A 57671-nucleotide genomic window follows, 5' to 3' on the forward strand; every position below is an offset into this window, starting at 1 on the left:
CTTTTTTTAGTTATACATTTTGGTTTTTCGTTTGTAAAACTAACCTGAGAAGACCTTTTTTATTCCTTTTCAGACACACTTTTTTAAACAGTATCCATATAACTGTCTTGAAAAACTTATGTAAATACAAGAAGCCGGAATTTAAATCCCAGCTTCTGTGTTTTATTCTAATTTTTTCTTACTTCTGAAATTGCCTATTTAGCACATTGGCCGAATGGAACTCGCATGACAAGGTGTTTTATACATTTTTTGTGACTACCCTATGTTGTCATGCTCGTTTCAATACCCGAAATTTTCGTTCAATACCCGAAAATTTCGTCCAAAAAACAAACTGTCGCTCATAAAATCCATTGACCAGGTATTATTTATCTTTTGTGGCCGGCTTAACGATTCTTTTCCGCGAGCCGGCAATCTTTGTTTTCGCTTTCGTCTTAGATTTAAATTCATTAAGAGATAGACTCTTAATACTCGTTTGCGATTCCACTTCAGCCCTTCATTTCGAATACGGCCATAATATTCATCAAATCCTCTGGTGGGATATTTTTCACTCAGTTCATTGAGCTTATCAATTACTTCCCCATCATCCCGCTGACTTTCAAAATACCACATCGAGCGATGCAAATCCGTTATTCGGCATGCCCTGCCAATGCTGATGTTATAAGTTGTCTGTAAGTATTCAGCTCTTGCTTTCTTCCGACAGGGCTTTAAAACTTTATTCCCAATAAATCTTATCCAGACTCGCCTCAGCATACATTTATTTTAGCTTTCGATTTTCTTCTTCCAACTCTTTTAATCGTTTAAGCTGAGAGACTTCTATCCCTGAATATTTCTTGCGCCAATTATAAAAGGTTGCTCGGGATATTTAATAAGCCGAAAATAAATGGCTTAGTGTGGTGTTAGGTGGGGATTTAAAATTATTTGTATTGTTTTTTGAATTATTTGCATTAAATGTAAGTTAATGATAAAAAAAGTAGAAATTTTGAAATACATCCAATTATTGCAAAAATAACTTTGGGAAAAATAATATTAAATTTCAAAGCTATGAAAAAATCTTAAGGAATCTGCTTTAGTACCAACAATTAAGTTTGAAAGGTATTTGATAAATCAAAAATCATCTGTTTTTAGGATGCTAATAAAATAATCTTTTACACGAAATTGGATTAACTTACTTAAATTATTTTTAGGTATGGATGCATTTAAATTTATCACAGAAAGCTTAATAAAAAAATTACTTTCTCAAGGAAAATGTTTCTTGTTATTATTGACATTGTTTTTCTTTTTTGCAAGCGTAGAATTTTCTCAAGCAGCTTATCCTCAGGCTTTAAAACAAGTTAGTGGAACGATCATTGACGAACGAGGGGAACCAATTCCTGGAGTTAATATTGTTTTAAAAGGTTCTTCTTTAGGTACGGTTACTGATATTAATGGTCACTATGTTTTGGATATTTCTGGAATTGAGAATCCGGTTCTAGTAATTTCTTTTATTGGTTATGAAACAACGGAAATATCTGTTGGAAATAAGGATGTAATCGATGTTGTTTTAAAGCCAACCGATATTTCATTAGATGAAGTAGTGGTTGTTGGTTATGGTACTATGAGGAAAAAAGATCTTACGGGCTCCATTGTTCAAATTCGGCCAGAAAATGTTGCCGACGAAAACCCCAAGACAGTGCAGGACATACTCCGTGGTACGCCAGGTTTGTATGTTGGATTTGACGCTTCGGCAAAAGGTGGTGGATCTATGCAAATTCGAGGTCAAAGGTCTGTGTATACAGCTGGAGGACACAATGATCCTTTAATTATTTTAGATGGAATGATTTTTTATGGTGAATTATCCGAGATAAACCCAGATGATATTGCCCAGATAGACGTTCTTAAAGATGCTTCTGCTGCTGCAGTTTATGGTGCTAAGTCGGCCAACGGTGTTATAATTGTTACAACAAAAAAAGGGAAAATTGGTAAACCAACGATTAATTTTACTTCAAGTATTGGCTTTGCCACTATGGGAATAAATCGTGAGGTATATGGTCCTGATGAATATTTGCAATTTTATGAAGACTGGTTTACCGCCCCTACTTATGGATTAAATTCAGAAACAGGAAAATATGAGGCTTATCAAACTACTTATGAGGACAAGCCAGGATATTATGCCCGTCCAAGTTCGGAGAATTTGGCTAAATATGGCATTTCTCTGGAACAATGGAGAAGTTACACTAACAATGAGGCTAATGCATCAGATAATGAGATCTGGGCAAGACGGGTAGGGATCAAAGATAAAACTTTAGAGAATTATCTTGTAGGGAAAACTTTTGACTGGTATGACCATAGTTTTCGTACAGGAATAAATCAGGATTATAACGTCAGTTTATCGGGAGCAACCGATGGAATGAATTATTATATGTCAATTGGATACCTTTTAAATGAGGGTGTTGTAGTAGGTAATGACTATAATGCAATTCGTTCCAACTTAAAGTTAGAGGGAAAAGTTACAGAGTGGCTTACTATTGGAGCAAATGTTAACTTTCAAAATCGAAGCGATGGAGATCTAGCTGTTAATTGGCAAGGACAAATACTTGAAAATAGCCCATATGCTTTGTACAAAGATGAAAATGGAGAGCTGATAGCACATCCTATGCGTGAGGGAGGTTACGCACAGGGTGTTAATAGTGATTTTGACCGACAATACAAAGATTTGGAGAAAGGATATACGGTTCTTAATTCTATTTTCACAGGAAAAGTAAAGCTGCCTTTTAATATCACATATTCTTTTAACGCTTCACCACGTTTTCAATGGTTTTATGACCGATATTTTGAATCATCTGAACATCCCGACTGGGCTGGTACTAATGGATTGGTGAATCGAGAACAGGCAAAACGTTTTGATTGGTCCCTTAACAATACAATAAACTGGGATTATACTTTTGACAAAAAACATCATGTTAATCTTACTTTGGTGCAAGAGGCTGAGGAACGACAATATTGGCAGGACCGAATTGAAGCTCGGGACATAAAACCCAGCGATGCTTTGGGATTCCATGAAACTTATTATGGGAATAAAGATAAAAGTAGTTTTAATTCCCATGATTCGCGTGAAACCGCCGACGGAATGCTAGCCCGTTTATTTTATTCTTTCGACGATCGTTATATGATTACTACCTCGGTACGAAGGGATGGTTATTCTGCATTTGGAACATCTAATCCACGGGCAACATTTTATTCAACTGCATTTGGGTGGACCTTTACTAAAGAAAAATTTTTTAATTGGTCCCCGATGAGTTTTGGAAAGTTCCGTATTTCTTGGGGCGAAAATGGTAATCGTTCGCTTGCAGATCCATATTTAGCTCTAGCAAATCTAGGTGCTGGAATGGGAAAAACACAAGGCTATGTGGATGCAAATGGCAACTATGTTCAATATCGTTATATGTCGGTTGACCGATTAGCAAATCCTAACCTTCGATGGGAAAAAACAGCTTCTTGGAATGTAGGTTTAGATTTCGGATTTTTGGAAAATCGTGTAACGGGGACTGTTGATTATTATGTTATGTCAACAAAAGATATGATAATGAACCAATCATTACCCGGTTTTTCCGGCTTTGGAAGTATAACCACAAATTTAGGTGAAGTAGAAAATAAAGGCTTTGAACTTTCAATTAACTCATTAAATATAAAAAATGATGTACTAGAATGGCAAACTACTTTGGGTTTTTCTGTAAATAAAAACAAGATTAAGCACCTTTACTATGTTTACGAAGATGTACTTGATGAAGAAGGAAATGTTATAGGAAAAAAAGAAGTTGATGATGTAAATAACGGTTGGTTTATAGGTGAACCCATAAGTGCTATCTGGTACTATCGAGTTACAGGGATTTGGCAGACAGATGAGGTAGAAGAGGCTGCCAAATATGGTCAACGACCAGGTGATCCCAAAGTGGCAAACAATTATACTATTGATGACAAAATAAATGATGATGGTTCAACGACGCCTGTTTATAACGATAAAGATAGAGAAATACTAGGGCAAACTGCTCCACCTATACATTGGTCTTTGCGCAATGATTTTACATTCTATAAAAATCTTGATTTTTCTTTCAATATATATTCCTATTGGGGACATAAAAGTCTTAACGGTGAGTACCTTAATAGACTTAACAATCAATCTCAAATTGACAATAATTTTAACGCTTACCTTAGGAAATATTGGACGCCTGACAATCCTACTAATGAATATGGTCGTTTGAATGCTCAAGGCCCAGCAGGGTTGGATTCACCATTAAAACTGTATGATCGCTCATTTATCCGTCTTGAAAATATTTCCTTAGGTTATACCTTATCAGAAAACTTTGTTTCAAAATATGGAATTAAGAAATTGAAAATTTATGGTTCAATTCGTAACGTAGCTGTTTGGGCAAAAGATTGGGAATACTGGGATCCTGAGACATCAGGTGTAGCTCCTAGAATATTTACTATTGGATTAAATCTAACTTTATAAAAGTATTACAGTTATGATAGGTAAGATTAAATTAATGACTGAAAAAGTGCTGGTTATTATAATTATTCAGTTTACTTTAGGGTGTAGCGAAGATTTTTTGAAACCAGATCCACTATCCTTCTATGAGCCAGCAAAAACATTCACTACCAGGGCGGGTCTTGAATCTGCATTGGCCATGGCGGACCGTCATCTTCGTACCTATTGGAGTTTCTATTCATCACAGGATCGTTCACTACCGATAAGTACTGAATATATATTTTCTGAATTGGCGGTTTATTCAATGACAGATAATGGTAATATATTTACTGATATAGCTAATACATTGACACCTACGAATGGAATAGGCAATGGTGACAATAACAGAATGGCTTATTTTTGGGATGAAACTTACAATGGAATCAAATATGCTAATACGATTATAAACTTTATAGATCAAGTTGAAGGTTTGGACGATGATACAAGAAAAGAATTTTTAGGAAGAGCTTATTTTCATCGTGCTTTCCGTTATTTTGCTTTGGTTTTTCAATTTAAAGATGTGCCCTTGGTAACGAAAATTCTTGAAGTACCTAAATTGAATTACCGAAGTACAACACGAGAAGCCATTTTGGAAATGATAACCAAGGATTTGGAAAAAGCAGTTGAATGGGTTCCAGAACAATCAGAAATGGACCTAACCGGAATGATAAGTAAAGGCGCCTGTCGGCAATTACTTATTAAATGTTATCTTGCGACAGGAAGATGGGAAGATGCCATAGAACAAGCAGATATTTTGATTAATAATTCCGGTTACTCACTGATGATGGAGCCTTTTGGAAATTTCATTTCTCCTCAGGAAAATACTTGGCCAATTACACGTAATGTCATTTGGGATTTACATCGTCCAGAGAATAAATGTATTCCTGCAAACAAGGAAGTAATACTTGGGATGCCAAACCGTGCCGGCACTGATGCTGAAATTAAAATGAGAATGATGCGCAACTATTTACCATTACTTGACAATAGATGGGAATTAAAATCACCAGCAGGTATAAATGCTATTAGATACTATGCACCGGCAGATAATAACTTTGATCCAAAGTTGGATTATGTTACTGCTTATGGACGTGGAATTGCTCATATGCGACCTACATCATATTACACGCAATCTTTATGGTATATTGATGGTGTTGAAGATACTGGTGATTTGCGTCACAACAGTAAAGTTGGTAATTGGATGCGGATGGATTCACTTAAATACAATAACAGAGCCGATAGTGAATGGTATGGAAAAAATCTTCGTCTTTATGATGATGATGGAAATATTTTATGTGCTGATACCATTCGGTGTTGGTTTGATTGGCCTCATTATAAAATATATGTTCCGGATCCAGAAGAGCTTGTCCCTACAAACGCCAACCATCGTGGAGGTGCAGGCGATTGGTATTGTTATCGATTAGCTGAAACATATTTGTTGCGGGCAGAGGCAAAATTTTATTTGGGGGATATTGCAGGAGCAACAGCCGATGTAAATATAATTAGAGAACGTTCTCATTGTGATAGATTATATTCAACTGTGACTATTGGCGACATTATGGATGAACGTGCCCGTGAGTTGTATTTAGAGGAATGGCGTCATATGGAGTTGAGCCGTGTTTCATATTGTCTTGCTTTGAGTGGGAAGGCTGATGAATTTGGCAAAACATATTCAATAGACAATTTGTCGAATGATAGTTATTGGTGGCAACGCGTAAGTAATTATAATGATTTTTATAATAAGGGAGCTGTGGTTTGGCAACAAGGTAACCGACCTTATACTATAGCACCTCATAATATTTATTGGCCAATTCCTAATTGGGCAATAAATTCTAATAGGGATGGTATACTTCGCCAAAATCCTGGATATGATGGTTATGATGATAGTGTTCCTGTGTGGGATAATTGGGAAGATGCCGTTGCTGATGAGGAAAAAATAGAATAAAATAAGTTATTTCTATTGTGGAAAGGGAGGAACTTAAAATGTTTCTCCCTTTCATATTATTTAAACCTAGAGACATTTACTATTAGAAAAAAAGAAGACAATAGGTCAATACTTGTGCTGGTCTAAACCCCTATAAATCGGATAATCGTTAAAGACAGTTCAGAGGAGTCATCCCAAAGCTTGTTCCTTTCCATTACGATAAAGGCTCCTGCGCACAAAAAGTCGCATTGCAACTTTTTAAAGATTATCAGGGAGTCATACAATCTGATGGCAATGCCGTTTATGATATTTACGAAAATAAAAAAGGTGTTTTGCCCATTGGGTGCCGGGCCCATGCGCGCCGCAAGTTTGAAGAGGCTTTAAGAGAGGATGAAGCCAGGGCATCTTCTGCCCTGGAGCAAATAGGGCTGCTGTATGATGTCGGGAGACAGGCTGATCATGCGAATCTTTCCTGTTAACAGCATGCTGACTTAAGCACACATCTGGCTTACCCAATTATGGTAGCTTTTGAGAAGTGGCTTGTAAAGGAATATCCGAAAGTGCTTTCCAAAGGGCGTATCAGGAAAGCAATTAAGTACACGTATAGCATCTTCAATAAGTTATCGCGCTACCATCTGGATGGCCGCTACAAGATTGACAATAACCAAGCTGCGAATGCGATCCGTCCCATCGCTCCTGGAAGAAAGAATTATTTTTTATGCGCTACGACTGGCACTATTTTAACCTAGAGCTCTGGCACAAGACCTCCGAAATAGGTGGCACATTTTGAACCGGGATAGCCACATGTCCCTAAAATTATCCTTCTAATTTCTTTTAATGACCCCTATTATCAAAATTGCATATTGCATTTGAAAAATTTGGTAGCTTGATTTTATTATTATATGGTGAAAAGTTTAATGTTTAGCTTAGTTGTTTTTAATTGTTTGAAAAGCAATTGATTAATGTTTGGAGTTGTTGTGGAGTTTTAAAATAATTTGCATTGATTTTTGAATAATTCATATTGAATGTGAATTACTGATAACTTAAGTTGGGTTTCTGAAAATTTATTCTTTGTGTTCTTTTTTATATTTGGTCTTGTTTTGATATTGGTTAATCAAGATTAACTTTAATTATATTTTGGTGATTCAATTTATAATTTCAACTTTTAATTTGAAATTTAATATGAAGAGAACACTTGTTAAATCATGGAATCTATATCCAGATAGACTATCAATATGTTTATAGCTTCATATCTCACTTTGCTCGCTGACGACCTGATGCTTTGCCAATATAAACTTAGTTTGGGCCTCACTTATTATATTTATTTTCTAGCTCTAAAAGGACATAAATAAAAGATGAAACACTCATTTCTATTTGCAAACGAGTTGACCATTTTTGTTTTTTACAGTTTTTATGCAGGTGATGATTATGCTCAAAACTGCAAAATAAAGAACTCTAGAGCGGAACTTTTTGAGAATACTCATGTCGAAGTTAATGCTTTTAAGAGCATAAAAACTCGGAATACTTTAAGCAGAAGGCCAATGTTGTACTATTCAAATGGTAAGTACTCTACTTTTTTCTTAAGTAATTTGGGTAAAGGAAAAATCCTTGGTAATTTTTAATTTTCAGGGCGGTAAATTGCTGCCAGTCAGGTGAGTAGTGAGTTGATGTTTAGTTGATTTTAAGGAAGCAAGTTGTGAAAAAATAGTTATTAATAGGATCAATAAAGGAGAAGCGATCGTTTTAATCATTTGAATGAATTCATTTTTTCCATATATAACTTTATCGTTCCGGAAAATTACAATTAATATGATACAACAAAAAGCACCAATTGTTCTAATTATTATCTCTTCATGGATGGCAGTTTTTCTTCTTCAATCATGTGGGAGGAAACAGACCAATGAAAAACCTTCATTTTACAACGCCTTTCATCCGGGCAAGAAATGGTTTGATACAGACAGTGTTCATATAAATGCTCACGGTGGGGGAATTTTATGGTACAATGGTATTTATTACTGGTTTGGAGAACATAAAACAGCCGGGAAGGGGGGAAATACTGCTCTTGTGGGAATCAGGTGTTATTCTTCTAAAGATCTCTATAACTGGAAAAACGAAGGTATTGCGCTGGCTGTGGATGATGATCCTGAATCGGATATCGCAAAAGGTTGTGTGATGGAGCGTCCAAAGGTTATTTATAATAAGAAAACAGCAAAATTTGTGATGTGGTTCCATTTGGAATTAAAAGGCCAGGGTTATTCCTCAGCTAGAACAGGAGTTGCTGTTAGTGATAATATTACGGGGCCTTATCGTTATTTACGTTCATACAGGCCTAATGCTGGAATTTTGCCGATGAATGTCCCGGAGGAACTACTCAAGATGCGTTTTAGGGAAGACTTGAAATGGTGGACACCTGAATGGAGGGAGGCTGTGCATAAAGGATTGTTTGTTCAGCGGGACTTTGAACAGGGACAGATGTCAAGAGATATGACTTTATTTGTGGATGATGATGGTACTGCTTATCATATTCATGCTTCCGAAGAGAATTTGACGTTGCATATTTCGAAACTTTCGGAAGATTATACAAGTTTTTCCAATAAATGGGTCAGAGTTTTACCTGGAGGTCATAATGAAGCCCCTGCCATGTTTAAATACAATAACAAATATTTTTTGTTAACATCTGGATGTACGGGATGGGAACCAAATGCTGCACGTTCTTTTGTTGCCAAATCCATTTGGGGACCGTGGGAGCCACTGGGAAATCCATGCGTAGGGAAGGATGCCGAAATTACTTTTTATTCCCAAAGTACTTATGTTCTTCAATTGCAAGATAAAGATAATGCTTTCATTTTCATGGCAGATAGATGGGTGCCACAGAATCCCATCGATGGGCGTTATGTTTGGCTCCCTCTTCGGTTCGAAGGTGAAAGGCCTGTCATAAAATGGCAGAATGATTGGGATTTATCTTTGTTTGATTAAAGATTATTTTGTTTTGTAATTTAGAATGTTATAATTAAAATTAACTATGAAGCGATCCTTGGTTTTTCTATTAATGATTTGGTTTCCAGTTATTGGCAAGGCCAATCAAAATTTGTTTCCACTCATTACAAATATTCCCCACCGTGAAACATTTTCTCTTAATGGTGATTGGGATTATATAGTCGATAGGTATGAAACCGGTTATTATGATTACAGATTGAGGCCAAGTAAATGGGGGTTTTTTAGGGATCAAAAACCCCGAAATCAGTCAGATTTGGTTGAGTATAGCTTTGAAGATTCAAAAAAAATGTTTATTCCTAGGGATTGGAACTCCTCTGATCCTGAATTGAATTTTTATGAGGGAACGGTTTGGTTCCGTAAATCTTTTGATTTCTATCCTGTTAATAATGAGCGTTATTTTCTCTACTTCGGGGCTGTCAATTATGAAGCTTTAGTCTATCTTAATGGCCAATTCATTGGTTCACATAAAGGAGGATTTACCCCTTTTAATTTTGAAGTTACGGGTAAATTAAAGGAAGGACAAAACTATATTGTGGTTAAGGTTGACAATACCCGGCATAAGGATGAAGTTCCAACGGTTAATACGGATTGGTGGAATTATGGTGGTATCACTCGTGATGTCCTTATTGTTAAGGAGCCTGAGACCTTTATTCGTGATTTTTCCATTGCTTTAACCGAGGGAAAATATAACGAGATATCCGGTTGGATTCAATTGGATGGAATCAACTTGCAAACACCCATCACTATCGATATTCCGGAGCTGAATAAAAAAATTTCTGTTACCCCAGACGAAACTGGGAGGGCGACATTTTTTTTGAAAGCCAAGCCAGTACTTTGGTCACCACAAAATCCAAAATTATATGATGTTTACTTTTCGACAGTTGGCAAAACCATGAAAGAAAAAATAGCTTTTCGACATATAGAAGCTATTGGTAATCAAGTTTTTTTGAATGGGAAACCGATCTTTTTGCGAGGGGTTTGTATTCATGAAGAGGCACCATACAGAGCCGGAAGGTTCAGTAACCCTGCCGAAGCCCACACCCTTCTTTCCTGGGCTAAAGAAATGAATGCCAATTTTGTCAGGCTGGCTCATTATCCTCACAATGAATATATGGTGCGGGAAGCGGAAAAAATGGGATTACTTATATGGAGTGAAATCCCGGTTTACTGGACCATCAATTTCACTAGTAAGGAAACTCTTCAAAATGCAAAAAATCAGTTGGAAGAAATGATAACCCGTGACAAAAACCGTGGTGCTATCATCATTTGGTCGCTTGCCAACGAAACTCCGGTTAGTGAAGAGCGAAATCAATTTCTTTCCCAGTTAGTGATGCATGCCCGAAATATTGACAATACACGATTGATCAGTATGGCTATGGAAAAAGATTACCATGATCCTTTTACCCCTTCTATTAAGGATCCACTCATGAATATAGTTGACGTAATCAGTTTTAATTCTTACATCGGTTGGTATGATGGATTGCCCGAGAAATGTGCTAAAATGAATTGGTTACTTCCTGATGACAAACCGGTTATTATTAGTGAATTTGGTGGTGGTGCTAAGCAAGGATTTCATGGTGACAAAAATCAAAGATGGACAGAAGAGTTTCAAGAAGAATTGTACATTCAAAGTGTTGCCATGTTTGACAAAATGAATGTGGCAGGAACTTGCCCTTGGATCCTTATGGATTTTAAATCGCCTCGACGATTATTACCTAAAATTCAGGATGGATGGAATAGGAAAGGATTAATTTCAAATGACGGAATTAAGAAAAAAGCCTTCTTCATAATGAAAAATTGGTATGAGGATAAGCCGTAGGGAAATGAAGTATGGATATTGGTTAATTTGGTTGATGGTAGTATGACTATTGAAGAGGGTATTGGAATTTAATTTTATTAGGGATTAATTTTTTGTGTTACGATAGGATCCTGACTGCTTTGCCCACCATATCCATCTTCAGTTTTTGGGTTGATTATGTGAAGTGATTTTTATTTATATCGTTCTGTATTTCTTGTTATAATACTAATTTGTTGGTAAATCAATATATTTAGCTAAAGATTAATTTATGAGAAATTTGGCTTTTCTTATACTGGGGGTTAATATGTTTTTGTTTACCTCATGCAATGGAGAAAAAAATAAAGGTTTACCGGAGCCTCAAAAAGTTAAAGATTTAATTATTAAAGTCAATGACCATTGGCAGCAAACTCATCCGGAGCATGGTCGTGCCTTCTGGGATAATGCTGCTTATCATACCGGAAATATTGAAGCATATAAAGTAACGAGATTGAAGCGGTATTTGGATTATTCCCGTGAATGGGCCGAGCGTAACCAATGGATGGGTGCGAAATCAACCAATCCTTCTCAATGGAGATACAGCTATGGCGAAACTGATGAATATGTGTTATTTGGAGACTGGCAGATTTGTTTTCAAACTTATATTGATTTATTTCAATTGGTTGATGACCCTAATGAAAAAATGATTGCAAGAGCCAGGGAAGTAATGGAATACCAAATCCAAACCGATACAATTGATTATTGGTGGTGGTCCGATGGATTGTACATGGTGATGCCTGTGATGACTAAATTATATAAATTGACTGGAAATGAAAAATATTTAGATAAACTATACGAATATTATTCTTATGCCAAAAGTATCATGTATGACGAAGAAACAGGTCTTTTTTATCGTGATGCCAAATATGTTTTTCCAAAACACAAGACTTTAAATAATAGGAAGGATTTTTGGTCACGTGGAAATGGTTGGGTTTTTGCCGGATTTGCCAAAGTGTTGGATGACCTGCCTAAAGATAGTCCGTATTTTAATTCTTTTGTAAAAGATTTTAGGCGGATGGCTCAATCACTAAAATCCATTCAGCATTCAAATGGTTATTGGACCAGGAGTTTACTCGATTCAGAACATGCCCCTGGGCCAGAGACCAGTGGAACAGCCTTTTTCTGTTATGGATTCCTTTGGGGAATCAATAATGAGATTCTGGAAAAAGATGAGTTCATACCTACTGCCATTAAAGCATGGGAATATTTAACAGAAACTGCACTTCAAAATGACGGAAGCATTGGGTATGTGCAACCTATAGGTGAGAGAGCAATTCCAGGACAGGTGGTTGACAAAAATTCTACTTCCAATTTCGGAACGGGTGCTTTTCTATTGGCTGCCTCCGAATTGTATAGATTGGTTTCAAGGAGATAGGGTAGTGTTTTTATTTTATGCTATTTTTGAGATCAAAAATAAATTTGTTGACAAATAATTCCAATAAATATTTATTATATGAAAAATACAGTTTCTATCTTCCGGGTTTCGCGTTTTGGTTTTCTGGCGATTGCTTTTTTAATTTTAATTGTGTCGGCCTGTCAAAAGAATCTTAAATATGAGGCTTATCTTTTTGCCTACTTTGTAGGAAATGGACCAGGGCAGGAGGCTGTCCATTTTGCTTTAAGTAAAGATGGGTTTAATTTTCGAGCTCTCAATGACAATAGGCCTGTTATTTCAGGTGACACTATTAGTTCGAGAGGTGGTGTTAGGGATCCTCATATCCTAAGGGGAAATGACGGAAACTTTTACATGGTTCTCACTGATTTGTACGTTCCCAAAGATGGTTGGTCCAATGTAGCTTTTGTTATGCTCAAATCAAAAGATCTGATTAACTGGACTCATTCCATTGTAAATATTCCCGAATTATTTCCCGAAAAGTTTGGTGATGTTACTCGGGTTTGGGCTCCACAAACTATTTATGATGATCAAAAAGGGAAATACATGATTTATTTCTCCATGCTTCAGCCCGGAGGCGCCGATATCATTTATTATGCTTATGCAAATGAAGATTTTACAGGGCTTGAGACCGAACCTAAACAATTGTTTTTTCATCCCGAAGGGAAATCCTGTATTGATGGTGATATTGTAAAAAAGGACGGGAAATACCATCTCTTTTTTAAAACCGAAGGTCATGGTAACGGTATTAAAAAAGCTGTTTCCGATAAACTTACCGAAGGTTATAAAATGCTGGATAGATATCTTCAACAGACAAGCGATGCTGTTGAGGGAGCTGGCACCTTTAAACTCATTGGACAGGATAAATACATTTTAATGTATGATGTCTATATGAAAGGACGTTATCAGTTTACTGAATCTACTGACTTGGAGACTTTCAAGGTGGTAGATAGCCAGGTTACCATGAATTTCCATCCGCGACATGGTTGTGTCATTCCTATTACTGGAAAGGAATATAAGCGTTTGGTGGCCCGCTGGGGAACAATGGCATCTTTGGGAGTTGAAAAAACTGAATCAGATGATGTTAAATCCTTAAATGTAGTTTTTGATCACGGAAAGGGTAAAATATATCTGCCCCTAAAAAATGGTGCTGATTTGAAAAATATTGATCCTCAATTTTTTTCTTTTTTTACTTCCGAAATTTCACCTAAGGGACCGCAGGATTTTTCCAACGGGCAGGTTATTTATACTGTGAAAATTGACGGAATTGGCGAGAAACAATATGAAGTTTATGCCTCTGTTGACAACAATCCGGTATTGGAAGGATATTATGCTGATCCAGAAATTATCTATTCTCGTAAAGAAAATAAATTTTTCTTATATCCGACTAGTGATGGGCACGACAGTTGGTCTGGAACTTATTTTGAAGTTTTCTCTTCTGACAATCTTGTAGATTGGGTTAATGAAGGGGTGATTCTGGATTTACCCAAAGATGTTCCTTGGGGACCCAGAAATGCCTGGGCGCCTACTTGCATTGAAAAAAAGAGTGGAAACGAATATAAGTATTATTTTTATTTTACTGCTGCACAGAAAATTGGTGTGGCCATTGGTGATACTCCTACAGGGCCTTTTGTCGATAGCGGGAAACCACTTATCGACTGGAAACCTAAAGGAATTAAACATGGTCAGGAAATTGATCCCGATGTATTTCACGATCCTGTATCTGGTGATTACTATCTGTATTGGGGAAATGGATATATGGCGGTAGCTAAATTGAATGATGATATGATTTCTATTGACCGATCCACTTTGAAGGTGATTACACCTGATAATACCTACCGCGAAGGAACCGAAGTCTTTTACCGTAATGGTAAATACTATTTTCTTTGGTCGGAAGACGATACCAGAAGTCCCAATTACAGAGTGCGATATGCTACTTCCGATTCTCCAACCGGACCTCTCTATATTCCCAATAATAATTTGATACTTGCAAAGGATCCTTCAAATGGGATATTTGGTACGGGGCATAATTCCGTGATTCAAATCCCGGGGAAAGATGAATGGTATATTGTTTATCACAGGTTTAACCGACCCCGAGGAATTAAAATGGGACGTAGAGCCGGATTTCATCGTGAAGTTTGCATTGACAAATTGGAATTTGATGACAATGGTACCATCTTACCTGTTAAACCTACATTGGAAGGTATTAGCCCTTTGTAATTTTAATTTAATATTTAGTGTCGGTAATTAGTTATACCAATCATAAGTTTTATTTATGAAGAGCACTTTTTGTATAATTCTATTAATTATCTAATTCATAGGTCGGATGGAACTCGCATGGCTTAGCTAATTTTACATTCTTTTATTGTGTTAAAACTTATTGTCAGGTTTGTTTTATCCATTAAATAAGTTTGGATGAAGGATGAATGACTATTGGTTAACATTACTTTTCTCTTGTAATTTGTTTTAGTCATGCTCTTAATTGTAAAACTTGAATAATGAAGATTTTGAGCTTTTTATTGATATCGGTTATATTTTTATCCGGATGTTTGGAACGTAATAAATCAGTAACTGTTAAATCAAAGGTTCCGGATGGATATCGATTGATTTGGAGCGATGAATTTAATAAGGACGGTATTCCTAATGAAACCTTTTGGTCCTATGAAATGGGTTTTGTTCGAAATAAAGAACTGCAGTGGTATCAACCACAAAATGCTTTTATAAAAGACGGATTGCTCGTCATTGAAGGAAGACGGGAGCTCATCCCAAACCCCAATTTTGTCGCCGACAGTCATGATTGGAGGAAGAACCGAGAGTTTGCCGAATATTCGTCCGCCTCTATTAAAACTCAAAATAAATTTGCTTTTCAGTATGGAATTTTGGAGGTAAAAGCACGTATTGATACCAGTTGCGGTTCATGGCCAGCCATCTGGACTTTAGGGGTGGAACGACGTTGGCCTTCTAATGGTGAAATAGACATTATGGAGTTTTATCTAAAAGATAATAAGCAATGTATTCTTGCTAATGCCGCCTGGGGACGGGAGCCACACACCTGGGACGCCATTTGGGATAGTAGTGTTTTACCTTTTACGTACTTTCTGGAGAAAGATCCGCATTGGCCTGAAAAATTTCATATATGGAAAATGGAGTGGACACACAATTTTATTAAAATCTATTTGGATGATGAGTTGTTGAACGAAATCGACATCAATTCTACAACTTATCCTAGTGGTTTTAACCCATTTCGGCAACCTCACTATATCCTTCTTAATCTTGCTATTGGAAGTAACGGCGGGGATCCTTCAGAAAGTGTTTTCCCTTTGCGTTATGAAATTGATTATGTTAGGGTATTTCAAAGGGAATGAGTAAAAGTATTTTTGTAATTTCAAAAGGCGCCACAGGCGCCTTTTGCTTTATATTCCTTAAGTTAATTTTAAGATTATATTAATCTAAATTTTCTCTTTATGCATTGATCATCATCGGCATAAGCAGCATAAGTTCATCTTCATTTTCATTTTTTTCAAAGGGTAAAAAGATGGCGGCTCTTGCCGGGTCTGAAAGCTCAATAACAATATCAGACGAAGAAAGATTTTCAAGAATATCGGTCAGAAAAGAACTTTTAAAGCCAATTTCCATTTCGGAACCTTCATACTGACAACTTAGTTTTTCAAAGGCTGAAATGGAAAAGTCTATATCCTGCGCCGAAACCACTATTTCTTCATTTGAAAGGTGCAATTTTACCAGGTTGCTGGCTTGACTGGCAAACAAAGAAACCCTGCTTAATGTGTTAAAAAGATCAACACGGTCGACAATAACCTTATTGGGATTGTCTTGAGGAATAACGGCATTGTAGCTGGGATAATTTCCTTCAACCAACCGACAAACGAGTCGGTAATTTTCCATTTCGAAGAAGGCATTTTTATCATCGAAGGATACAGCCACTTCACCTTCTTCTTTTGGAAGAACATTTTTTAATAATCCGGCTGGTTTTTGGGGTAAAATAAAAGAAGATTCGTACTCGGTTTTAACATCCAATCGTTGGTAGCGTACCAACTTATGAGAATCGGATGCCACAAAAGTTAAGTTATCGGGAGTAAACTCGAATAAAATGCCGTTCATCACAGGTCTGAGTTCATCATCGGCGGTGGCAAATAAAGTTTTAATAATCCCTGTTAACAATGTTTCGGCCGGTAATTGAATGCGGCTCGATTTATCTTCATTGAGTGCAGGTAGGGTAGGATAGTCTTCCCCGTTTTGACCAGGCATGCTGAACTTACCTTTTTCAGTAATAATGTTTACCGCCAGGGTTTCAAGGTCAATGTCAAAGTTGAGGGGTTGTTCCGGAAACTTTTTCAGAGTTTCTAATAAGATCTTAGAAGGAATGGCAATAGTACCTTCACCTTCGGTGTTTTCCAACCCCATGGTGGTAATCATTGTTACTTCAGTATCAGAGGCAGTTATGGTCAGCGTTTGCCCATCAAGGCTGAATAAGAAATTATCCAGAATAGGCATTGGACTTTTGGTTGCAATTGCCCTGCTTATGGCCTGCAAATGTGATAGAAGTCCTGAACTGGAGACAACAAATTTCATTGTTTCTATCTTTTTTAGTGTTAATCAAAAAAATAAGTCGAAATAAAAGCCGAATATACAAAAAAATGAGACCATTAAAAATGCCTGTTTGCAGAAAAATTACAATCTGGTCAATGGTTCACAATTTTTTTCCGAAAAGCCACTTTCGGGTTATCGGGACAACAATTCCTGCTAAAAATACCCATAGGAGTGGAATGCCTAAATTAAGCCACTTCCAAAACATAGATTCATTAGCCACTTTTTCGCGGTTCAACAATCTAAGCTGATAATTTCGGGTTCTGAGGGTCATCCATCCCTCGTCGTCGGTTAAAAAATTGATTGCATTGAGGATAAGTTGTTTGTTTCCAAAAGTTTGGTTGGTAGCTTCGTCGTAACCTAATGGAATAATGCGCGGATTTTGAGATTCCCGTCTCCTCACTTCATTTTTAATTATATCTCCGTCAGCAATTACAACCATTTTGGTAGGTTCGCTAAGGTTGCGACGTTTATTTGCCGGGAAATTTGTGCCGGGCGGTGCTGTGCGATGCATAAAGACCGATGGGAATCGGCCTTCGGCAGCATAAGCGACAGGGATAAAAGATTGAGGAAAACTTTCTTTCCTCGGCTCTTCCTGAACATGGGCCAGTGATATGTATACCGGGCTAGACATTGTTCTAGAGTATCTGCTGGTACGCAAAAGTAAGGTTACATTGGTTTGTAAGTCTTCTCCAACGGTGTCGATGCTGCTTACAAATTCGGTTTTAATTGGAGCTACATTCCGTGTAACGGGATGTTGATTGTTGGTGTTAAGCAATGGATTGAATATCCAGGGCATTGGGACAAATTGTGAGGGTTGTCCTGGCGGAGAAACATTGACAGGAATTAAGCTGGATTGTACATCTTGAATAAGATTGGCATTAATACGGAAACCATATCGGAATAATTGGTCAGCCAGGTTAAGGTCAAAAGGAAGGCCTACTGTTTGAGAGGTACGGCGCAAGCTGTCCAAGTTTGCATTGATGGCATCAATAAGCCACAATACTCGACCTCCATGCATAATATATTGGTCGATGGCAAATTTTTCCGTTTCAGTAAATCTTTGTGTCGGGCGTGCGATTATTAGGGCTTCGTATGGTTCGAGCATTTCCGGGTTTCCGCCGGGATTACCTCTATCTACCTGATAATATTTTGATAGCTCATCAGTAATGTCGATAACATCAAGCTCATCTAACTCGCCATGACCTTCTAAAAAGGCAATTTTTCGTTTTTCCTTCATGGTCAGTCGGCGCATCGCATCCGTAAGTTTATATTCCAAGGCTTCTGCCGATGCGTTCAGGTTTTCGGCTCCGGAAAAGCCGGGAATGTTTTCCAGTAGGTTAACTGCAATTTCCAAACTATCTCTCTGAAAAATCAGATAGGGATAAACCAAGGTTCGTTTTCGGGTTCCATCTTCTTTGGCTTCGTAAACCGGAACCGGACTTAGATTATGATTGTTAAGTTGTTCTTTTGCTTTTTGTGCTTCCTTGCTTTTTTTGTCAGGATTAATGAATTGGTAATCGATATTTTTCCTGGAATAAACTCTAAATTCATCCAGTTTTTCTTTAACTGCTCGTGATAATCGTTCAAAGCCGGGATTTAAATCTCCTTCAAGGAAAACATTGGCAAATATTGGTTCTTCTTGTTCTGCCAGGAATTTTTTAGTTATGTCGGCTAAAGTATATCGTTTTTCCTGGGTAAGGTCCCATCTGAAAATGATATTGGATATAAACAAGTTGATGGTTAAGGATACTAAGAGGATGATGAAAAAGTGTATTTTCCCATTGGGGAAGTTGAGGCGTGTCATGCCCAGGAAAACCGCTATTATGCTTAAAAAGAAAATTATATCTCGCAGGTCAACGACTCCTCTGCTTATGGATTGATAATGAGCATCAATTCCCAAATTGATTAAAAACGTTTCTAAAGGTTCAAGACCAGGGATTGAGGCTAATGCATCAAAGCCACTATAAAAAAGAAACGATACCAAAGCTGATAAGACAAAGGCTACTATTTGATTATCGGTAAGTGAGGATGTGAAAACGCCTATGGCCACATAAGCTCCGGCTAAAAATAAAAGTCCCAGATAACTGCCCCAAATGGCTCCACTATCAACGTTGCCAACCGGTTGGGCAAGTTGGTATACAGAGTAAAAATAAATTAAAGTAGGTATCAAGCTGAGAATAACGAGGGTGAATCCTGCTAAAAATTTAGCAATAATGATAACCCAGGTTGATACCGGTCGAGTTAACAATAATTCCAGCGTGCCTGACTTCTTTTCATCAGCAAATAAACGCATTGTGATGGCCGGAACAAGAAATAAGTAAAGCCACGGTGCCATATAAAACAACCCGTCCAAACTGGCATATCCTCCAAAAAGTATATTGAAATTTCCCGGAATAACCCATAAAAACAGTCCTGATAAAATCAGGAACACGGCCATTACTAATGCTCCGGTCAGTGAACTAAAAAAGGCTATCAACTCTTTTTTCCACAATGCTATCATAAAATTTTACCAATTTGAAGGTTTTTACATTTAAGTTTAATCTTATTTATTGGTTGAATGGGACTAGTATATTAGTGTTTAGTTCAAAGTTCATGGTATTTAGTATACAGAGTGTAGTATTACAAACCTAATATAGCCCTTACCCAATAGCCTTATGTGCTATCTGTTGGAACAGAAAATACTTAATCTTCTAAAAGCAAACATGCAATTTTCTATATTTTTTAACCCCAAATACGTGATTAAATTTATTCCGATACAATACTTTCCCACATTAGTGTGGCGGTTTTATGACTACAACCCGGTTCTCCCATAATTTGTCGTAATCGGTCATATTCGGCAAGCATTTTTTGCCGATATGAAGTGTCATAAATAATTTTTTCCAACTCATTTTTTAATGCTTCGCGCGTCATGTCAATTTGAAACAGCTCGGTTACCACTTGTTTTCCGGCGATTAAATTAACTAAAGAAATATATGGGACTTTAATAATAATTTTTTTAGCAATAAAATTTGTGATGGCTCCACCCCACATTTTATAACAAACCACTTGAGGGCAATTTAGTAAAGCAGCTTCGAGAGTAGCGGTGCCCGATGTTACCAATGCTGCGGCCGAATGCTCCAGTAATGAGTAGGTCTCATTAAATAAAACTTTAACTTCTCCGGACGAAAAAAATTGTTTATAGTAATCGAGTTGGAAAGCGGGTGCGCCTGCAATAATAAATTGATGTTCAGGGAAATAATTTTTTATGGCTAGCATATCCGGCAGTAATCGTTCGATTTCTTGTTTTCGACTGCCGGGGAGTAGGGCAATAATTGGTTGTTCGGGCAGTTGATGCCTATTTAAGAATTCTTCCCGGGTTTCGTTTTTGTTGGCTCTGTCATGAATTGCATCGAGTATAGGGTTGCCCGAATAAACTACCGGAACATTGTGTTTGGCAAAAAAGTCAGTCTCGAACGGAAGTATGGTAAACATCTTGTCGACCCATTTTTTTATCCGTTTAACGCGTCGGGTGTTCCATGCCCATATTTTGGGCGATATATAGTAAAAAACCCGAAAGCCGTGGTGATGGGCAAATTTGGCAATGCGCAGGTTAAAACCCGGATAGTCTACTAAAATTACTACATCAGGCCTGTATCGTAAAATATCTTCCCTACAATCATTTAAATTTCGGAAGATGGATTTAAGATTGATTAGGACTTCCCATACCCCCATGTACGCCGTATCACGATAATGTCGTACTAGTGTTCCACCTTGCGACGCCATTAAATCTCCGCCCCAATATCTGAAATCAGCTTCCTGATCTAGCTTTTTTAACTCTTTCATTAAATTGGAGGCATGCAGATCGCCTGAAGCTTCACCGGCTATAATGTAATATTTCATCCGTATAAAATTTACTTACTTCATTGATATATTGGTTCTTAAAAGTAGTCATTAGTGGTTAGTCGTTAGTCACTAGTTATTTAACACTACCCACTTGTTGACTAATGACTAATCACTTCTTCTCCTTTCTGCCTGTGCACTTCTGCCTAAGTTTTTATACATGTTCTTTTGTGACAATAATCGCCATGCTCGTTTTATCCGTATAAAATTTACTTATTTCATTGATATATTGGTTCTTAAAAGTAGTCATTGGTGGTTAGTCGTTAGTCACTGGTCCATTAACACTAATGACTGTTGACAAATGACTATTGACTTCTTCTGTCTTCTGCCTGTGCACTTCTGCCTTAGTTTTTATACATGTTCTTTTGTGGCGAAAGCCGCCATGCTCGTTTTATCCGTATAAAATTTACTTATTTCATTGATATATTGGTTCTTAAAAGTAGTCATTGGTGGTTAGTCGTTAGTCACTGGTCCATTAACACTAATGACTGTTGACAAATGACTATTGACTTCTTCTGTCTTCTGCCTGTGCACTTCTGCCTTAGTTTTTATACATGTTCTTATTGTGACAAATCTTCTTGGTCATACTTGTTTCATTAGAATAATGTTTATTTAATTTTCGTGCCAAATTTTAAATTGCACTATTACTCCTATTCATTGAAACTATCTTTTAAGTCTGCTTACGTGATAGGTTTAGGGGATTTTAAGTACGAATGTAATTATTTTGGGAAAAATTTTTAACGGAAATGCCAGTTTTACATTAAGATTCTGACAATCATAGTTATAATTGCCCAAATTACAGTGGCTAATACAATTCCACGTGCAGCTAAAAGCCGTTCGGTACGTATGGCAATTAAAAATACAAGTAAATTTGGAAGTACACTTATACTAATAAGTTTTCCAAGACTATGTAGCTGGAACAAACTTTTTAAAAAATCACCAAAGCCAAGATTTCCTTCATATCTGCCTTCAAAAAGAAAAAAACTAAACAAAACGGGAAGTGTAAGTCCTACTATAAGACCCAATATTTGTTTATTACACCGACACATTTTTAATAATTTGGGTGAATGAAACTTAGGATTTGGATTTAGATTTTATATAGGAATTAGTGGAATATTGCTGTTTTAAAATATCCACTGCCGAATGGTCAGTAATGTCGAGGCGGCAGGGTACTACCGAGACAAAGCCGTTGGCCAGCGCATATTCATCAGTGTCAGTAGCGTTGGGTTCCAGATTTTGGAAGGTCCCTGTAAGCCAATAATATTTTTGTTTTCTGGGGTCTTCTCTTTCAACAAATTCTTCACCCCATTTTCCTTTAGCCTGTCGACAAACCTTAACACCTTTTAATTGATTTCCTTTGGGGATGTTCACATTAAGAAAAGTTTCTTCTGGAAGCCCAAATTGTAATACCTTGTCAATGATTTGTCGGACAAATTGTTGAGCAGCTGAAAAATCGGCTTCAGGTGAATAATCAAGCAAAGAAAAACCAACCGAAGCAATCTTATTTAAGACTCCTTCCCGTGCTCCACCAAGAGTTCCACTGTAATGTACACTAGATGAACTGTTGCTGCCATGATTTATCCCGGATAATATTAAATCGGGTTTTCGGGGTAAAAGTACGTTTAAAGCCAATTTTACACAATCTACAGGCGTCCCGTTGGTCTTGAAAATAATCTTATTTTTTTGTTGACTTATCTTTTTTATAAATAGTGGGTGTTTTACAGTTATGGCATTTGACATTCCTGAACGTGCTTCATCAGGAGCTACAACTACTACATTCCCATATTCTCCGGCTATTTGGCCCAAAACATCTAAACCTTTTGCATCAAAACCATCATCGTTGGTTACTAAAATCAAAGGACGATGGTTTTCTTCAAATTCTACCATATTGTTTTTTCTGTTTTAACCTAACTTTTTTCTCTGTCAAAGATATTGAAATATGGTGAAACAACAATGTTGAAAAGTGAATCTGATTCCTCTTCCATTTAATTTTAATCCATAAAAAAAATGGTTGTTTTTTATTCTATCAAAATCTTACTGACAAATTATTCGTTGTTTGAAGCATATTTAATTATTTTTGCTGGTCGTTAGCTTATACTTACAGTTTTTTGTTAGTCCCAAATAAAATTCTTCTAATTCATGAATATTTCATACAACTGGTTGAAAAATTATATTTCAACTGAATTATCTGCTACCGAGATAGCTGAAATTCTTACCGACCTTGGTTTAGAAGTTGGGTCGATAGAGAAAGTTGATTCCGTAAAAGGTGGGTTGAGAGGCTTGGTTGTTGGTGAAGTTTTAACTTGCGAAAAACATCCCAATGCCGATAACCTTAGCATAACTACGGTAGATGTTGGTGAGGGAGAACCTCTGCCTATTGTTTGTGGTGCACCGAATGTGGCAGCAGGGCAAAAAGTGGTGGTAGCAAAAGTGGGCACTACCCTATATCATGTCAATGGTGAGACCTTTGAAATAAAAAAAGCAAAAATTCGTGGTGAGGTTTCTATGGGTATGATTTGTGCGGAAGATGAAATTGGACTGGGACAAAATCATGATGGGATTATGGTTCTCCATCCAGAAGTGGAAGTCGGTACCCCTGCTTCTGAATATTTCAATATTGAATCTGACATCATTTTTGAGGTAGATTTAACTCCCAATAGAATTGACGGAGCATCCCATATTGGGGTAGCGAGAGATTTGGCTGCCAGGTTGAAGCAACGCGACCCATCGGTGGCAGTTAAATGGCCTTCGGTAGATAATTTTAAAACGGATAATCATGATTGGTCTGTTTCCGTTAAGGTTGAGAACCCTGACGCATGCGTACGTTATAGCGGTCTTACCATTACAAATCTTGCGGTTAAGGAATCGCCAGACTGGCTTAAAAACAAATTGCTTGCCATCGGACAAACGCCCATAAATAATGTGGTGGATGTAACCAATTATATTTTGCATGAATTAGGACAACCGCTGCATGCTTTCGATGGGGATAAAATCAAAGGAGACAAGGTGATTGTTAAAACCTTGTCAAGGGGGACCAGGTTTGTTACTTTAGATGAAGAAGAACGGGAACTTCATGAACAGGATTTGATGATATGTAATGCTGATGAGGGGATGTGTATTGCCGGAGTTTTTGGTGGGTTAGAAAGTGGGGTTACTTTCAATACTAACAAAATATTTTTGGAGAGTGCCTGTTTTAATCCTGTATTTATAAGAAAAACAGCTCGGCGGCATGCGCTCAATACTGAAGCATCGTTCCGGTTTGAAAGGGGTACCGATCCTAATCTGACTGTTTATGCGTTAAAAAGGGCTGCTTTGCTTATAAAAGAAGTAGCTGGTGGTACTATCGCTTCTGATATTATCGATATCTATCCCCGGCCGATTCACCCACATAGTGTGGAATTGTCGTTGAAACATGTAGAAAGGTTGATCGGGAAAAGCATTGACCCCAATTTGATTAGGAATATTCTCCAGGCATTGGAAATTGATATTAAAGCTGAGAATAATGGAATTTGGAGTTTGGAGGTACCCCCATATCGGGTAGATGTAACCCGTGAGGCCGATGTTATTGAGGAAATACTTCGCATTTATGGTTATAATAATGTTGAAGAACCTCACAAGGTTAATACACCTATAGTTTATGGTGATAAACCAGATGTTGGAGAATTGAGAAATATCGTTTCATCACTGTTGGTTGGTCAGGGATTTATGGAAATTATCAACAATTCTCTAACAAAAGCAGCCTATTATGAATCATTGAAATCATTTCCTGAAAATCAGGTTGTAAAATTAACCAATCCCTTGAGTTCTGACTTAAATGGTTTACGGCAAACCTTGCTTTTTGGAGGACTTGAAACTATTAAGCATAACCGCAACCGACAAAATCCCAATTTAAGGTTATTTGAATTTGGTAACTGCTACTATCTGAAAGGAGGGAATGAAGCTTCTGTAGATAATTACCAGGAAACGGAAAAATTGGCATTGTTTATTACCGGTAAGTATACTGAAGGGGATTGGAATGCAGCGGAAAGAAAAGTATCGTTTTTCGATCTCAAAACTTGGACATTAAATATTTTGGAAAGGTTGGGAATTGAAGTGGCTCAATGTGATGAGCAGGTGACCGAAAATGATTTATTTGCAGAAGCTTTGAAAATTGTCACTGTTGATGGTCAGGAAATATTTACCATGGGTATGGTATCACCCAAATTGCTTAAATGGTTTGACATTGATGAGCCTGTTTATTTTTCTGAAATGAACTGGCCTACTTTGGTTAAATTGACCGGGCGGAAGAAAACTACATTTACGGAGTTGTCCAAATTCCCTGAGGTTAGGCGAGATTTGGCGTTGTTGGTTGATAACAAGGTTATGTTTAGAGATATCCATAAATTGGCATTGAAAACTGAAAAGAAACTGCTAAAAAGGGTGTCTTTGTTCGATGTATATCAGGGGAATAAAATAGAGGCAGGGAAGAAATCCTATGCCATATCTTTTATTTTACAAGACACCGAAAAAACACTTAAGGATAAGCAAATAGATAAAACCATGGCTAAGCTTACCCGGGTATTTGAAAAAGAATTAGGGGCGAAATTGAGATAATAATACCGATACCCGATTTTATTTTTAGTAATTATTAGATATACTTTATAGTGCCATGCTTATTGCATTCTTGTTTTTATAATCGAGTTTGTAGTAAGCATGGTTTTTTTATACATTTAGGTCATGTCTATAATGGAAAAGAGAAGTCTATAAAAGTTTATCCATAAATGCCTCGAAAAATAGTTACCTGGGCTTTTCGAATTCTATATTAAAATTCTTTTATTGGGTCATTAATTAGAGCGGTTAATAATTTTTTATAAATGTACCGGAAGATAATCAATATAGACAAGAATAAAGGTGAACCCCGTTATCGTCAAATAATCAATTCAGTGCTTCAGTCAATTCGGATGGGAAAGCTGAAAAATAATGAGAAATTGCCATCGGTTAATGATATAGCAGGGGCTTTTAATATTTCCCGAGATACAGTGATGCTTGCCTATAACGAGTTAAAGGCTAGGGGTATAGTTAGAAGTGTTCCGGGTAAAGGATATTATATCGATTCGGTAGATGTTGAAGAGAGAGAAAGGATTTTCCTTTTGTTTGATGAGTTCAATGCTTTTAAGGAAGATTTATACAATTCTTTTATTCAACATTTAGAGGGGCGAGCGATGGTTGATATTTTTTTTCATCATTTTAATCCCGAGGTTTTTGCTTCATTGGTTTTGGACCGTAAAGAACGTTATACTTCTTATGTGATAATGCCTGCGAACTTGCCCAATGTTCTTGAGATATTAAATCAGTTATCTCAGAAAAGGGTGTATTTATTGGATAGAAATCCCGAATATATTAATGATCGCTATCCTTGCGTTTATCAGGATTTTCATTGGGATATGTATAATGGTTTATGTGAAGGATTAGGATTATTAATGAAATATAAGAAGTTGGTGTTGGTTTACCCAGGCGGGAAAGAGCCTGAGGGTTTTTTAACCGGGTTTAAATTGTTTTGCGAACGCCATCGTTTTCCATATCAAATAATTCCATCTTTTCAGCCACCGGTACTTAAGGGGCATGTATATATTCTTCCAAATGATAGAGATTTGGTTCATCTGGTTAAGGATATGGGACATAAAAAATTGGTTGCTGGTCGAGATGTGGGAATTATTTCTCTCAACGACACCGGGTTAAAGGAAATTGTTGCCGGTGGCATTACCACTCTGTCTACCGATTTTGTTGAAATGGGAAAAAACTTGGCCCAATTAGTGCTTTCTAATAAAAAAATATGTTTAAAAAATCCTTCAAGATTAAATATTCGCAATTCGTTGTAGAATTTATTGATTTAGTGGTATTTGGTCTGTAATGCATGTTTTAAAACCTTTCTGATAAATTCATTTTACAAGATAAATTATTCTGTTTTAGTAATAAAATATCTATATTTGCCTACCAGTACCTACCAGTTGGATATTAAAATTATTAATATGGATTTAAATGCTTTAAAATCAACGTTTGAAAAGCTTTATCAAAAGCCAGCGGAAGCAATTTTTTTTTCTCCCGGCCGTGTCAATTTAATAGGTGAACATACCGATTATAATGGGGGATATGTTTTCCCTTGTGCCTTGAGTTATGGTACCTATTTGTTGGTCCGGAAAAATACAGAGAATGTAATAAGGTTTGCCTCCGAAAACATGGAGCGTAAAGAAACGGTAGCTTTGGATAATATCTCTCAACCCTTGTCCGGCGATGCCTGGATGAATTATCCTTTAGGGGTAATGGACCAGTTTTCAAAGAAGGGAATTGCTGTGAAAGAAGGGCTGGATCTTTTTTATAGTGGAAACATTCCTAACGGTGCTGGACTTTCTTCTTCTGCATCTATTGAACTTGTTACGGCAGTAATGTTAAATGATCTCTTTGGAGGTAATTTGCCAATGATGGAGATGGTAAAGCTTTCCCAAAACGCCGAAAACCAATTTGTTGGGGTGAACTGTGGAATTATGGACCAGTTTGCTGTGGGCATGGGTAAAAAGGATCATGCTTTGGCTCTTAAATGTGATACATTGGAATGGAATGCGGTACCACTCAAACTGGATGGATATAAAATTGTTATTAGCAATACCAATAAACGTAGGGGCTTAGCCGATTCAAAATACAACGAACGACGAGCTGAATGTGAGCAAGCCTTAAAGGAGTTGAACAAAGAAGGTAAGTTCAAAACATTAAGTGATATCGATTTTGATACCTTTAATCAAATCTTTGAGCGGCTCTCATCGGAGGTTTTACTGCGTCGGGTGCGCCATGTGATTACTGAAAATCAGAGAGTACTGGATGCTATGAAAGCTCTGAAAAATGACAATATAAGGGAATTTGGACAATTGATGAATGCCTCTCATGTTTCTTTACGTGACGATTACGAAGTAACGGGCCCAGAGTTGGATGCTTTGGCTGAAGAAGCGTGGAAGGCCGATGGTGTTATTGGATCCAGGATGACAGGAGCTGGCTTTGGAGGTTGTACAGTATCTATCGTAAAAGAAAATAAAACTGACGATTTCATTAAGCAGGTAGGCCAGGGTTATGAAAAAAGAACCGGCTTAAAACCTTTATTCTATATTGCCGATGTAGGCGATGGAGCCCGTCGTTTAATGTAATGTGTAATAGTAAATAAACTATTTTATGCAAGATTTTAATATGGAAGAACATCCTCACCGCAGATATAATGCCCTTACCGGTGAATGGGTGTTGGTATCGCCACATAGAGCTAAACGTCCTTGGCAAGGACAGGTGGAAAAAGGACAGGTAGAAAAACGGCCCGAATATGATGCCCAATGTTATTTATGCCCGGGCAATGAAAGGGCCGGAGGTGAAAAAAATCCGGATTATAAATCGACTTATACTTTTGTTAATGATTTTTCTGCCTTGTTGCCTGATACCCCTCAAGGCGAGGAAATTGAAGGCGAATTGTTCAGAGCAGAGAGTGAACAGGGAATCTGCAAAGTGATCTGTTTTTCGCCCCGGCACGATTTAACTATTCCTGAAATGTCGCACGAAGCGGTTTGCGGGGTTGTCGATGTGTGGCAAAAGGAATACAGGGAATTGGGACAGAAGAAGTTTATCAATTATGTTCAGATCTTTGAAAATAAAGGTGCTGTTATGGGATGTAGCAATCCTCATCCACATGGACAAATCTGGTCAAGCCGTTCCATTCCCGTTGAACCTATGAAAGAGCAATTACAGCAAATGGCTTATTTCAAAAAACATGGACGAACACTTTTAAGCGATTATTTAACACAAGAATTGGAGAAAGACCAAAGAATTATTTATAAAAATGATCATTTTGTAGTTTTGGCTCCCTACTGGGCGGTATGGCCATTTGAGGCTATGATTGTTAGCAGACGTCCGGTTCCAAGTCTTGACCATCTTTCAGAGTATGAAAAATCGGGATTGGCAGATGCTTATCGCCATTTGACCATCTTATACGATAACTTATTTGAGACATCTTTTCCTTATTCGGCAGGGCTGCATCAGGCACCTACCGATGGACGGGAACATCCAGAATGGCATCTTCATATGCATTTTTATCCTCCTTTATTGCGTTCAGCCACTGTCAAGAAATTTATGGTTGGATATGAAATGTTGGCAAATCCGCAAAGAGATATTACGCCAGAAACAAGTACGCGCCGATTGAAAGAATTGCCGTCAGTACATTATAAATTCAGATAGATATCTTTTTTTATTATTAAAAGGAATTCGGGGAGATTGGCAACACTTTGGCTTTTCTTCCCGTTTTTTTATGCAATTTGGCCTTTTGATAATATTGTTGGATTAAAAGTATGATTATCTGATTTGGTGCGATCAGATGAGCAAATTGTTAGTTCATGTACTTTGGATGGTTGAAAAAAACTACTTTATGAAATTATTTGTAAAGGTTTTTAGTCGCGACAGTTCGTATTAGTGTCGATAATTCATGAATTGTATTAATTTTGCAGCACATATAAAATTAAACGTATAAAACTGAAGATCAAATGGTACATTTCTTTCAGGGCGATAATCGTCGTGTTCTGGCTGTTGGTTGTAACAAACCTCTTTCACAAACCGATTTGCAAAAATTATCCTGGCTCTTTGAGGGTGCTCAGTTTCTGGAAAAACAGAGTCTTGAAGGATTTTTTGTAGGACCACGTCAGGAGATGATTACCCCCTGGAGTACAAATGCCGTTGAGATTACCCTGAATATGGGCATTTCAGGAATAGAGCGAATTGAAGAGTTCTTTGGCACTGACAGCGAAAATCCGGAATATGACCCCATGTTACAGGCCTTATACAATGGCTTAAATCAAGATATATTTCGAATTGACAAAACACCGGATCCTATTATTTATATAGATGATATAGAAGCGTACAACGAAAAAGAGGGTTTGGCGCTTAGCGATAAGGAAATTGATTATTTAAAGAGCTTAAGTCAGCGGTTGGGGCGAAAACTTACAGATAGTGAGGTTTTTGGATTCTCTCAGGTTAATTCGGAACATTGTCGGCATAAAATATTTAACGGAACATTTATAATTGACGGGGAAGAGAAAGAGAGTTCTTTATTTAAATTAATAAAGAAAACATCTGAAGAGAATCCCAATTATTTGGTATCGGCCTACAAAGATAATGTAGCTTTTATTGAAGGCCCCTTGGCCAAACAATTTGCGCCAAAAAGACAAGATACCGCCGATTTTTTTGATGAAAAAGATATTAAAACAGTCATATCATTAAAAGCTGAAACCCACAATTTTCCAACAACGGTAGAGCCTTTTAATGGTGCCGCAACGGGATCGGGAGGGGAAATTCGTGACCGCCTGGGCGGAGGTAAAGGAAGTTTGCCTTTGGCAGGTACTGCCGTTTACATGACCAGTTATCCTCGTCTGGCTGGAGGAAGAAAATGGGAGAAGAACTTTCAATGCAGGCCCTGGCTTTATCAAACCCCTGAACAGATATTGATTAAAGCTTCTAATGGAGCCAGCGATTTCGGAAATAAATTTGGGCAACCCCTTATTTGTGGTTCAGTACTCACTTTTGAACATTTTGAAGAGTACCACAAGTTTGCTTTTGACAAAGTGATAATGTTGGCCGGAGGTGTCGGCTTTGCAAAAGCAGAACATAGCAAAAAAGATACACCTTCAAAAGGCGACCAGGTTATTGTTTTGGGTGGTGATAACTATCGAATTGGAATGGGCGGGGGTGCCGTTTCATCAGTAGCTACCGGTGAGTATGACAACGCAATTGAGTTAAATGCTGTTCAGCGCTCAAATCCTGAAATGCAGAAGAGAGTGATGAACGCCATTCGTGCCATGGCAGAGAGTGATGACAATCCTATTATTTCTATTCACGATCATGGTGCAGGGGGACATCTGAACTGCTTGTCCGAGTTGGTAGAAGAAACCGGTGGTACTATTCATCTGGATAAATTACCGGTAGGTGATCCAACGCTTTCGGCCAAAGAAATTGTAGGTAATGAATCTCAGGAACGCATGGGATTGGTACTAAAACAAAAAGATGTAGAAACATTAAAGAAAGTTGCCGATCGGGAGCGTTCGCCGTTATATGTGGTAGGAGAAGTTACCGGTGACATGCAGTTTAAGTTTGTGGATGATAAAGGAAATGCGCCTATCAACCTTCAATTGGCTGACATGTTTGGTAATCCACCCAAAATGGTAATGAAAGATTCGGTTGTAAAGCGAAAATTTGACGAGATAATATACGATATTAATGATGTTGAGAAGCATCTTGAAATGGTGCTTCAACTTGAGGCAGTTGCCTGTAAAGACTGGCTAACCAATAAGGTTGATCGCTCTGTTACCGGTAAGGTGGCCTGTCAACAGTGTGTCGGCGAAATACAGCTTCCCTTAAATGATTTGGGTGCTACAACTATTGATTATACCGGAACAAAAGGTGTTGCCACGTCTATTGGGCATGCCCCCGGAATTGGATTAATTGATGCCAAAGCAGGCTCTGTTGTTTCCGTGGCCGAAGCATTGACAAATATTGTTTGGGCGCCATTAACCCACGGTCTTAAAGGTATAAGTTTAAGTGCCAACTGGATGTGGCCATGTCGTAACAAAGGAGAAGATGCCCGGCTATACGAAGCGGTTGAAGCTGTTAGTAACTTTGTTTGTGAGTTGGGAATTAATATTCCTACCGGGAAGGATTCTTTGTCGATGACACAGAAATATCCCGATGGAGAAAAAGTAATGTCTCCGGGAACCGTAATAATAAGTGCTGTTGCCGAAACAGAAAATGTACGTAAAATTGTAAAACCTTTATTGGTAAAAGATGAGAATACTGCTCTTATTCATATTGATTTGTCATCGGATAGCCTGAATTTGGGTGGGAGTAGTTTTGCGCAGGTTTTGAATAAGCTGGGGAATCAAGTGCCAACAGTTAAGGATGCCAATTATTTTAAAAAGGCTTTTGAGGCCATTCAGAATCTGATACGTGAGGAATTGGTTTTGGCCGGTCATGATGTTTCAGCCGGCGGATTAATTGTCACTTTACTGGAAATGTGTTTTGCCAATAAAGATTTTGGTATTGAAAGTGACCTTACAGTTTTTGAAGAGAAAGATCCGGTAAAAATACTTTTTAGTGAAAATCCGGCCTTAGTTCTTCAAATTGCAGATTTGGACCGAGTGAAAAAGGCGCTTGATAGTGCAGGAGTTCGTTTCAATGTCATTGGTCGTCCTGTCAAAGAACGATTGTTAAAAGTTAAAACAGAAAAAAAAGAATTTGATTTTGATATTGATCATTTAAGGGATTTATGGTTTAAAACCTCTTATTTGCTGGATCGAAACCAGAGTGGGGAGATAAAAGCTGAAGAGCGTTTTAAAAATTATAAAACGCAGCCATTGGAATTTCAATTTCCTGCTCATTTCGAAGGTACTCTTGAATCTTTAGGGTTGAATAATCCGGCTAGGATTGCCAGGGCTGCAATAATACGGGAAAAAGGTGTTAATGGCGACCGTGAGATGGCCTACTCGCTTTATAAAGCCGGATTTGCGGTTAAGGATGTCCACATGACCGATCTTATTACCGGTCGGGAGACACTTGAAGATATAGATTTTATTGTATTTGTAGGCGGTTTTTCCAATTCGGATGTGTTAGGTTCGGCTAAAGGATGGGCCGGTGCTTTTCTTTATAATGCGAAAGCCAAACAAGCCCTCGATAAATTTTATGCACGTAACGATACCTTGAGTTTAGGTATTTGTAACGGTTGCCAGTTAATGGTAAATTTGGATTTGGTGAATCCCGGGCATGAGCAGAAAGCCAGAATGCTTCATAACGATTCTCATAAATTTGAATCGGCCTTTGTCACCATGAAAATTGAGGATAACAATTCAGTAATGTTAAAATCGCTTACCGGTTCAAAGATTGGTGTTTGGATCGCTCATGGTGAGGGAAAATTTTCATTGCCTTTGGAAGAGAGTGCTTATCATATACCGGGGAAATATGTTTATGATGCCTATCCTGCCAATCCAAATGGAAGTGATTACAATGCTGCTGCTATTTGTTCTAAAGATGGCCGGCATTTGGCCATGATGCCTCATTTGGAAAGATCCATTTTCCCCTGGCAGTGGAGTCATTATCCACAAGAGCGAAAAAATGATGAAATAACGCCGTGGATGGAAGCCTTTGTTAATGCCCGTAAATGGATCGAAGAGACCAAACGCCGGTAAACCGTTTCAATGCGAGATAAGTATAGTTGTTATCTCGCATAATTTTCCCCGAAAAAACTAAAAGTACACTTCGGCGTGTATCTTTTCAGGGGAGACACCCTGTGCTTCAAGTAGGTCATATACATCATGGATCATACTGCTGTTTCCGCACAGATAACACCGGGTGTTCCCCTTTACCGGGTTTTCTTCCAGGTAATTGGTAATTCTTCCAAAGTAATCATTTGGTGTTTTTTGTCGAGATATGCAGGCTATATATCGCTGAGAATCATAAAAGTCGGCTTCATATTTATCAGAATTGTACCGAATACCATGAAGTATTTGATAATTAAGCCCCGGATAAGATTTTATAAAACTATGATACGGTGATATTCCCGTTCCGGTGGCAATAAATAATAGTTTTTCTTCCGGATCAATGTGTGCAGGTAAGGAAAAATAGCCTACCGGTTCTTCTACTACCAGCATATTTCCGGGCTTTTGTTGCTTTAAAACAGGAGATATAAATCCACCCGCCACTTCCTTGACCAAAATTTCCAGATAGTCATCATTTTCCCCGCTATAAATAGAGTATTCACGGGTATGGATGCTATTGGCAGGGCCTACATTGATGTGTTGCCCTGCTTTAAATTTTAGATCATTTCTTTCCATTCGGATAATAAAAGTTGAGTCGGTTAAGTGTTTTACCTCCAGAATTTCATGGAGTTTTGTGGAAATTTTATTAGCTTGGGAAACTTCGCTCATGGCTTTTTTGTCGTTTAATTGTTATTAAATGATTACTCTTATGAAATACTTTTTTTGCAACTGTTGTCATTAAATCGGGCATGACCAACAAAAGTTGTCTCAAGAAGATAATGTTTAAAATTACGGTCATGCGAGTTTCTTCAGACCAATGAATTAAATAAATTTTATAATGATGAATATTAAAGTTTTTTGAAACATCACTAATTAAGGAAATATTGATTTGTCTTGTTTAGTTTATCTCCCAACAGAGGCTTCAAAAAAGTTCAGAAGCTAAACTTCTGTTACGGCAAAATGTTCACTAATTGGTAATAAATTTTGTATGGATAATTCTTTTTGAAAAAAATATCAACAAATTGTATATATATTAGTTTTTCCTTTGCCTAAACTTATAACGTCAAAAAATTATGCTATATAAAAATTACCGTTCCAAAGAATTAAGCTGGCTTTATTTTAATGCACGGGTTTTACAGGAGGCTGCTAAAAATGATGTACCATTAATCGAACGAATTAAATTTTTGGGAATATATTCCAATAATTTGGATGAGTTTTTTAGAGTAAGGGTAGCTTTATTAAAGCGACTTTCGCAACTGGGAAAAGACACTGAAATTGATGGCATATCGCCTAGACGTACCTTGCTGGAAATTAACAGGATTGTTAAAGAACAGGGCGTTGAATTTAACCGTGTTTACGAACGGATTATTAAAGAGCTGGAAGAACATAATATTTTTGTATTAGACGAGAATTCCTTAAATGAACAGCAAGGTGCATATGTGAGGCGAATTTTCGAGCAAAAAGTCAGACCCAAACTGATGCCTGTGATTATATCTAAACGCCGGAATTTACCCGATTTAAAAGATGATGCCATTTACCTGGGGGTTATTTTACGAAACTATCGTTCCGGGAAATCAATTTATGCGCTTTTGGAATTGCCGGTTGATGCGGTAGGGCGTTTTTTTATTGTCCCCTCTAATGAACATTCTACCTCAATAATGCTTTTGGATGACGTAATTCGATTTGAACTTGGGGACATATTTTATATGTTTGATTTCGATGAAATAGGCGCTTATACCTTTAAGCTTACCCGTGATGCCGAATTGGATATTGATGATGATATTGCCGAAAGTTATGTAAGTGCTGTTTCTCAAAGCCTGGAAAAACGTAAAGATGCACCTCCCGTTAGATTTGTATATGATAAGGAAATGCCTGAAGATTTGCTCGAAATTTTACTCAGGAAACTTCATTTTACAAAGGATGATGTAATTATTAAAGGAGGGAGGTATCATAACTTCAAGGATTTTATGGATTTTCCAAAAATTGGTGGCCCTGGTATGATGTATGAGCCTTTGCCGCCTATCAGACATGAACATTATCCTAATGGAAAATCTGTTTTTCCAGTGTTGCAACAAAGAGATATTTTATTGCATTTTCCTTATCATTCATTTTTGCATTTTATTGATTTTTTGAGGGAAGCCAGCATTGATCCATTGGTTAAGGAATTAAAAATTACCATTTATCGGGTAGCTAAACACTCAAATGTTATGGATGCTCTTATTAATGCTGCCCGAAATGGGAAAAAGGTTACAGCCATATTGGAATTGCAAGCCCGGTTCGATGAGTTGCCCAATATTAAATGGGCCAATAAACTACAAAATGCAGGTGTTAAAGTTATTTATGGTGTTAAAGGATTGAAGGTTCATTCGAAACTTTGTTTGGTTACCAGAAAAGAAGATAGAAAGCTGCGACATTATGCTTGTATTGGAACAGGCAATTTCAATGAAGACACCGCCAGGGTTTTTAGTGATCACTTATTAATGACCGCCCATGAAGGAATTGCCAAAGAAGTAGCTGCCGTTTTTGATTTTTTTGATCGAAATTACCGAATTTCAAGATATAGTCATTTATGGGTTTCGCCTTTCTATTTTAGAAGAAAACTGACCGAATTGATAAATAAAGAAATTAAAGTAGCTAAAGAAGGCGGAGAGGCAAGATTGTGGTTTAAACTTAATAATCTGGCCGATTACAGAATGATTCAGAAATTGTATCAGGCAAAGCGGGCAGGTGTCGACGTTCGTTTGAATGTGCGTGGAATGTTTTCTATGCTACCTCAATTTGATAAAAATGTAGAACCTATACCGTGTATAGGACTTATAGATAGATTTTTGGAACACAGCCGGTTTTTTATTATTGGCTACGGTGATAGAGAAAAGGTGTATATCGCTTCAGCCGACCTGATGACCAGAAATCTAGACAGAAGGGTGGAAGTGGCTTGTCCTGTATATGATGGTGGTTTGAAAAAGCAACTTATTGATATGTTTCTTATTCAATGGAAAGATACCAGTGCTGCTCGAATTCTGGATAATGAACTGAATAATCAAATTAAAAAGCCCGATAAAGGCGAATCACCTTTCCGTTCACAAATCGAATTCTATAAATATTTAGGATGTATTAATCAATCTGTTTTGATGGAAAAAAAGAATATTGGACAGTGAAGCCTGTCAAAAAAGGGAAAACAGAAATTTGAATTATAGCTCTTATGCCGTTAAGACCATTAGACGATTTGGATAATTTATAAAAAAGGAGTCGGGTTATTATAAAGAAATGCTTGATACTTAAGAATTTATTTTTCCATTCCTTTAGGGTAATGAATTGGATTAAGTAAACTTCAAACCATTAAAATGAAGACAATTGCTTTATTGTCTATGAACTGGTAAAATAAAAATCCAATAAGGAAAGGGATTAGACCTGATTTATGTTGTTTTTTTATCTTTTAGTTGGTTATAATTTTGTTATCAAATAAAACAAAAGGTGAAAGCTGGCTGTGAAGGATATTTGGGCTATTAGGTCAATAGGCCTGTTGGTTTTAAATATTCATGCACAATATAAACTATTAAATACATTAAGTTTATGAAAACAATGAAAGCGCTGGTAAAACAAAAACCTGAAAAAGGAATTTGGATGGAAGAAGTCCCTATTCCCGAACCGGGTCATAATGATGTTATAATTAATGTAACAAAAAGTTCTATTTGTGGAACCGATTTACATATTTATAAATGGGATGAGTGGGCACAAAAGACCATTAAAACACCATTGATAATAGGACATGAATATGTAGGTTATGTTGCAGCAGTCGGGTCAGAGGTGAAAAATGTTAAAGAAGGGGATAGGGTTACCGGGGAAGGACATATTTCCTGCGGACACTGTCGTAACTGTCGTCGTGGCCGTCAGCATATTTGTGAGAGAACAGTTGGCATTGGAGTTAATATCAACGGGGCTTTTGCCGAATATGTCAGGGTCCCCTCAAATAATGTTATGAAAATTAATTCCCAAATACCCGATGATGTTGTGGCTATTATGGACCCTCTGGGAAATGCTACTCATACAGCGCTTTCGTTTCCTCTTATTGGTGAGGATGTTTTGGTTACCGGTGCCGGACTTATCGGAAGCATGTGTGTGGCAGTGGCCAAATTTGCCGGTGCAAGGTATGTTGTTGCAACGGAAATGAATGAATATCGAGCCGAGATTGCGCGGAAAATGGGGGCTACCAGAGTTGTTAATCCTTTGAAGGAAGACCTTGCAGAAGTAGTTCGTGAGTTGGGAATGATTGGTTTTGACATAGGATTGGAATGTTCAGGCTCAGAGAAAGCTTTTAATCAAATGCTGGCTCATATGTATAATTCCGGGAAGATTTCCTTGCTTGGCATTTTACCCTCTTCTACAGTTGTTGACTGGAATACCATTATTTTTAAAGGATTGATGCTAAAAGGGATTTATGGCAGAGAAATGTTCGAAACGTGGTATCAAATGGAACAGATGCTGATGTCAGGTTTGGATGTTTCGCCCATTATTACCCATCGTTTTCCTGTAGACGAGTTCCAAAAAGGATTTGATATTATGGAGAAAGGTGATTGCGGTAAGGTCATTTTAAATTGGGAATAATTGCATGAAACGAGCATGGCAACTTTTGCCACAAAAGGACATGTATAAAAGAAAAAGGCAGAAGTACGCAGGCAAAAGAAGTTTTTAGTGGTTAGTCAATTATCAATAGTGTAGGTTACACCGGGGATTATTGACTAGCCACTAAAAAACTAAATTTAAGGTTAATTTCAATTTATTTTATTGTCCAAATCAAGCCCAAAACCATGCCCGTAATTGTGCTGTTCCATGGATTACTAGTGATGGGGCAACTGCCTGAATTACATCCTATAAAGTAATAATAGGCATAACCTAAAATACCGCCAAGTGCAATTCCCAAGGCCATTCTAAACATCCTTGACATTTTTTTGTTTTCTTTGCTATTTCTTTCGTTAATCTGTTCTTTTTGCATGTAGATTTAATTTTAGTGTTTGATTTGTTGGACATGTAAAGATATTTAAAAATATAGATAATTAAAAGTGTTTGTGTATGTCTTGTCGGTTTTTTGTGGTAATTTTCCTGTTTTCATTTGTGATACTACCCGTAACCGGGCAGCAAACCGATACTTTTGTTGAAGAATGGAAACAGTACCGAAATGCCGATGACCATGAAAAAAATTTCAAGGAAATTTCTTTTCTACGTGCTCTTGAAAGATTTGTTAAAAATTGCGATGCTCTCAACCGGTATGCAGAGGAACTGAATGATTGGAAAATTGAGGTTTCGGAAGATGCAAAGTTTTCTGTTTTAGCAACCGTTGTGTCTTATGAGTTAAGGCCTGATAAATTTATTTATTGTATCAAATCTAATGATTCTGGAACAGCATTTGGGTTTTCCAGAGAGATTAATCGTCCATTGGACAAAGGATGGACTTTAAACTATGATTTGTTGCCTTTATCAGAAGATACATTGGTAGGGTTGAAAGTATTTGTTCAAGGCAAGCTGTGGTTAGACATTCCCGACCTTAATACAGCTATTTTATTGGAAAGTTTGTTGCGGAGTGGTGGAAGTGAATCCATTTTCCAACTTTCAGAAAAAATTCAAAAGCGGCTTAGCCTGATGATGAGTCAGCCGGAGCTGTTTTTTAATGATTTTTCGGGGTTTAGCGGCCTTTCAACTCTGCTGTTGCCTAAAGAAGGTTTAAAAATAGTAACCTGGAATATAGAAGAACGGGATGGTGACCACCATTTTTATGGTAAAATTGCCATTAATAAGGGTGAGGGACAAATTAATGTATTCCAACTTAGAGACAATTTTAGAGACATTTCTCAACCCGAATATGCTTCTTTACAATTCCCCGATTGGTACGGTGCCGTATATTACCATGTTATCCCAATTCATTACAAAAAAGATATTTATTATACCCTTCTTGGGTATAATGGGAAGGATGCCTTTTCAAAATTAAGGGTGATAGATGTTTTATACTTCAATGAAAAGGGATATCCTAACTTTGGTGCCTCGGTATTTAATATTAATGGTCGGCTTAAAAAACGATTATTATTTGAATATAACAACAATGCCGGTATGATGCTCAAGTATGATGAAAGGGAGAAAAAGATAGTTATGGACCATTTGTCGCCAATGGATGCTGTGTATGAGGGATACAGGAGCTATTATGTCCCGGACTTGACGTATGATGCCCTTGAATACCGGAAAGGCCAGTGGGTTTTATTACAAGGTATTGAATATCCAAACAGATAAAGAAATATTGTAGTTATAGTATATTATTGTAATTTTGCAAACGTGTGAAACAGGTGCATATTGCCTAAGAGGGAATCCGGTGATCTGGTTGAACAACAGAAAATCCGGAGCTGTACCCGCAGCTGTGATCCCATTTTGTGGTTGCAACATTACTGGCCACTGGATAAATTAAAATTCCTAAGTTCAATTTCATCTTTAGGGATATAAAGTCCGGGAAGGCGTTGCAATCGGGAAAGCCAGAAGACCTGCCTGTATACCCATGATTAACCAATTAAACTTTCGGGAGGTAAAGTAATGGTATTTAAAAATCTTTTGATGAGTGGTCTTTTGACCTTAATGTTTTTGTCTTCTTGTCAAAGTCCTAACACAGAAGATCCTGTTCTGAAATTATTTGCTGATTTTCAACCAGACTCTGTTTTTCAGCCAACCTATGCTAAAGGTTTTTCGATTTACTACTATGATAGTCTCAAGTTGATTTATATTGCTGACCCTTGGGATGAAACTGCTCCCGGTAAATACATTCTTGCTGGTTCCGGGCCTTGTCCTAAACAATTTAAATCACCTGATTTGGATTATTTGAGATATCCTGTAAAAAATTGGTCGGCTTTTTCTTCAACTCAAATAGAGTTTGCCAATAAAATTGGTGTTCTTAATACTCTCGGAAGCGTGGCTGAACCTCAATATATTTCCAATCAATATGTGCATGAGAGGCTTCGAAAGGGGAAAATTAAAAATATAGGAATGGCCTATTCGCCTGATATAGAGGTTTTGTTATCCTCTTCACCACAATTCGTATTCGTGGCGCCATTTAAAGATAACAAATATACGCCCCTTCTCGATGCAGGGTTTCTATTAATTTATGATAGCAGTTATCTGGAATCATCGCCCTTAGGAAGGGCTGAATGGCTAATATTTTTTAGTGCGTTTTTTGATAAGGAAAAGGTTGCTATTCGGGAATTTAAGAATATTGAGCGGCAGTATAACAGTATTGCCGTAAAAGCTAATGCGGTTAACTTTAAACCCGATATCCTTACCGGGCATATATATAATGATGTGTGGTATATGCCTGCCGGCGATAGTTATATGGCCCAACTATTTGAGGATGCCGGTGCTGATTATCGTTATAAGAATAGGGCTGGTACAGGTTCTATAGGTCTGGATTTTGAGACGGTATTTAATGATTTTCATTCAAGTGATATATGGGTATTGATCGTAAATCACCAAGGAACTTTTAATAAGTCCGATTTGTTGCAGATGGATGAGCGATATGCCGGCTTTGAAGCTTTTAAAAAGGATAGGATATTAGTAAGTAATTCCAATTATTCCGGATTTTTTGAAAAAGGAATTGTTGAACCGGATGTTATTTTAAAAGATTTGGCATTTTATCTTCATCCCAACCTTTTCCCTGATTATGAACCTGTTTATTTCCAATGGTTGAAAGAATGATTCCATGCAAAAAGTTTTTGTCCCTTCTTTAACCAAGCGTTCCTATCGAACAATATGGCTTGTAATCTTGGTTTTACTTTCATTTTCTTTGTTTATGCTCAACCTTCTTTTGGGCTCTGTTTCTATTCCTGTAGAGGATATCTTTAAAATAATTATAGGAAGTAACATAGAAAATGAAAGTTGGAGTTTTATAATATTAAAAAGTCGCCTTCCACAAACGATAACTGCCATGCTAGCCGGTGCCGGGTTGGCTGTCGGAGGGTTACAGATGCAAACTTTATTTAGGAATCCTTTGGCCGGTCCATCTATTTTGGGTATTAGTTCCGGCGCCGGATTAGGTGTAGCCATTGTTCTTATGTTTGCCGGTAAAATAGGTGGCGTTGCATTAAGTGGGTTTGGGTTGGCCGGACATCTTTCAGTTGCTGCTGCTGCATTTGCCGGAGCAATGGTTGTTTTAATGCTGGTATTGTTTCTTTCGCGCCATATAAAAGATAATGCTGTATTGCTAATTGTGGGCATTATGGTCGGTTATGCTGCTTCAGCTTTAGTCGGTATATTGAAGTTTTACAGTATGAGAGAAGATGTCCATGCCTATGTAATATGGGGTTTAGGCAGTTTTTCTACGGTTAATTGGTCACAAATGAAGATATTGTTTCCCGTGGTTATTTTGGGGTTAACGGGTTCATTTTTTTTGGTAAAACCTTTAAATGTGATGTTATTAGGCGAACAGTATGCCGGCAATCTTGGCGTTAATATTCGGATATCAAAATTTTTAATTATTTTAATTACAGGATTACTAACCGCAACTATCACTGCATTTTGTGGTCCGATAGCTTTTCTGGGATTAGCAGTTCCTCATTTAACCAAAGGGCTTTTACGAACCTCGGACCATAAAATACTATTGCCGGCAGTTATTTTTTTTGGGTGTGCAGTGGCATTATTTTCAAATTTAATTGCGCGGATGCCCGGATTTGAAGGAGGATTGCCTATTAATGCCGTTACCAGTATTATTGGAGCGCCTGTGGTTCTCTCTGTTATTTTGAGAAGGAGAAATTTCAGAAAGGCCGGATTTTAGAAAAGGTAATGGACCAAAAATCGCGACTATTGCCCTAAAAAAACATATATATAATGTGAATAGACAGAAAAGCAATTTAGTGATTAAGGAAAGTCATTGGTGTTGGTTCTACTAATTCATAAGGTCCAATGACTGAACATTCATATTAAATCCCATTAAATTAATAATCTAAATAGTACGAAATAAATTATCATGTCATTAAATTCTCTACCATTAATATCCACTAAAGATCTTGCTATAGGGTATAAAAATCCGAAAAGGGGTAGGCACGTACTTCATTCCGATATTAATGTAAAACTTAATGCCGGAGAATTTGCCTGTTTGCTGGGGCCCAATGGTTCCGGGAAATCTACTTTACTACACACGTTATGCGGTTTTATTCCGGCTTTGGGAGGAGATGTGTTTATAGGCGACAGTCCTGTTACATCCATCTCTAACAAAGAGATGTCACGGCTAGTTAGTGTGGTTTTAACCGAGCGGATCGAAGTTGCCAATATGACCGTTTTTGATTTGGTGTCTTTAGGACGCTCTCCATATACAGGATTTTTTGGTCAAATGAAGAGCCGGGATGTCAAAAAGGTGAAGGAAGCCATAGCTGCAGTTGGTTTAAATGACTTTGAAGACAGACCACTTACCCAAATGAGTGATGGAGAGAGGCAGAAAGCTTTAATTGCGAAGGCACTGGTTCAGGAAACCCCCATGATTGTTTTGGATGAGCCTACTGCCTTTTTAGATCTGCCCAGTCGGATTGAACTCATGAATTTATTACGTAAGCTTTCGCATGAGCGAAACAAAGGCATTTTACTTTCAACGCACGACCTTGATTTGGCCCTTCAAATGGCTGATAAAATTTGGTTATTAGCCAAAGGGAAAAAAATAGAAAGCGGAACCCCTGAAGATTTGGTCCTTACTAATGAATTTAGACGTTTTTTTGAGCGGGAAGGGATTTTATTCGATAATAGTACCGGACAGTTTACGGTTGATAAACGGAATCTCAAATCAATTCGTGTTATAGGTAAAGGTATTGAATATAAATGGGTGAGTCGGGCTTTGGCACGAAAAGGGTTTGAGGCTTCTGATAATTCTTATTCGGACATTGAGGTAGAAATACGCTCTGATGGAACACCGGAATATTTGGTAACAGGTCCTTCGGGTAAAACCCACAAGCTTAGAACTATTGAAGACCTGTTAGAACAGATTGACCAGGAAAATAATTCGTAGTGACAGGTAATATTCTGCCTATCTGTCAGCATCTTGTTTCGGGCATTCATTTGGCATAACCTTTGTTTTATAGAGGCGAAAATTTTGTTTAATCCATTCAAACGATAAAGAGTTATGCAAAAAGGGAAAATAGGTGTTAGTACCGACAACATCTTTCCAATAATTAAGAAATATCTTTATTCCGATCATGAGATCTTTCTTCGTGAATTGGTCTCCAATGCTGTTGATGCCACACAAAAGCTAAATACACTGGCCCGATTGGGCGATTTCAAGGGTGAGTTGGGAGACACAACCATACGCATTGCCGTTGATGAAAAAAAGAAAACCATTACCATTTCGGACCGAGGGGTGGGAATGACAGCTGAAGAGATTGATAAGTACATCAATCAGGTTGCGTTTTCCGGTGCCAACGATTTCCTGGAAAAATATAAAAAAGATGCCAATGCCATTATTGGGCACTTCGGATTGGGCTTTTACTCTGCTTTCATGGTTTCCAAGAAGGTTGAAATTCATACATTATCGTATAAAGAAGGAGCTCAGGCTGTAAAGTGGGAGTGTGACGGAAGTCCCGAATATTCTATCGAAGAGATTGACAAGAAGGAGCGGGGAACTGATATTGTGCTCTTTATTGATGATGAAAACAAGCAATTTGCCGATAAGAATGAGATTGAAAGACTTCTGAAAAAGTATTGCCGCTTTTTGCCCATCCCTATTGCTATCGGGAAAAAAACGAAGTGGGAAGATGGAAAAGAAGTGGAAACCGATGAAGACAATATCGTTAACGAAACGAAACCATTGTGGACGCAAACTCCTTCCGGCCTGAAAGAGGACGATTACAAGAAGTTTTATCACAGCCTTTACCCAATGGCTGAAGATCCCTTGTTTAATATACATCTGAATGTTGATTATCCTTTTAATCTTACAGGGATTCTTTACTTCCCCAAGATTAGAAACAATATTGAAATACAGAAAAATAAGATTCAACTCTATTGCAATCAGGTCTATGTCACCGATTCGGTAGAAGGCATTGTCCCTGAATTTCTTACACTTCTGCATGGTGTTATCGACTCGCCTGACATCCCGTTAAATGTTTCAAGGTCTTATCTTCAGAGCGATTCTAACGTAAAGAAAATCTCAAGCCATATTACCAAAAAGGTTGCCGACAGGTTGGATGAGATTTTCCGAAATGAAAGAAAGTCTTTTGAAGAGAAATGGGACGACCTGAAGATATTTATTGAGTACGGAATGCTCACCGATGAGAAATTTTATGAACGTGCTCAAAAATTTGCATTGTTGAAAAATACCGAGGGCAAATATTTTACTTTCGAAGAGTATAAAAACATTATTAAAGACCTTCAAACCGATAAGGACAAGCAACTGGTTTATCTGTATGCCACCAATAAAGAAGATCAGTATTCTTTCATTGAGGCGGCCAAAAATAAAGGTTATGATGTTCTGTTAATGGATGGTCAGCTGGATACTCACTTTATAAATCATTTGGAACAAAAGTTTGATAAAGCCCGGTTTGTGAGGGTCGATAGTGACGTTCCTGAAAAACTCATTCCTAAGGAAGAAAAGAATGAGTTAAAATTAACCGAAGCAGAAAAAGATAATTTGACGCAACTATTTAAATCGCAAACACCCAATATAAACAATGCTAACTTTATTGTCGCATTCGAAGCTTTGGATGAGAATGATAAGCCTGTTATGATTACTCAACAGGAGTTTATGAGACGGATGAAAGATATGAGCCAAACCGGGGGTGGACCAATGATGTTTTATGGCGATATGCCCGACAGTTATAACCTTGTGGTTAATGGAAATCATAAACTCATCCGCCGGATTGCCGATGATTGTGAGAAAGAAGTAGGGGAAAAAGCTAATGAGTTGAGAGATAAAATTAAAAATTTAGAAACCCGCAAGTCGGAACTTGAGAAAGCTAAAGAAGGGAAGAAAGAAGAAGAAATACCTCAAGCTCAAAAAGAGGAACTTCAGGATGTGGAAAAGCAAATTAGTGAACTTAGGAAACAAAAGGATGATGTGTTGAGCGATTATGCAGCGAAAAATAAACTGGTTTCCCAACTTATAGATTTGGCACTTCTTTCAAATAATATGTTGAAGGGTGAAGCCTTGAGCCGTTTTGTTCAAAGAAGTTTGGAGTTGATTTAAATCCTCCGGCCAAAGGCTTGACTGCATAACTGTAGTATTTTGTAGTTTGATTGAAGTGTTGTAAAATACCAAAGACTGCCGGGATGGTTTTAATAATGAATCGGATTTTGAGATTAACCATTCCGGCAGCCTTTTTTATTTTTATCTGCTTGGTTTGGGGTAAGATTTCTAACTTTAACCTTTACTGAAGTTGTATAATGTAAAAGATTTCAGATTTTAATTCAATCTTTAATATCGAAAAATTTGATTCACTATTTTTAGAGAATCACGGAAGTATTTCGGGCTTCAAAACGAAGGAATACTTTACCGGCATTGAACCCTTTTGAAGGTATTAAAGTTGTATCTATACGTATTCTATATTATTTCAATATCCGATTCATGAATCCAGCCTTCATTGCCATCTTCCAATCTGATATTCCACCATTCACCTAGTTTAGATATTAGTTCTACTTTGGTTCCTTGGTGTAATACAAATAAATTGGTTCCACTCTGGTCGGGCGAACTTTTTATATTTACCGTGGGGGTAAAAATAATGGCGTGAGTACGGTTCACCAATTTATCTTTTTGATATGATGAGAAACCATAAAAGGTTATTGTAGAAAGCAGGAAAATTATGGCAGCCGAAAAAGCCACTTTTTTTGTGCCTGAGTTTTTCCCAAACAGATAAAATCCGGCACCTATCAGGAAAATTATAAACGTTACTATGGAATATATTGCCCAGCCATCTGAATCGTTTAAATTTCTTATGCTGGTAAACCATTTGGTGAGAAAGAAAAGTTCAATTTTATCAATTTTATCAGCTGTTTGCTCATAGGCTAATTCTAAATTATATCGAATGTCGTTGTCCTGAGGTGAAAGTAGTAATGCACGTTCGTAGTTAAGAATGGCTTCGGGTAATTTGCCGGATTTATAAAAGGCATTTCCCAGATTATAATATACGGCTGCACTTTCAAGACCCGACTGTAATATGCTTTGATACATTTCTATTGCTTTTTCGTACTCGCTTTGCGAATAATATTCATTCCCTTGTTCAAAGCGATTATCCTGGGCGAAAAGAACTATTCCAATCCCAAAAAATAATGTCAATGTTAATATTTTGGTTCTCATGAGTCTATAATCTTTGTTCATTAAATTTATCCATTAATTTAGAAAACTACACCTGTCACGCTCCTTTTACTTTCTTCTTAACATTTCTTTCTAATCGGCTAATAACCGAAACGGCTTTTTTATAAAGATTTTCTTTTTCACCCTCGGTGCCTGATGGGGCATAACGTGCATATTCACAAGTGTCGAGAATATCTAATAACTGATCAATTGTATCGGTATGGGCACCGTGTGCAATAAGTTCTTCACGAACATTGTCTCGTGTCAGGTCTGCAACGGGAATAACCAGTTTATCGCTAAGATATCCCCATAAACCCTTCGAAAGTTCTTCGAAGAAGGCTTCATTGTTGCCTGATTTTAGATGTTTTGCAGCATTCTTAAGACGTTTTTGGGCTAACTTGTTAGCTCTTTTTGTTTTTTTGAGTTGTATGTTAGCATTTTCTTTGATTTTTTGCCGGTAGATAATTGAAATAATAATGAATAAAATTAATGGAATAATATACCCAAGATAAAATTTCCAGGAACCCAAAAAGAATGTTTGAGTTGGTTTTAATTTATCAGACCTGGTTTTTATGTATCGTATATCTTGTCCTAATAACTTTACGCTTTCACGACTAGTTGTTCTGGCCGGTCCGCCGGATACGTTGGACCCACCTTCACGAGCCTGTTCATCTCCACCTTCTACCTGAATAACAATTGGGTCACTTTTCAAAGTTTTATATTTGCCGGCAGAAGGATCGAAATACACATATTCCAGCGACGATAACTCATAGGTGCCGGGATATCGGGGTATAATTAGTTGTTCATATGTTTTGGTTCCTTTATGCCCCTGGTATGTAGTTGAAAGATTAGAGGAAGTACTGGGGTCAAATACATCAAAGTCGGGCGGAAAAGAAAATTTAGGATCTCCTGCAACTTTTAAATTGCCAGTCCCGCTCAATACTGTTTTTACGGTTATTCCATCATTAACCTTTGCGTTTTTTTGTGAAACCGTGACCGACATATTAAGTGAACCAACAAAACCCGAAAAATTGTCAGGTTGAGGTTGCGGCAACGGTTTTACATTGATGGTTAATTCTTTAGATGAAACCGTTTTCTTTACAGTACGGTATGTATCAAAAAAGCTGTCAAAAATATTTGACGATTGTCTGGTATTTCTTATTCGTACTAAAAATTCAATTGAAATGGGTTCAATTTTCAGGGTCCCGCTCCTTTGGGGGAAAAGAATTTTTTGATTGTAAGTGCCAACCCTGTAGGTTCTGCCATTTATATTTTCCAGCGTCCAATCAATATTATCATTTCCGGACAGGTCTTCAGCAATAAAACTTCTAAATGAAGGGTATTGAATATCCGAAATGCCCTCTAGATTCACTCTTGTGTATATTTTAGTGGTTACCAAAATGGGTTGATTTTGATATACACTCTTTTTATTGGCCTGCATTGTAATAAAAAGATCTTCGTTACCAACAATGCCTGTGGTAGTTCCACCTGATGAGCCTTGTTGTGCAGCGGCCGATTGATTTTCCGCCTTTATTACCTTTATGGAAAGACTATTAGATTGATATTTTTTACCATCTACTTCTATAGTAGCGGGAGGAATGGTAAAAGTGCCGATTTGATCCGATTTCAAAATATATGTATAGGAATACTCCTGTTCACGACTTACTTTGCCGTTAATGATTTGAATCGAAGAGCGTTGCGACATGGTAGGCCCCATAAGAATGGTGAATGGCGACATGTCAGGAACCCGTAAATCTTCACCTTCGCCGTTCACTGAGTAAACCAGTTGAAATTTTTGGCCTTGCACTACTGCATTAGGTGCTGTCGCTTTAAATTCTATATCTTGTGCAAAGACTTTAGAGATGCTTAGCACACTTAGAATTAAAAGTAAGCCATACCTCCCTTTACTTATTTTTTGTTTTAAGGGATTGAAATACTGCAGGCTTTTTATGATTCCTTGAAAATAAGTTTTAAAGCTATTTATTGTATAATAATGGTTCATAACTTTTTTATACCAAACAAATGATTTCAGTGATAGACTTTAAGGTTATTTTTAACGGTCCAAAATAAAAAATGATACCAATGTTACCAGTTTTTTTCAATGCTTTTCTGCTGCTGTTGTTTTGCTTTTTTTATTTTTTCCTGCAACTTGGCTTCATCTTCATCAATTGACTTCAGAATACGTTCTGCATCTTCTTTAGAAATTTGCTGTTGTTGCTGTTGCTGATTCTGTTGACCTTGCTGTTGGTCTTGTTGATTCTGTTGGTCTTGTTGTTCCTGTTGATTCTGTTGATCTTGTTGATTCTGTTGGTCTTGTTGCTGCTGTTGATTTTGTTGCTGTTCTTGTTGATCCTGATTTTGGTCCTGGTTTTGATTTTGTTGTTGGTTCTGCAGCATTTTCATTGCTGCAATGAGATTGTATCTGGTTTCATTATCGTCAGGATCGTATCTTAGAGCTTCTTTGTATGCTTCGATACTTTTATCGTATTGTTGTTTGGCAAAAAAGGCATTTCCGATATTGTGGTAAACATCCGAAATTTTTTCCTTGTCATCCGTACTATTTCTTATTGCCTGAAATTGTTCCAATGCCTCATCTATTTTATTTTGCTTAAAGAGGGCATCACCCAGGTTGAAGCGCCCTTCAAAGCTTTCCGGGTTCTTTTCGAGGGCTTTCCTGAATTCAATTTCGGATTCCACATATTTTTCATCTTCATAATAATCATGCCCGTTTCGAATAAACCGACGTTCATTTTGTGCCGGCAAGTTAATGCCCATAAGGGTGAGTAAAAACAGGACTATTATTAATTTTAACCTCATGACAAAACTTTTTTCTAACGTTTGTCTCTTACAATAAGCTTTGGGCTTAATAAAGTTTGACAAAATATGGTTATACTGATTTATTCCTGAAAAAATAGTTTATATCTCTTCTTTTTGACCACGTTCCTCAACAGTAAAAAGATCAATATTTTTTAATAATTTGTTTTTTCGTTCAAGTATGATTAATTCAATAAGTAGTATTAAAATAACTAATGCTGCCGGATATTGAAACTTGTCATCATAATCCGTATAAACTTTTGATTCAATTTCACTTTTTTTCAGCCCCCCTAATTCGTCAATCAAATCGTTAATACCGGCTCTAAGATTATTGGCCGGAATATATTTGCCATCTGCAGCTTCGGCAATTTCTCTTAACAATGCAGGGTTCATTTTGGTGATAACCACATTACCTTCATTGTCTTTCATAAAAGTATTTAATTTATTGGGGCTAACAGGAATTGGCGCACCTTCCGGACTTCCCATTCCCACAGTATAAACCTTAATGCCTTTTTCAATTGCTTCTTTAGCTGCAACAATAGCGTCATCTTCATGGTTTTCACCATCGGTAATGATAACTATGGCGCGGTTAATGCCCTCCTGTTGGGAAAATGATTTGGTTGCCAGTCTAATGGCAGCGCCAATGGCCGTTCCCTGGGTGGGAACCATATCGGTACTAATACCCGATAAAAACAGCTTGGCCGACGCGTAATCCGAGGTAATGGGTAATTGTACGTAAGCCTCTCCGGCAAAAACAATGAGGCCAATTCGGTCATTGACCATTTTATCGGCCAACCGTTCAATGGCCAGCTTTGCACGTGCCAACCGGCTTGGTTGAACATCAGTGGCATTCATACTGTTCGACACATCCAGTGCTATAATGAGCTCTATCCCCTTGCGCTTAACCGTTTCAAGTTTTGTACCAAATTGTGGTGAGGCTAATGTTATAATTAATCCTGCCAATGCCAGTAAAAGCAAATAAAATTTAACAACCGGACGCACATACGATATATCAGGCATTAAATGGCTGATCAATTCCAGGTTGCCAAATCTTTTTAATTTTTTCTTTCGTTGGTGCTGAAATATTAGCTGTAAAAAGGCTAAAACAGGGATTATGACCAACAAATATAAATATTCCGGATGTCCAAATCGAAACATATAATATTGTTTTTTTATGTTGTTATTGCCGATTAATCAGGGCAAATTTCTCAGAATCGTGTTCCTCAAAACGATTTCGGTTAATAAAAGTACTAAGGCTGCCAAAGCAAAAGGAATGAATTCTTCCTTGCGTTTGGTGTATTCCTTTACTTGTATTTTGGTTTTTTCCATTTGATCAATCTTTTCATAAATTTCCTTAAGCTTATTTTTGTTGGTGGCACGGAAATATTCACCGCCAGTCATAGAAGCAATTTCTTTCAACATCTCTTCATCAATTTTTACTTCCATTTGTTGAATTTGCCGGCCAAAAACGGTATTTACAGGGAAAGGTGCCGTTCCAATACTTCCCACTCCGATGGTGTAGACGCGTATACCAAAAGTTTTGGCCATTTCAGCGGCGGTAAGTGGATGAATTTCACCTCTGTTATTTACACCATCGGTTAACAGAATGATTACTTTGCTTTTGGCATCACTGTCTTTTATCCGGCTGATAGCTGTAGAAAGGCCCATCCCAATGGCGGTTCCATCTTCGAGCATCCCAAAGTTTACATCCTGAATTAGATTTATTAAAGCGGCATGGTCTATGGTTAAAGGACATTGTGTAAAGCTTTCGGCTGCAAATATTACCAGGCCCATTTTATCGTTGGGGCGGCCGGATATGAATTCTATAGCCACATCTTTTGCAGCTTCCAAACGATTGGGTTTGAAATCCATGGCCTGCATACTGCCCGAAATATCCAGCGATACCATTATGTCAATTCCTTCGGTGGTTACTTCTCTTAATTTATTGGACGATTGTGGTCGGGCCAGTGCAATAATCAGTAATATAAATGTAAGGCATCTTAGTACAAAGGGAAGATGCCTGAGATATGTTTTTTTGGATTTTCTTATTGTTGAAAATCCTTTCAGTGAAGATATCTGCAATGAAGCATTAAGTTCCCTGTGCTTCCATATATACCAGCCAATAATTGGCAATAGTAATAGAAGCAGGAAAAAGAAATGCGGATGTTGAAATGTATAGTTCATTCCTTTTTAAGGTTGTTGTGGTTCAACTTTTTCTGTACTATTGGTACTTTTTTCTTTATCGGTTTCTTCTTCAGAGAGGGTTTGTTCCTCAAATTTGGTTTGGTTAACGAAAAAATAGGCATTCATTAGCGAAAGGTCATTTTCGTCGGGCAGGGGTTCCATTTTTGCAAATTTTACCAGGTCTGCCAATTCCAGAACTTGTTTTAACCGATCAGCAATTTTATCATCGGGTAAATCCACTTTCGATAGTGAATTCATTATTTCCGGGGTAATTTGTTCTAAGGCAGGGATTCCATATCTATCCTGAAGATACTTTCTTAAAATATCTGTAAGGGTTGAATGAAATTCTTTGACCTTCCCTTTTTGCCATAGTTTTTCGTCTTTCAGATGGTCGAGTTCTTTCAGGGCAACCACATGCGCCGGCTCTTTGGGTTTTTCTTTGATGAATGCTTTTATTGGGTTTTTCCGTTTAACATAGAAATAGATTGCGGCTGCAATGAGGATGGCCAGTAACAAACCACCTAAAATCCACGGCAAAAAGCGATACAATTCGGATAACTTAAACGGGGTATTGACGGGGCCTTTGATATCAGCAATACCTTTTTGTGGGTCAACTTCTTCAAACGGATTTACCACCATTAACCCTATGGGGTTTGTTTTTTTAATTTGCCTGGCTTGTTCAGTTGCCAATTCAAATTCTATCGGTGGGATATAGTGTAGTCCACTGTCGAAAGAAGTAATTCTAAGGATTTGTTTTACAGAGATTCGGTCATTGCCGAGGTCTGTTGTATCCGGGTCCCATTTTTCAACTATTTCTATATCTTTAGTGATAGTATCCCCGAACTGCGGAAAAATAACGCGTAACCCTTTGGGTTGTGCTACTTCTAAAGTAAGATTCATCTGACCACCAATCAGCATAAGCGTAGAATCAGGGGTGGCCGATACGGAATAATTCTGCGCAATAATATTGCTTGGGGAACTCCAGAACAATATAGAAATGAGCGCTAAGAATGTAGATATATGTTTAGAAAAAGAATTTTGCCCCATCTTATGCTCGCTTTTTAAAGAGTGAAATGAGTGCTTTAACATAGTCTTCATTAGTGGGAACTGCCACATTGTCAACACCGCTTTTTGAGAAGGCATTTTGTAACCTTTGCTCGTTTTTTCGCCACCATTCTTTATAAGCTTCACGCGTTTTTTTATTAGCGGTATTAATCCAGGTGTAGTTCCCGGTTTCTGCGTCTTTGAGTTTAACAAATCCAATATTGGGAATTTCCGTTTCACGAGGGTCGTAAACTCTAAGTGCTACCACATCATGTTTATGGTTTGCAATTTTTAACGAATCCTCAAAATTATCATCCATAAAGTCGGAGATGATAAAGGCGGTACAACGTTTTCGAATTGCGTTAGTGAGATAACGTAACGCTTCTGAAATGTTTGTTCCTCGACTTTCGGGTTTAAAACCTATAAGTTCCCGAATAATATAGAGAATGTGTTTACGTCCCTTTTTGGGTGGAATGAATTTTTCAATATGGTCCGAAAAAAAGATTACGCCTATTTTGTCGTTGTTTTGAATGGCCGAGAAAGCCAGGACGGCCGCCATTTCGGTGATGACATTTTTTTTGAATCGCCATGTGGTTCCAAATTCTCGAGAGCCCGAAACATCAATTAATAACATAACCGTTAGTTCGCGTTCTTCTTCGAAAACCTTAACATAAGGGTGATGAAAGCGGGCCGTTACGTTCCAATCAATGTTTCGTATGTCATCGCCATATTGATATTCCCGAACTTCGCTAAACATCATTCCTCTTCCTTTAAAGGCGGAATGATACTCTCCGGCAAAAATGTTATTTGAGAGCCCTCGGGTTTTAATTTCTATCTGTCGTACACGTTTTAAAATGTCTGTTGTTTCAGTCATTCCCTTAAATTTAACAGGTGACCTGATTACATGCGGTATAACCCTTTAATTTTGTTATGCCTGATTTTGTAATCATAAATGAAACCAATATGGCAACATTGGCCACATATACCAATAAATTTTTATCATTCATGACACCTAAGCTCTGTAGGCTTATCACTAAATAATAAATTGTATTAGGGCACTTCTACGGTGTTCAATATTTCACTGATTATATCTTCAGTGGTAAGATTATTGGCTTCAGCTTCATAAGAGAGGCCAATCCGGTGTCTAAGAACATCATAACAAACGGCACGAACATCTTCAGGAATTACATAACCTCTGCGTTTAATAAAGGCATAAGCTTTAGAGGCTAAGGAAAGACTGATGCTGGCACGAGGTGAACCCCCGTAGGAAATCATATCTTTATATTTATCGAGTCCATATTGTTCAGGGAAACGAGTGGCAAAAACGATGTCAACGATGTATTTTTCAATTTTTTCATCCATGTAAACATCTTTGACTACCTTTCGGGCTCTTATGATATCATCAGGTTTTATTATGCTGTTAGCTTCGGGAAATTGTTGCGCCAGGTTGTGACGAATAATTAGCTGCTCTTCGGCTTTTTGCGGATAATCGATAATCACTTTAAGCATGAAACGGTCCACCTGGGCTTCGGGTAAAGGATAGGTTCCTTCTTGCTCAATGGGGTTTTGGGTGGCCATAACCAAAAACGGATTGGGTAGGGGATAGGTATTGTCACCTATGGTTACTTGCCGTTCCTGCATGGCTTCCAAGAGTGCACTTTGCACTTTGGCGGGTGCTCTGTTAATCTCATCGGCCAGAACAAAGTTGGTGAAGATAGGACCTTTTTTTACAACAAATTCTTCATTTTTTTGACTGTATATCATGGTTCCCAACAAGTCGGCAGGAAGCAGGTCGGGCGTAAACTGAATACGACTGAACCGGGCATTTACTACTTTTGAAAGTGTAGTGATAGCTAATGTTTTGGCAAGTCCCGGAACGCCTTCCAATAAAATGTGCCCATCCGACAACAGGCCTATAAGCAAACTTTCTACAAGATGCTTCTGACCAACTATAACTTTGTTCATTTCTATCGTTAACAAATCGACGAATGAACTCTCTTCTTTTATGCGTTCATTAAGTTCTTTAATATTTACCGTTTGGTCCATGTGATTATGTTTTTTGATTTTCTATGTGAAGAAATATGTCAAAACCGCGTCTAAATTATCAAAAATTGTTCCAATAAGAGGATGTACATTGGAAAAATGTCATTTTTAAAATTATTTGGCTTACCGTTTCAATTTAACTATAGTTCATCACAAAAATATAAAACTATGAATTGTTAGTGTAATGAAGACCCTGCCTATAACCTTTACAGGGTATTGACAATTTTGTTTTGATGAATTCAATCCTTCTAAGGAATAACAGTAAATGATTACCATTATCAATACCATATCCTTCTAAGGATATAGAGTAAATGATTACCATCACAAACATTATGTCCTTTAGAGGATATAGGGTAAATGATTATAATCACCAATATCATTTCCTTCTAAGGATATAGGGTAAATGATTACCATCACAAACATTATGTCCTTTAGAGGATATAGGGTAAATGATTATAATCACCAATATCATATCCTTCTAAGGATATAGAGTAAATGATTACCATCACAAACATTATGTCCTTTAGAGGATATAGGGTAAATGATTACCATCACAAACATCATATCCTTTAGAGGATATAGAGTAAATGATTATAATCACTAATACCATATCCTTTAGAGGATATAGGGGGAATGATTCCCATCATCAATACCATATCCTTCTAAGGATATATTTTTAATCATTCAAATAAGATGGCTTTAATCCTTTAAAGTATTGAACCAGGGTAATAAGAATAAACGGGAATCGCTATTTATAATTTTACAGATTGATGATATTTAGCGGAATAAAGGGGTTGCCCACCATAAATGACCCCGATATAAAGTTTAAATTGAATAGAAACAATAATTTAGATGAATTGTAAATAACTGAAACGGGCATGGCAACCTTTGCCATAAAAGAGCTTGTATTAAAAGACAAAGGCAGAAGGGTAATTTATCAATTATATGATTGCGTGAAGGGTGGTTATCCTTATTTAACGGGTCTGTGGGTATGAAGAAAAAGAAAGCAACAATACCCATTTAATGGTTTAGAGGTATTTATTGAATCGGGTTGAAAACTTAATTTTATTCATCAAGTCTGAAGATTTTTTCGTATCCATGTTTTACATTAGTTTTGTAAAAAAATAAAAGACGATGGATTTCGAAAATAATGATTTTGTATGTCGGCATCTTCAGCTAACGAAAAAGGATATTGTAAGAGCCATTCGTGAGAAAAATTTAAGCACCTTTGATGAAATACAAGACGAAACCGATGCCGCTACCGTTTGTGGTTCCTGCGCCGCTGACATTGAAGCTATCCTCGAAGAAGAGTTGCGAAAGCGAACATCAGAGAAGGGATGATTTCCACAGAAGTGACGAGTCACCATAGCTGAGAAATCGGTAATTATTTTTTAAGGCATGGGAATAGATTCTCTTCCATTCATCGCCCACCAAAGCGGCAATGAGTAATAATAACGTACTTTTGGGTTGGTGAAAATTGGTCACTATAGCATCAATGGATTTTATTTGATAACCCGGTGCAATGATGATTGCTGTGGACCCTTCGAAATGAGTCTTTCCACTCCTTTCTGTCGATTCAATGAGGTTTTCCAATGCTTCTTCAAAGCGAAGGTTGCTTTTTAAATGATAAGGGGTCCATTGACCTATGTGGTGAAAAGGTTGATTTAAGTGGCATAAGACACCGGCCCAATAAAGTGACTCCAAAGTTCTAAGAGAGGTGGTGCCCACTGCTATTCTAATTCCTTTGTGCCTTTGAATATTTTTTAATGTTTCCAGGGAAATCCGGAAATGTTCAGTGTGCATCTCATGGTCGGCAACATTTTCGCTTTTAACCGGACGGAAAGTTCCTGCACCCACATGCAAGGTGAGGGTTTGTATCGAAACCCCGTTTTTTTTCATTCGGTTAATTACATTGTCAGTAAAATGTAGTCCTGCGGTTGGGGCTGCTACCGACCCTTTTTCTTTTGAATAAACGGTTTGATAACGTACGGTATCAATTTCTTCTGAATCTCGATTCAGATATGGTGGAATGGGGGTTTTACCCATGTAGTCCATCAGTTCGGAGAAAGTAAAGTTCGGGTTATTCCATTTAAAGCGAATGGCAAAACCTTCCTGAGTTTTATTTACTTTTTCCGCTGACAGGTGTATTGGCGCTTGTCCGTTTTGAATTATTGTTTCCAGGGGTCCTTCTTTCCATTTTTTAAGGTTGCCTACCATGCAATTCCAGACGACCTCTTTATTTTGTGCAAAAGCCGAGGTTAATTCAAAAGGTTCGATGGGTTCAAGGCAAAAAATTTCTATCCGGGCTCCGGTCGATTTTTTAAACGGTAGTCGTGCCCTTATAACCTTAGTGTTATTAAAAATCATCATCGTATTAGCCGGCAGCAGCTCAGGTAATTGGGAAAATACATGGTCACTGATTTTTCCTTCTTTATAATATAATAATTTTGATTGGTCACGTTCGGGAAGAGGATATTTGGCAATTCTTTCTTCCGGTAAGTCGTAATCAAAGTTTTTAATGGAAATGTCCATTCTTAAATGATTTATAAAAATTATAATTGTTTTATGACAGAGACCCTTTGGTGAAAAACTATTCAAATTTTATACGGGTTGTCGGATTTTAAAAACCTTATTGACCACCTTTCTAAAAATTTAATTTTCAACAAAACGACAAATTTAGGGATTTTCGGGAAACTGGAGTAAATGCACGGATTGTTTAAACGGTCGGGTGTTTTTTTTACCTTTGCATCTTTAAGTAAAGTAAAACTTTTATGAAGAAAAAAGATATTAGACCAGGCGATAAAGTTAGATTTTTGAATGATGTAGGGGGAGGGGAAGTTACACGCATCGATGG

38 protein-coding genes, 1 pseudogene and 1 riboswitch (1 of these 40 running past the window's edge) are annotated in these 57671 nt (G+C 37.4%); of the genes and pseudogenes, 22 read left to right on the forward strand and 17 right to left on the reverse strand.

From position 1 onward, the window contains the following. Positions 1 to 279: 279 nt before the first annotated feature. Entirely contained in the window at positions 280 to 750 is a 471-nt protein-coding gene (locus tag BM130_RS08540) for a hypothetical protein (RefSeq protein WP_139217722.1), read from the reverse strand. Between the two features lie 4 nt (positions 751 to 754). After that, a complete protein-coding gene (locus tag BM130_RS15825) occupies positions 755 to 862 on the reverse strand; it encodes a transposase (protein ID WP_074964349.1) in 108 nt (35 codons plus the stop codon). A gap of 324 nt (positions 863 to 1186) precedes the next feature. Between BM130_RS15825 and BM130_RS08550 the strand changes: the two genes are divergently transcribed. The 8 genes and pseudogenes from BM130_RS08550 (at position 1187) to BM130_RS08595 (ending at position 16014) form a co-directional block, all read left to right on the forward strand. Then, complete coding sequence (locus BM130_RS08550; protein ID WP_010527441.1) at positions 1187 to 4489, forward strand: SusC/RagA family TonB-linked outer membrane protein; 3303 nt, start codon at positions 1187 to 1189, stop codon at positions 4487 to 4489. A 13-nt stretch (positions 4490 to 4502) separates the two neighbouring features. Beyond that, on the forward strand, positions 4503 to 6446 hold the full coding sequence (locus BM130_RS08555; protein WP_010527440.1) for a RagB/SusD family nutrient uptake outer membrane protein: 1944 nt from the start codon (positions 4503 to 4505) through the stop codon (positions 6444 to 6446). A 185-nt stretch (positions 6447 to 6631) separates the two neighbouring features. Next, positions 6632 to 7147 (forward strand): annotated as a pseudogene (locus tag BM130_RS15660) (IS66 family transposase); the annotation flags it as partial. A gap of 1087 nt (positions 7148 to 8234) precedes the next feature. Then, entirely contained in the window at positions 8235 to 9401 is a 1167-nt protein-coding gene (locus BM130_RS08575) for a glycoside hydrolase family 43 protein (protein WP_010527437.1), read from the forward strand. Between the two features lie 46 nt (positions 9402 to 9447). Continuing rightward, the gene (locus tag BM130_RS08580; RefSeq protein ID WP_010527436.1) at positions 9448 to 11241 is read left to right on the forward strand and encodes a glycoside hydrolase family 2 protein; all 1794 of its coding nucleotides are present in this window, start codon (positions 9448 to 9450) and stop codon (positions 11239 to 11241) included. Positions 11242 to 11488: 247 nt separating this feature from the next. Then, positions 11489 to 12631: a glycoside hydrolase family 88/105 protein gene (locus tag BM130_RS08585; protein WP_010527435.1), complete on the forward strand. Its 1143-nt coding sequence runs from the start codon at positions 11489 to 11491 to the stop codon at positions 12629 to 12631. A gap of 78 nt (positions 12632 to 12709) precedes the next feature. Next, the gene (locus tag BM130_RS08590) at positions 12710 to 14869 is read left to right on the forward strand and encodes a glycoside hydrolase family 43 protein (RefSeq protein ID WP_010527434.1); all 2160 of its coding nucleotides are present in this window, start codon (positions 12710 to 12712) and stop codon (positions 14867 to 14869) included. A 278-nt stretch (positions 14870 to 15147) separates the two neighbouring features. Next, positions 15148 to 16014 (forward strand): glycoside hydrolase family 16 protein, encoded by an 867-nt coding sequence (locus BM130_RS08595; RefSeq protein ID WP_010527433.1) that lies wholly within the window; start codon positions 15148 to 15150, stop codon positions 16012 to 16014. A 97-nt stretch (positions 16015 to 16111) separates the two neighbouring features. On the opposite strand, the gene dnaN is transcribed toward BM130_RS08595, so the two are convergent. From dnaN to surE, 4 genes are all read right to left on the reverse strand, one after another. Further along, positions 16112 to 17239 (reverse strand): DNA polymerase III subunit beta, encoded by a 1128-nt coding sequence (dnaN, locus tag BM130_RS08600; protein ID WP_010527432.1) that lies wholly within the window; start codon positions 17237 to 17239, stop codon positions 16112 to 16114. A 118-nt stretch (positions 17240 to 17357) separates the two neighbouring features. After that, complete coding sequence (gene gldG / locus BM130_RS08605) at positions 17358 to 19757, reverse strand: gliding motility-associated ABC transporter substrate-binding protein GldG (protein WP_010527431.1); 2400 nt, start codon at positions 19755 to 19757, stop codon at positions 17358 to 17360. Between the two features lie 245 nt (positions 19758 to 20002). Continuing rightward, positions 20003 to 21136 carry a lipid-A-disaccharide synthase gene (gene lpxB / locus BM130_RS08610; RefSeq protein WP_010527430.1) on the reverse strand — a complete coding sequence of 378 codons (1134 nt, stop codon included), beginning with the start codon at positions 21134 to 21136 and terminating at the stop codon, positions 20003 to 20005. Positions 21137 to 22210: 1074 nt separating this feature from the next. Further along, on the reverse strand, positions 22211 to 23023 hold the full coding sequence (surE, locus tag BM130_RS08620; RefSeq protein WP_010527428.1) for a 5'/3'-nucleotidase SurE: 813 nt from the start codon (positions 23021 to 23023) through the stop codon (positions 22211 to 22213). A 252-nt stretch (positions 23024 to 23275) separates the two neighbouring features. On the opposite strand from surE, the gene pheT reads away from it, so the two are divergent. The 5 genes from pheT to purL all read left to right on the forward strand — a co-directional run bounded on the left by pheT (position 23276) and on the right by purL (position 33369). Beyond that, positions 23276 to 25729, forward strand: a complete 2454-nt coding sequence (gene pheT / locus BM130_RS08625; protein WP_010527427.1) for a phenylalanine--tRNA ligase subunit beta — start codon at positions 23276 to 23278, stop codon at positions 25727 to 25729. 260 nt (positions 25730 to 25989) lie between these two features. Then, complete coding sequence (locus tag BM130_RS08630) at positions 25990 to 26994, forward strand: GntR family transcriptional regulator (protein ID WP_010527426.1); 1005 nt, start codon at positions 25990 to 25992, stop codon at positions 26992 to 26994. Between the two features lie 108 nt (positions 26995 to 27102). Beyond that, entirely contained in the window at positions 27103 to 28308 is a 1206-nt protein-coding gene (locus BM130_RS08635) for a galactokinase (protein ID WP_010527425.1), read from the forward strand. A 25-nt stretch (positions 28309 to 28333) separates the two neighbouring features. After that, positions 28334 to 29380, forward strand: coding sequence for a UDP-glucose--hexose-1-phosphate uridylyltransferase (locus BM130_RS08640; protein ID WP_010527424.1), 1047 nt, complete (start codon positions 28334 to 28336; stop codon positions 29378 to 29380). A gap of 302 nt (positions 29381 to 29682) precedes the next feature. Beyond that, the gene (gene purL / locus BM130_RS08645) at positions 29683 to 33369 is read left to right on the forward strand and encodes a phosphoribosylformylglycinamidine synthase (protein WP_010527423.1); all 3687 of its coding nucleotides are present in this window, start codon (positions 29683 to 29685) and stop codon (positions 33367 to 33369) included. 57 nt (positions 33370 to 33426) lie between these two features. Here the strand turns inward: purL and BM130_RS08650 are convergent, their stop codons facing one another. Further along, entirely contained in the window at positions 33427 to 34107 is a 681-nt protein-coding gene (locus tag BM130_RS08650; protein WP_010527422.1) for a ferredoxin--NADP reductase, read from the reverse strand. Positions 34108 to 34511: 404 nt separating this feature from the next. On the opposite strand from BM130_RS08650, the gene ppk1 reads away from it, so the two are divergent. Then, positions 34512 to 36596 carry a polyphosphate kinase 1 gene (gene ppk1 / locus BM130_RS08655; RefSeq protein WP_010527421.1) on the forward strand — a complete coding sequence of 695 codons (2085 nt, stop codon included), beginning with the start codon at positions 34512 to 34514 and terminating at the stop codon, positions 36594 to 36596. Positions 36597 to 37011: 415 nt separating this feature from the next. Further along, on the forward strand, positions 37012 to 38043 hold the full coding sequence (gene tdh, locus BM130_RS08660; RefSeq protein WP_237706122.1) for an L-threonine 3-dehydrogenase: 1032 nt from the start codon (positions 37012 to 37014) through the stop codon (positions 38041 to 38043). 172 nt (positions 38044 to 38215) lie between these two features. Here the strand turns inward: tdh and BM130_RS08665 are convergent, their stop codons facing one another. Then, positions 38216 to 38431, reverse strand: a complete 216-nt coding sequence (locus BM130_RS08665; protein WP_010527419.1) for a DUF6132 family protein — start codon at positions 38429 to 38431, stop codon at positions 38216 to 38218. A gap of 77 nt (positions 38432 to 38508) precedes the next feature. Between BM130_RS08665 and BM130_RS08670 the strand changes: the two genes are divergently transcribed. From BM130_RS08670 to htpG, 5 genes are all read left to right on the forward strand, one after another. Next, complete coding sequence (locus BM130_RS08670) at positions 38509 to 39717, forward strand: hypothetical protein (protein ID WP_010527418.1); 1209 nt, start codon at positions 38509 to 38511, stop codon at positions 39715 to 39717. Positions 39718 to 39751: 34 nt separating this feature from the next. Continuing rightward, positions 39752 to 39984, forward strand: a riboswitch (cobalamin riboswitch). Between the two features lie 48 nt (positions 39985 to 40032). After that, positions 40033 to 41163, forward strand: coding sequence for a TroA family protein (locus tag BM130_RS08675; RefSeq protein ID WP_010527417.1), 1131 nt, complete (start codon positions 40033 to 40035; stop codon positions 41161 to 41163). Positions 41164 to 41167: 4 nt separating this feature from the next. Next, on the forward strand, positions 41168 to 42238 hold the full coding sequence (locus tag BM130_RS08680) for an iron chelate uptake ABC transporter family permease subunit (protein WP_010527416.1): 1071 nt from the start codon (positions 41168 to 41170) through the stop codon (positions 42236 to 42238). 192 nt (positions 42239 to 42430) lie between these two features. Further along, a complete protein-coding gene (locus BM130_RS08685; protein ID WP_010527415.1) occupies positions 42431 to 43459 on the forward strand; it encodes an ABC transporter ATP-binding protein in 1029 nt (342 codons plus the stop codon). 114 nt (positions 43460 to 43573) lie between these two features. Continuing rightward, complete coding sequence (gene htpG, locus BM130_RS08690; RefSeq protein ID WP_010527414.1) at positions 43574 to 45628, forward strand: molecular chaperone HtpG; 2055 nt, start codon at positions 43574 to 43576, stop codon at positions 45626 to 45628. Positions 45629 to 45982: 354 nt separating this feature from the next. Here htpG and BM130_RS08695 read toward each other — a convergent pair whose 3' ends face one another. The 8 genes from BM130_RS08695 to BM130_RS08730 form a co-directional block, all read right to left on the reverse strand. Further along, a complete protein-coding gene (locus BM130_RS08695) occupies positions 45983 to 46735 on the reverse strand; it encodes a tetratricopeptide repeat protein (protein ID WP_029626573.1) in 753 nt (250 codons plus the stop codon). A 55-nt stretch (positions 46736 to 46790) separates the two neighbouring features. Beyond that, on the reverse strand, positions 46791 to 48734 hold the full coding sequence (locus tag BM130_RS08700; protein ID WP_010527412.1) for a BatD family protein: 1944 nt from the start codon (positions 48732 to 48734) through the stop codon (positions 46791 to 46793). Between the two features lie 83 nt (positions 48735 to 48817). Beyond that, positions 48818 to 49549 carry a tetratricopeptide repeat protein gene (locus BM130_RS08705; RefSeq protein WP_010527411.1) on the reverse strand — a complete coding sequence of 244 codons (732 nt, stop codon included), beginning with the start codon at positions 49547 to 49549 and terminating at the stop codon, positions 48818 to 48820. Positions 49550 to 49648: 99 nt separating this feature from the next. Next, on the reverse strand, positions 49649 to 50704 hold the full coding sequence (locus tag BM130_RS08710) for a VWA domain-containing protein (protein WP_010527410.1): 1056 nt from the start codon (positions 50702 to 50704) through the stop codon (positions 49649 to 49651). A gap of 36 nt (positions 50705 to 50740) precedes the next feature. Further along, on the reverse strand, positions 50741 to 51730 hold the full coding sequence (locus BM130_RS08715) for a vWA domain-containing protein (protein WP_010527409.1): 990 nt from the start codon (positions 51728 to 51730) through the stop codon (positions 50741 to 50743). 6 nt (positions 51731 to 51736) lie between these two features. Continuing rightward, a complete protein-coding gene (locus BM130_RS08720; protein WP_010527408.1) occupies positions 51737 to 52777 on the reverse strand; it encodes a hypothetical protein in 1041 nt (346 codons plus the stop codon). A 1-nt stretch (position 52778) separates the two neighbouring features. Next, complete coding sequence (locus BM130_RS08725) at positions 52779 to 53648, reverse strand: DUF58 domain-containing protein (protein WP_010527407.1); 870 nt, start codon at positions 53646 to 53648, stop codon at positions 52779 to 52781. Positions 53649 to 53824: 176 nt separating this feature from the next. Further along, positions 53825 to 54820 carry an AAA family ATPase gene (locus BM130_RS08730; RefSeq protein WP_010527406.1) on the reverse strand — a complete coding sequence of 332 codons (996 nt, stop codon included), beginning with the start codon at positions 54818 to 54820 and terminating at the stop codon, positions 53825 to 53827. A gap of 1131 nt (positions 54821 to 55951) precedes the next feature. On the opposite strand from BM130_RS08730, the gene BM130_RS08735 reads away from it, so the two are divergent. Beyond that, positions 55952 to 56158, forward strand: coding sequence for a (2Fe-2S)-binding protein (locus BM130_RS08735; protein ID WP_010527405.1), 207 nt, complete (start codon positions 55952 to 55954; stop codon positions 56156 to 56158). On the opposite strand, the gene BM130_RS08740 is transcribed toward BM130_RS08735, so the two are convergent. Next, the gene (locus BM130_RS08740; RefSeq protein WP_010527404.1) at positions 56144 to 57349 is read right to left on the reverse strand and encodes an S-adenosylmethionine:tRNA ribosyltransferase-isomerase; all 1206 of its coding nucleotides are present in this window, start codon (positions 57347 to 57349) and stop codon (positions 56144 to 56146) included. The two genes, BM130_RS08735 and BM130_RS08740, sit on opposite strands and share 15 nt — an antisense overlap. 239 nt (positions 57350 to 57588) lie before the next feature. Between BM130_RS08740 and BM130_RS08745 the strand changes: the two genes are divergently transcribed. Then, positions 57589 to 57671: the 5' end (the start) of a DUF2027 domain-containing protein gene (locus BM130_RS08745; RefSeq protein ID WP_010527403.1), read on the forward strand. It continues 979 nt past the right edge of the window; the window shows 83 of its 1062 coding nt (coding positions 1-83); it begins with the start codon at positions 57589 to 57591; its stop codon lies beyond the right edge, outside the window.

Source organism: Thermophagus xiamenensis, from assembly GCF_900112795.1.
In the GTDB taxonomy this organism is placed as follows: Bacteria; Bacteroidota; Bacteroidia; order Bacteroidales; family Marinilabiliaceae; genus Thermophagus; species Thermophagus xiamenensis.

Bases quoted from the DNA above. Each gene is read 5' to 3' on its own strand.
- htpG (WP_010527414.1), top strand. From the start codon at position 43,574: ATGCAAAAAGGGAAAATAGGTGTTAGTACCGACAACATCTTTCCAATA.
- purL (WP_010527423.1), top strand. From the start codon at position 29,683: ATGGTACATTTCTTTCAGGGCGATAATCGTCGTGTTCTGGCTGTTGGT.
- tdh (WP_237706122.1), top strand. From the start codon at position 37,012: ATGAAAACAATGAAAGCGCTGGTAAAACAAAAACCTGAAAAAGGAATT.
- BM130_RS08695 (WP_029626573.1), bottom strand. From the start codon at position 46,735: ATGAGAACCAAAATATTAACATTGACATTATTTTTTGGGATTGGAATA.
- BM130_RS08555 (WP_010527440.1), top strand. From the start codon at position 4,503: ATGATAGGTAAGATTAAATTAATGACTGAAAAAGTGCTGGTTATTATA.
- BM130_RS08595 (WP_010527433.1), top strand. From the start codon at position 15,148: ATGAAGATTTTGAGCTTTTTATTGATATCGGTTATATTTTTATCCGGA.
- pheT (WP_010527427.1), top strand. From the start codon at position 23,276: ATGAATATTTCATACAACTGGTTGAAAAATTATATTTCAACTGAATTA.
- dnaN (WP_010527432.1), bottom strand. From the start codon at position 17,239: ATGAAATTTGTTGTCTCCAGTTCAGGACTTCTATCACATTTGCAGGCC.
- BM130_RS08580 (WP_010527436.1), top strand. From the start codon at position 9,448: ATGAAGCGATCCTTGGTTTTTCTATTAATGATTTGGTTTCCAGTTATT.
- BM130_RS08665 (WP_010527419.1), bottom strand. From the start codon at position 38,431: ATGCAAAAAGAACAGATTAACGAAAGAAATAGCAAAGAAAACAAAAAA.
- BM130_RS08585 (WP_010527435.1), top strand. From the start codon at position 11,489: ATGAGAAATTTGGCTTTTCTTATACTGGGGGTTAATATGTTTTTGTTT.
- BM130_RS08710 (WP_010527410.1), bottom strand. From the start codon at position 50,704: ATGTTTCGATTTGGACATCCGGAATATTTATATTTGTTGGTCATAATC.
- BM130_RS08685 (WP_010527415.1), top strand. From the start codon at position 42,431: ATGTCATTAAATTCTCTACCATTAATATCCACTAAAGATCTTGCTATA.
- BM130_RS08720 (WP_010527408.1), bottom strand. From the start codon at position 52,777: ATGGGGCAAAATTCTTTTTCTAAACATATATCTACATTCTTAGCGCTC.
- BM130_RS08730 (WP_010527406.1), bottom strand. From the start codon at position 54,820: ATGGACCAAACGGTAAATATTAAAGAACTTAATGAACGCATAAAAGAA.
- BM130_RS08590 (WP_010527434.1), top strand. From the start codon at position 12,710: ATGAAAAATACAGTTTCTATCTTCCGGGTTTCGCGTTTTGGTTTTCTG.
- BM130_RS08650 (WP_010527422.1), bottom strand. From the start codon at position 34,107: ATGAGCGAAGTTTCCCAAGCTAATAAAATTTCCACAAAACTCCATGAA.
- BM130_RS08630 (WP_010527426.1), top strand. From the start codon at position 25,990: ATGTACCGGAAGATAATCAATATAGACAAGAATAAAGGTGAACCCCGT.
- BM130_RS08700 (WP_010527412.1), bottom strand. From the start codon at position 48,734: ATGAACCATTATTATACAATAAATAGCTTTAAAACTTATTTTCAAGGA.
- BM130_RS08705 (WP_010527411.1), bottom strand. From the start codon at position 49,549: ATGAGGTTAAAATTAATAATAGTCCTGTTTTTACTCACCCTTATGGGC.
- BM130_RS08640 (WP_010527424.1), top strand. From the start codon at position 28,334: ATGCAAGATTTTAATATGGAAGAACATCCTCACCGCAGATATAATGCC.
- surE (WP_010527428.1), bottom strand. From the start codon at position 23,023: ATGGTAGAATTTGAAGAAAACCATCGTCCTTTGATTTTAGTAACCAAC.
- BM130_RS08575 (WP_010527437.1), top strand. From the start codon at position 8,235: ATGATACAACAAAAAGCACCAATTGTTCTAATTATTATCTCTTCATGG.
- lpxB (WP_010527430.1), bottom strand. From the start codon at position 21,136: ATGAAATATTACATTATAGCCGGTGAAGCTTCAGGCGATCTGCATGCC.
- ppk1 (WP_010527421.1), top strand. From the start codon at position 34,512: ATGCTATATAAAAATTACCGTTCCAAAGAATTAAGCTGGCTTTATTTT.
- BM130_RS08735 (WP_010527405.1), top strand. From the start codon at position 55,952: ATGGATTTCGAAAATAATGATTTTGTATGTCGGCATCTTCAGCTAACG.
- BM130_RS08725 (WP_010527407.1), bottom strand. From the start codon at position 53,648: ATGACTGAAACAACAGACATTTTAAAACGTGTACGACAGATAGAAATT.
- BM130_RS08550 (WP_010527441.1), top strand. From the start codon at position 1,187: ATGGATGCATTTAAATTTATCACAGAAAGCTTAATAAAAAAATTACTT.
- BM130_RS08715 (WP_010527409.1), bottom strand. From the start codon at position 51,730: ATGAACTATACATTTCAACATCCGCATTTCTTTTTCCTGCTTCTATTA.
- gldG (WP_010527431.1), bottom strand. From the start codon at position 19,757: ATGATAGCATTGTGGAAAAAAGAGTTGATAGCCTTTTTTAGTTCACTG.
- BM130_RS08540 (WP_139217722.1), bottom strand. From the start codon at position 750: ATGCTGAGGCGAGTCTGGATAAGATTTATTGGGAATAAAGTTTTAAAG.
- BM130_RS08670 (WP_010527418.1), top strand. From the start codon at position 38,509: ATGTCTTGTCGGTTTTTTGTGGTAATTTTCCTGTTTTCATTTGTGATA.
- BM130_RS08680 (WP_010527416.1), top strand. From the start codon at position 41,168: ATGCAAAAAGTTTTTGTCCCTTCTTTAACCAAGCGTTCCTATCGAACA.
- BM130_RS08675 (WP_010527417.1), top strand. From the start codon at position 40,033: ATGAGTGGTCTTTTGACCTTAATGTTTTTGTCTTCTTGTCAAAGTCCT.
- BM130_RS08740 (WP_010527404.1), bottom strand. From the start codon at position 57,349: ATGGACATTTCCATTAAAAACTTTGATTACGACTTACCGGAAGAAAGA.